The sequence below is a fragment of the Fluviibacter sp. genome, assembly GCF_057744235.1.
On sequence record NZ_JBIJFP010000009.1, the window covers coordinates 1 to 55,948 of the forward strand.

Annotated in this window: 54 protein-coding genes and 4 tRNA genes (1 of these 58 cut by a window edge); 38 read left to right on the forward strand and 20 right to left on the reverse strand. The window is 56.7% G+C overall.

The features are described 5' to 3' along the window. Window positions 1-280: 280 nt before the first annotated feature. Complete coding sequence (locus AC3GOJ_RS06170; RefSeq protein ID WP_488236596.1) at window positions 281-1,417, forward strand: autotransporter outer membrane beta-barrel domain-containing protein; 1,137 nt, start codon at window positions 281-283, stop codon at window positions 1,415-1,417. 72 nt (window positions 1,418-1,489) lie between these two features. Next, window positions 1,490-2,659 (forward strand): MalY/PatB family protein, encoded by a 1,170-nt coding sequence (locus AC3GOJ_RS06175; protein WP_488236597.1) that lies wholly within the window; start codon window positions 1,490-1,492, stop codon window positions 2,657-2,659. Here AC3GOJ_RS06175 and AC3GOJ_RS06180 read toward each other — a convergent pair. From AC3GOJ_RS06180 to AC3GOJ_RS06190, 3 genes are read right to left on the reverse strand one after another with little or no spacing between them, the layout of a single operon-like run. Then, window positions 2,631-4,379: an ArnT family glycosyltransferase gene (locus AC3GOJ_RS06180; RefSeq protein ID WP_488236598.1), complete on the reverse strand. Its 1,749-nt coding sequence runs from the start codon at window positions 4,377-4,379 to the stop codon at window positions 2,631-2,633. The genes AC3GOJ_RS06175 and AC3GOJ_RS06180 overlap by 29 nt on opposite strands. Next, a complete protein-coding gene (locus tag AC3GOJ_RS06185) occupies window positions 4,376-4,885 on the reverse strand; it encodes a GtrA family protein (RefSeq protein WP_488236599.1) in 510 nt (169 codons plus the stop codon). The genes AC3GOJ_RS06180 and AC3GOJ_RS06185 overlap by 4 nt, the downstream gene beginning before the upstream one ends. Window positions 4,886-4,897: 12 nt before the next feature. Further along, the gene (locus AC3GOJ_RS06190) at window positions 4,898-6,151 is read right to left on the reverse strand and encodes a glycosyltransferase family 9 protein (protein ID WP_488236600.1); all 1,254 of its coding nucleotides are present in this window, start codon (window positions 6,149-6,151) and stop codon (window positions 4,898-4,900) included. A 99-nt stretch (window positions 6,152-6,250) separates the two neighbouring features. Between AC3GOJ_RS06190 and AC3GOJ_RS06195 the strand changes: the two genes are divergently transcribed. Genes AC3GOJ_RS06195 through AC3GOJ_RS06205 form a run of 3 tightly spaced genes read left to right on the forward strand, consistent with a single transcriptional unit; the run spans window position 6,251 to window position 9,458 of the window. Continuing rightward, on the forward strand, window positions 6,251-7,468 hold the full coding sequence (locus tag AC3GOJ_RS06195; protein ID WP_488236601.1) for a sialidase family protein: 1,218 nt from the start codon (window positions 6,251-6,253) through the stop codon (window positions 7,466-7,468). After that, entirely contained in the window at window positions 7,465-8,019 is a 555-nt protein-coding gene (locus AC3GOJ_RS06200) for a hypothetical protein (protein ID WP_488236602.1), read from the forward strand. Before AC3GOJ_RS06195 ends, AC3GOJ_RS06200 begins: the two co-directional genes overlap by 4 nt. An 8-nt stretch (window positions 8,020-8,027) precedes the next feature. Further along, a complete protein-coding gene (locus AC3GOJ_RS06205) occupies window positions 8,028-9,458 on the forward strand; it encodes a peptidylprolyl isomerase (RefSeq protein WP_488236603.1) in 1,431 nt (476 codons plus the stop codon). Window positions 9,459-9,528: 70 nt separating this feature from the next. On the opposite strand, the gene fabI is transcribed toward AC3GOJ_RS06205, so the two are convergent. Beyond that, window positions 9,529-10,320 (reverse strand): enoyl-ACP reductase FabI, encoded by a 792-nt coding sequence (gene fabI, locus AC3GOJ_RS06210; RefSeq protein ID WP_488236604.1) that lies wholly within the window; start codon window positions 10,318-10,320, stop codon window positions 9,529-9,531. A 95-nt stretch (window positions 10,321-10,415) separates the two neighbouring features. Between fabI and AC3GOJ_RS06215 the strand changes: the two genes are divergently transcribed. From AC3GOJ_RS06215 to AC3GOJ_RS06230, 4 genes are read left to right on the forward strand one after another with little or no spacing between them, the layout of a single operon-like run. Beyond that, window positions 10,416-12,632 (forward strand): ABC transporter substrate-binding protein, encoded by a 2,217-nt coding sequence (locus AC3GOJ_RS06215; RefSeq protein ID WP_488236605.1) that lies wholly within the window; start codon window positions 10,416-10,418, stop codon window positions 12,630-12,632. After that, window positions 12,629-13,609 carry an ABC transporter permease gene (locus AC3GOJ_RS06220; RefSeq protein WP_488236606.1) on the forward strand — a complete coding sequence of 327 codons (981 nt, stop codon included), beginning with the start codon at window positions 12,629-12,631 and terminating at the stop codon, window positions 13,607-13,609. The genes AC3GOJ_RS06215 and AC3GOJ_RS06220 overlap by 4 nt, the downstream gene beginning before the upstream one ends. Window positions 13,610-13,614: 5 nt before the next feature. Continuing rightward, the gene (locus AC3GOJ_RS06225) at window positions 13,615-15,063 is read left to right on the forward strand and encodes an ABC transporter permease (RefSeq protein WP_488236607.1); all 1,449 of its coding nucleotides are present in this window, start codon (window positions 13,615-13,617) and stop codon (window positions 15,061-15,063) included. Continuing rightward, on the forward strand, window positions 15,060-16,988 hold the full coding sequence (locus AC3GOJ_RS06230) for an ABC transporter ATP-binding protein (RefSeq protein WP_488236608.1): 1,929 nt from the start codon (window positions 15,060-15,062) through the stop codon (window positions 16,986-16,988). The genes AC3GOJ_RS06225 and AC3GOJ_RS06230 overlap by 4 nt, the downstream gene beginning before the upstream one ends. Before the next feature lie 24 nt (window positions 16,989-17,012). On the opposite strand, the gene AC3GOJ_RS06235 is transcribed toward AC3GOJ_RS06230, so the two are convergent. The 5 genes from AC3GOJ_RS06235 to gltX form a co-directional block, all read right to left on the reverse strand. Beyond that, window positions 17,013-18,455: a transglycosylase SLT domain-containing protein gene (locus AC3GOJ_RS06235; RefSeq protein WP_488236609.1), complete on the reverse strand. Its 1,443-nt coding sequence runs from the start codon at window positions 18,453-18,455 to the stop codon at window positions 17,013-17,015. Window positions 18,456-18,621: 166 nt separating this feature from the next. Continuing rightward, a tRNA-Asp gene (locus AC3GOJ_RS06240) sits at window positions 18,622-18,698 on the reverse strand. Window positions 18,699-18,709: 11 nt separating this feature from the next. Next, window positions 18,710-18,785, reverse strand: a tRNA-Glu gene (locus AC3GOJ_RS06245). A gap of 40 nt (window positions 18,786-18,825) precedes the next feature. After that, window positions 18,826-18,901: transfer RNA gene (locus AC3GOJ_RS06250), tRNA-Ala, on the reverse strand. Between the two features lie 122 nt (window positions 18,902-19,023). Then, the gene (gene gltX / locus AC3GOJ_RS06255; protein ID WP_488236610.1) at window positions 19,024-20,418 is read right to left on the reverse strand and encodes a glutamate--tRNA ligase; all 1,395 of its coding nucleotides are present in this window, start codon (window positions 20,416-20,418) and stop codon (window positions 19,024-19,026) included. A 117-nt stretch (window positions 20,419-20,535) separates the two neighbouring features. Between gltX and AC3GOJ_RS06260 the strand changes: the two genes are divergently transcribed. Next, a tRNA-Val gene (locus AC3GOJ_RS06260) sits at window positions 20,536-20,610 on the forward strand. 498 nt (window positions 20,611-21,108) lie between these two features. After that, window positions 21,109-21,336: a helix-turn-helix domain-containing protein gene (locus tag AC3GOJ_RS06265; RefSeq protein ID WP_488236611.1), complete on the forward strand. Its 228-nt coding sequence runs from the start codon at window positions 21,109-21,111 to the stop codon at window positions 21,334-21,336. Between the two features lie 6 nt (window positions 21,337-21,342). On the opposite strand, the gene AC3GOJ_RS06270 is transcribed toward AC3GOJ_RS06265, so the two are convergent. From AC3GOJ_RS06270 to AC3GOJ_RS06285, 4 genes are all read right to left on the reverse strand, one after another. Further along, the gene (locus AC3GOJ_RS06270) at window positions 21,343-21,900 is read right to left on the reverse strand and encodes a hypothetical protein (protein WP_488236612.1); all 558 of its coding nucleotides are present in this window, start codon (window positions 21,898-21,900) and stop codon (window positions 21,343-21,345) included. Further along, entirely contained in the window at window positions 21,897-23,594 is a 1,698-nt protein-coding gene (locus AC3GOJ_RS06275) for a potassium channel family protein (protein WP_488236613.1), read from the reverse strand. Before AC3GOJ_RS06275 ends, AC3GOJ_RS06270 begins: the two co-directional genes overlap by 4 nt. A gap of 10 nt (window positions 23,595-23,604) precedes the next feature. Further along, the gene (locus AC3GOJ_RS06280) at window positions 23,605-23,988 is read right to left on the reverse strand and encodes a DUF6394 family protein (RefSeq protein ID WP_488236614.1); all 384 of its coding nucleotides are present in this window, start codon (window positions 23,986-23,988) and stop codon (window positions 23,605-23,607) included. Between the two features lie 71 nt (window positions 23,989-24,059). Then, window positions 24,060-24,821 carry a sulfite exporter TauE/SafE family protein gene (locus AC3GOJ_RS06285; RefSeq protein ID WP_488236615.1) on the reverse strand — a complete coding sequence of 254 codons (762 nt, stop codon included), beginning with the start codon at window positions 24,819-24,821 and terminating at the stop codon, window positions 24,060-24,062. A 90-nt stretch (window positions 24,822-24,911) separates the two neighbouring features. On the opposite strand from AC3GOJ_RS06285, the gene AC3GOJ_RS06290 reads away from it, so the two are divergent. Genes AC3GOJ_RS06290 through AC3GOJ_RS06300 form a run of 3 tightly spaced genes read left to right on the forward strand, consistent with a single transcriptional unit; the run spans window position 24,912 to window position 26,294 of the window. Further along, entirely contained in the window at window positions 24,912-25,289 is a 378-nt protein-coding gene (locus AC3GOJ_RS06290) for a hypothetical protein (RefSeq protein ID WP_488236616.1), read from the forward strand. Between the two features lie 5 nt (window positions 25,290-25,294). After that, window positions 25,295-25,822, forward strand: coding sequence for a tRNA adenosine(34) deaminase TadA (gene tadA, locus AC3GOJ_RS06295; protein ID WP_488236617.1), 528 nt, complete (start codon window positions 25,295-25,297; stop codon window positions 25,820-25,822). Then, on the forward strand, window positions 25,812-26,294 hold the full coding sequence (locus AC3GOJ_RS06300) for a L,D-transpeptidase family protein (RefSeq protein ID WP_488236618.1): 483 nt from the start codon (window positions 25,812-25,814) through the stop codon (window positions 26,292-26,294). Before tadA ends, AC3GOJ_RS06300 begins: the two co-directional genes overlap by 11 nt. A 15-nt stretch (window positions 26,295-26,309) precedes the next feature. Here the strand turns inward: AC3GOJ_RS06300 and ygfZ are convergent, their stop codons facing one another. Then, entirely contained in the window at window positions 26,310-27,212 is a 903-nt protein-coding gene (gene ygfZ / locus AC3GOJ_RS06305) for a CAF17-like 4Fe-4S cluster assembly/insertion protein YgfZ (RefSeq protein ID WP_488236619.1), read from the reverse strand. Between the two features lie 73 nt (window positions 27,213-27,285). Between ygfZ and mltG the strand changes: the two genes are divergently transcribed. The 6 genes from mltG to AC3GOJ_RS06335 are packed head-to-tail and all read left to right on the forward strand — an operon-like array spanning window position 27,286 to window position 32,112. Beyond that, window positions 27,286-28,269 (forward strand): endolytic transglycosylase MltG, encoded by a 984-nt coding sequence (gene mltG, locus AC3GOJ_RS06310; protein ID WP_488236620.1) that lies wholly within the window; start codon window positions 27,286-27,288, stop codon window positions 28,267-28,269. A 5-nt stretch (window positions 28,270-28,274) separates the two neighbouring features. Further along, window positions 28,275-28,892 (forward strand): dTMP kinase, encoded by a 618-nt coding sequence (gene tmk / locus AC3GOJ_RS06315; RefSeq protein ID WP_488236621.1) that lies wholly within the window; start codon window positions 28,275-28,277, stop codon window positions 28,890-28,892. Between the two features lie 4 nt (window positions 28,893-28,896). Next, window positions 28,897-29,994, forward strand: a complete 1,098-nt coding sequence (gene holB, locus AC3GOJ_RS06320; RefSeq protein ID WP_488236622.1) for a DNA polymerase III subunit delta' — start codon at window positions 28,897-28,899, stop codon at window positions 29,992-29,994. 5 nt (window positions 29,995-29,999) lie between these two features. Next, the gene (locus AC3GOJ_RS06325; RefSeq protein ID WP_488236623.1) at window positions 30,000-30,800 is read left to right on the forward strand and encodes a TatD family hydrolase; all 801 of its coding nucleotides are present in this window, start codon (window positions 30,000-30,002) and stop codon (window positions 30,798-30,800) included. Beyond that, a complete protein-coding gene (locus AC3GOJ_RS06330; protein WP_488236624.1) occupies window positions 30,797-31,537 on the forward strand; it encodes an ankyrin repeat domain-containing protein in 741 nt (246 codons plus the stop codon). Before AC3GOJ_RS06325 ends, AC3GOJ_RS06330 begins: the two co-directional genes overlap by 4 nt. Window positions 31,538-31,542: 5 nt before the next feature. Next, complete coding sequence (locus AC3GOJ_RS06335) at window positions 31,543-32,112, forward strand: phospholipase D family nuclease (RefSeq protein ID WP_488236625.1); 570 nt, start codon at window positions 31,543-31,545, stop codon at window positions 32,110-32,112. A 57-nt stretch (window positions 32,113-32,169) separates the two neighbouring features. On the opposite strand, the gene AC3GOJ_RS06340 is transcribed toward AC3GOJ_RS06335, so the two are convergent. Next, complete coding sequence (locus AC3GOJ_RS06340) at window positions 32,170-33,372, reverse strand: amino acid aminotransferase (protein ID WP_488236626.1); 1,203 nt, start codon at window positions 33,370-33,372, stop codon at window positions 32,170-32,172. Between the two features lie 149 nt (window positions 33,373-33,521). Between AC3GOJ_RS06340 and uvrB the strand changes: the two genes are divergently transcribed. After that, on the forward strand, window positions 33,522-35,618 hold the full coding sequence (uvrB, locus tag AC3GOJ_RS06345; RefSeq protein ID WP_488236627.1) for an excinuclease ABC subunit UvrB: 2,097 nt from the start codon (window positions 33,522-33,524) through the stop codon (window positions 35,616-35,618). 17 nt (window positions 35,619-35,635) lie between these two features. On the opposite strand, the gene AC3GOJ_RS06350 is transcribed toward uvrB, so the two are convergent. Further along, window positions 35,636-36,442: a hypothetical protein gene (locus AC3GOJ_RS06350; protein ID WP_488236628.1), complete on the reverse strand. Its 807-nt coding sequence runs from the start codon at window positions 36,440-36,442 to the stop codon at window positions 35,636-35,638. A gap of 182 nt (window positions 36,443-36,624) precedes the next feature. Between AC3GOJ_RS06350 and AC3GOJ_RS06355 the strand changes: the two genes are divergently transcribed. Further along, on the forward strand, window positions 36,625-37,146 hold the full coding sequence (locus tag AC3GOJ_RS06355) for a low molecular weight protein-tyrosine-phosphatase (RefSeq protein WP_488236629.1): 522 nt from the start codon (window positions 36,625-36,627) through the stop codon (window positions 37,144-37,146). Between the two features lie 76 nt (window positions 37,147-37,222). Here AC3GOJ_RS06355 and AC3GOJ_RS06360 read toward each other — a convergent pair whose 3' ends face one another. Continuing rightward, a complete protein-coding gene (locus tag AC3GOJ_RS06360; RefSeq protein ID WP_488236630.1) occupies window positions 37,223-39,910 on the reverse strand; it encodes an Rne/Rng family ribonuclease in 2,688 nt (895 codons plus the stop codon). A gap of 519 nt (window positions 39,911-40,429) precedes the next feature. Between AC3GOJ_RS06360 and AC3GOJ_RS06365 the strand changes: the two genes are divergently transcribed. Together AC3GOJ_RS06365 and AC3GOJ_RS06370 are read left to right on the forward strand one after the other, a co-directional pair. Continuing rightward, complete coding sequence (locus tag AC3GOJ_RS06365) at window positions 40,430-41,413, forward strand: RluA family pseudouridine synthase (RefSeq protein WP_488236631.1); 984 nt, start codon at window positions 40,430-40,432, stop codon at window positions 41,411-41,413. Window positions 41,414-41,421: 8 nt separating this feature from the next. Further along, entirely contained in the window at window positions 41,422-42,081 is a 660-nt protein-coding gene (locus tag AC3GOJ_RS06370; protein WP_488236632.1) for an HAD-IA family hydrolase, read from the forward strand. A gap of 7 nt (window positions 42,082-42,088) precedes the next feature. Here AC3GOJ_RS06370 and AC3GOJ_RS06375 read toward each other — a convergent pair whose 3' ends face one another. Continuing rightward, on the reverse strand, window positions 42,089-42,841 hold the full coding sequence (locus tag AC3GOJ_RS06375; protein ID WP_488236633.1) for an SAM-dependent methyltransferase: 753 nt from the start codon (window positions 42,839-42,841) through the stop codon (window positions 42,089-42,091). After that, window positions 42,838-43,482 (reverse strand): Maf family nucleotide pyrophosphatase, encoded by a 645-nt coding sequence (locus AC3GOJ_RS06380; protein WP_488236634.1) that lies wholly within the window; start codon window positions 43,480-43,482, stop codon window positions 42,838-42,840. The genes AC3GOJ_RS06375 and AC3GOJ_RS06380 overlap by 4 nt, the downstream gene beginning before the upstream one ends. Before the next feature lie 27 nt (window positions 43,483-43,509). Here AC3GOJ_RS06380 and AC3GOJ_RS06385 point away from each other — a divergent pair, with 27 nt between their 5' ends. From AC3GOJ_RS06385 to AC3GOJ_RS06425, 9 genes are all read left to right on the forward strand, one after another. Beyond that, window positions 43,510-44,118, forward strand: a complete 609-nt coding sequence (locus AC3GOJ_RS06385) for a YceD family protein (RefSeq protein WP_488236635.1) — start codon at window positions 43,510-43,512, stop codon at window positions 44,116-44,118. A 22-nt stretch (window positions 44,119-44,140) separates the two neighbouring features. Further along, the gene (gene rpmF / locus AC3GOJ_RS06390) at window positions 44,141-44,320 is read left to right on the forward strand and encodes a 50S ribosomal protein L32 (protein ID WP_488236636.1); all 180 of its coding nucleotides are present in this window, start codon (window positions 44,141-44,143) and stop codon (window positions 44,318-44,320) included. 58 nt (window positions 44,321-44,378) lie between these two features. Continuing rightward, window positions 44,379-45,452, forward strand: a complete 1,074-nt coding sequence (gene plsX, locus AC3GOJ_RS06395) for a phosphate acyltransferase PlsX (RefSeq protein WP_488236637.1) — start codon at window positions 44,379-44,381, stop codon at window positions 45,450-45,452. Beyond that, window positions 45,452-46,426, forward strand: coding sequence for a beta-ketoacyl-ACP synthase III (locus AC3GOJ_RS06400; RefSeq protein ID WP_488236638.1), 975 nt, complete (start codon window positions 45,452-45,454; stop codon window positions 46,424-46,426). Before plsX ends, AC3GOJ_RS06400 begins: the two co-directional genes overlap by 1 nt. A 25-nt stretch (window positions 46,427-46,451) precedes the next feature. After that, window positions 46,452-47,378 (forward strand): ACP S-malonyltransferase, encoded by a 927-nt coding sequence (gene fabD / locus AC3GOJ_RS06405; RefSeq protein WP_488236639.1) that lies wholly within the window; start codon window positions 46,452-46,454, stop codon window positions 47,376-47,378. 10 nt (window positions 47,379-47,388) lie between these two features. Next, window positions 47,389-48,129, forward strand: coding sequence for a 3-oxoacyl-ACP reductase FabG (gene fabG, locus AC3GOJ_RS06410; protein ID WP_488236640.1), 741 nt, complete (start codon window positions 47,389-47,391; stop codon window positions 48,127-48,129). Window positions 48,130-48,234: 105 nt separating this feature from the next. After that, window positions 48,235-48,471, forward strand: a complete 237-nt coding sequence (gene acpP, locus AC3GOJ_RS06415) for an acyl carrier protein (protein ID WP_448359518.1) — start codon at window positions 48,235-48,237, stop codon at window positions 48,469-48,471. A gap of 96 nt (window positions 48,472-48,567) precedes the next feature. Continuing rightward, window positions 48,568-49,797, forward strand: a complete 1,230-nt coding sequence (fabF, locus tag AC3GOJ_RS06420) for a beta-ketoacyl-ACP synthase II (protein WP_488236641.1) — start codon at window positions 48,568-48,570, stop codon at window positions 49,795-49,797. Window positions 49,798-50,057: 260 nt separating this feature from the next. After that, window positions 50,058-50,285, forward strand: a complete 228-nt coding sequence (locus tag AC3GOJ_RS06425) for a hypothetical protein (RefSeq protein WP_488236642.1) — start codon at window positions 50,058-50,060, stop codon at window positions 50,283-50,285. A 42-nt stretch (window positions 50,286-50,327) separates the two neighbouring features. Here the strand turns inward: AC3GOJ_RS06425 and nadB are convergent, their stop codons facing one another. After that, complete coding sequence (nadB, locus tag AC3GOJ_RS06430) at window positions 50,328-51,947, reverse strand: L-aspartate oxidase (protein WP_488236643.1); 1,620 nt, start codon at window positions 51,945-51,947, stop codon at window positions 50,328-50,330. A 60-nt stretch (window positions 51,948-52,007) separates the two neighbouring features. On the opposite strand from nadB, the gene AC3GOJ_RS06435 reads away from it, so the two are divergent. The 5 genes from AC3GOJ_RS06435 to lepA form a co-directional block, all read left to right on the forward strand. Next, on the forward strand, window positions 52,008-52,679 hold the full coding sequence (locus AC3GOJ_RS06435) for a sigma-70 family RNA polymerase sigma factor (protein WP_488236644.1): 672 nt from the start codon (window positions 52,008-52,010) through the stop codon (window positions 52,677-52,679). After that, complete coding sequence (locus AC3GOJ_RS06440) at window positions 52,676-52,981, forward strand: hypothetical protein (RefSeq protein ID WP_488236645.1); 306 nt, start codon at window positions 52,676-52,678, stop codon at window positions 52,979-52,981. Before AC3GOJ_RS06435 ends, AC3GOJ_RS06440 begins: the two co-directional genes overlap by 4 nt. 21 nt (window positions 52,982-53,002) lie before the next feature. After that, window positions 53,003-53,476, forward strand: coding sequence for a SoxR reducing system RseC family protein (locus AC3GOJ_RS06445; RefSeq protein WP_488236646.1), 474 nt, complete (start codon window positions 53,003-53,005; stop codon window positions 53,474-53,476). A 29-nt stretch (window positions 53,477-53,505) separates the two neighbouring features. Continuing rightward, window positions 53,506-54,960, forward strand: coding sequence for a DegQ family serine endoprotease (locus AC3GOJ_RS06450; RefSeq protein WP_488236647.1), 1,455 nt, complete (start codon window positions 53,506-53,508; stop codon window positions 54,958-54,960). A 131-nt stretch (window positions 54,961-55,091) separates the two neighbouring features. After that, on the forward strand, window positions 55,092-55,948 hold the 5' portion of the coding sequence (lepA, locus tag AC3GOJ_RS06455; protein WP_488236648.1) for a translation elongation factor 4. Its footprint extends 937 nt past the window's final position; the window shows 857 of its 1,794 coding nt (coding positions 1-857); the start codon lies at window positions 55,092-55,094; its stop codon lies off the right edge, out of view.

Below are 55,948 nucleotides of genomic sequence, written 5' to 3' on the forward strand. Positions count from 1 at the left end.
TAGTTCGCCAGTAAAGATGTGAGTAATGCTTCAGGTACGTCGTGTTTCTTGCTGCTCATGGTGCCTCCGGTCAATACGGCAGTTTCCTGCCAAATGACCGTTTACACAAAATTCAGGACACCCTCGCAATACACTTCCTACGGTTGGAAAGACAGTTTTACTGGTCACTGCCCAAGGTGGTTTTTTATCGAGCGCGGATGGGGTTGACGCCACTCCGATTAGTATCAGTGATACTTCACCCCTAGTGCTCTGGGGCTTGCAACAGCAGGGTAACAATCTTGTGGCTCAATACCAGGGTACCACTTCTAATCCTGCGGGTTATTCATTTACCCAAAACCAAAAGAACTTTCTCGACTATGTTGTTAAATCTTATAACGCGGGTGACCCAGGGATAGAAAAAGCAATCGGTAGTTTAGTCTCCAATGGTGCTTCAGTTGATCTCAAAAATGCTCTGAATACGTTGAATGGTGCTGCTATGACCATACAACAACAGACGGTTGTTATGACGGGTAACAGCATGTTGGGTAACGCTTTGAGCTGTCCCACATTCGAAAAAAATGGCACCATATACGGCGAGACGGAATGCGTATGGGGTAAGTACAACGGTGGCCAATTGCGCCAGGCATATTCGGATAACAATCCCGGCTATCGCGCTAATGACAATACGTTCTCTATTGGTGGACAGTTCCGAATTGCCACAGACACCTTTGTAGGCGCCTCGGGGCGTTTCGGCCAGACGAACTCGTCTTCTACTAATTTCGGTGCAACGGCCAATGTGGGTGATGTGTCCGTTGGTATCAAGAAACTCATTGGGGATTACTACCTTGGCGTTTCTGGCGCATTTGGTGTGTCTAGCCAGTCTAATAACCGATACAGCACAGACTTCTTTACAGGCCAAAACTACAACATGACGTCACATAGCAATGCCTATTATGGAGGTGTAAGAGCCAGAAACGCGTATCAGTTCAACCTGCCACGAAACACGTATATCAAGCCCTACCTAGATTTGGATGGCCTTTGGATACATACGCCGTCATACCAAGAAACCGGCGCTACTCAAGCAGTACCGCTCCAATACAGCACTCAGAACAGCTTCAATTTCATTGCATCCCCTATGGTTGAGGTCGGTGGGCGTATCGATCTGAGTTCGAAGAAAGAATCTTGGATCCGCCCATTCATATCGGCTGGTGCGATGTTTATTACCAACAATACAACTAATATTGCTGCATCGATTGTTGGGGCTAACAGTGGCACGTACCAAATTAGTGCGCAGGCACCTAGTGCTCTGTTTAGTACAAATGCCGGTATACAGGTTTTTAGTGGTGAGCAGGTCGATGTTAAGCTCGAGTACAGCGCTCAGGCGGGACAGGGATTTGTTGGGCAATCAGGAACAGCTAAGATGAACTATAGGTTCTAAACGGCGCTATTCTCAAGGCTGAGACGAGTTGATCTTTAAGTCGCTTTCGGGTTTTATCGTCATAATGCGCACATGAACGAATTTGATTTTGATCGCGAGATTGATCGGCAAACCCCGCCCCTGAATGACGCCATTAAATGGGGTAAGTATGCCGATACTGACATCCTGCCGATGTGGATTGCCGATATGGATTTCGCGGCAGCACCACCCATCCGCGAAGCTTTGAGGCAGCGGATTGCTCATGGCGTGCTGGGTTACCCGCAGGTGACTACCAAGGTGGTGGATGCGATATTGCTGCATCTTTCCAGAGATCTCGGCTGGCAGGTCGATCCCGACTGGCTGGTCTGGTTGCCCGGCCTCGTCACGGGTCTCAACGTGGCCTGCCGTTCCGTAGGTGAGACAGGGGATGGTGTGCTGACGGCGGTACCGATTTATCCGCCGTTCATGTCGGCGCCGCATTTAAGCAATCGCCGTTTACAGACTTTTGAACTTACCCAGGCTGCCGATTCTGGCGAATGGCAGTGGGATATCGACGCCATGTTGGCGGCTGCCGATGATGCCACCCGTTTGCTCATGCTGTGCAATCCGCATAATCCGGTTGGGCGGGTCTGGCAACGCGATGAACTGCTGGCTCTTGCCGATATCGCCGAACAGCGTGACTGGATTATCTGTTCGGACGATATTCATTGCGAGCTGGTGCTGGAGCAGGGGTGTCCTTATACCCCATTGGCCAGTCTGTCGCCGGACATTGCCCGGCGAACGATTACCCTGTTTGCCCCATCCAAAACCTATAACATTCCCGGACTGGGCGCATCGTTTGCCGTGGTGCCGGACGCAACATTGCGCCGCAGGTTCGAGCGGGCCATGGCCGGCATTGTGCCGCACATCAATGTGCTGGGGTATACCGGGATGGTGGCCGCCTATACCCAGGGGGTGCCCTGGCGGGATGCGGTGGTGCGCTATCTGCGGGATAACCGGGATCATCTGGTGCGTGCCATCCGGGAGATCCCCGGTTTGAGCATGCACAGCCCGGAAGCCACCTATCTGGCCTGGATTGATGCCTCAGGCATCGCACGGCCGAGCGGCCTGACGGCAGCTGCCTTCTTCGAGCAGGCCGGTCTCGGGCTATCGGCCGGGCAGGATTTTCTACCCGGTGGGTCGGATTTTGTCCGACTCAACTTTGCCTGTACCCGCAAGACGCTGGATCTGGCGATCAGCCGCCTGAAGGCCGGTTGTCGATAAGCAGTTCGCGCAGGAACAGATGTCGGGCCACTTCGCCACGCAGCATGGCTTTGATTTCCTCATCACTCTGGCGTCCCTTGAGCTCCAGGCGTTCACCCAGTATCCGGCAGTCGGTGCAGATAGGCGCATCCAGTGGTTGCTGGACGATCAGCATCGGGTAGTGCTGGCGTAGCACCTCCAGGGACATTCCGGCGTCACTGCGATAGCCACGTATATCCGCACCGGGCAGTAGAAAACGGTATTGCTCGTAGGCCGCGTTGAAGTTGTAGGGGACCCAGATGGTTTGTCCGGCAACCTGCCATTGCAGCTTTTCGGCATAACGCCCCATTGGGCCGTCGAAAACGCTGAGGAAACCTGTGAGTGTCAGATAGGCGGCAAACACCGCAGGCAGGGTAACCCAGGACAGCATGCGGGGGATGAGCAGCGCCAGCGCGAGAATGCTGACCACGATGGCAAGCAGCACGCCTTCGGTGCCTGAATACAGCGGTTGACCGACATCATGCTGCAATAACCAGCCCAGATAGCCTATGGCACCGATGGCAATGGCGCAGATGAGGGTAGTAGTAAAGAGCAGCCAGCGGTTAAGACGGAACCAGACGAGAGCTATCTGAATGGCAAGGGCTGGCATGGCCTCCAGCAGGTAACGGCTGGAGCGCTGGCTGGGGATGCAGAACACCACAAAGAGGATGAGCACCCACCACCAGAGAAACTTTTCATCCTGGCCGAGATCATTGTTGCGTAAGAGCCGCCAGAGGGCCAGGGCGATCGTGCCGAATACAATAACCGCCAGCAGCCCGGCATTGAGGCCATAGCCCGGCAGTAGCGTCCAGATACTGCCATCACCCCAGAACATTTTCGAGAGATAGCTTGGGCCGTGCGGGTCGAATTTGCCGGCGTTTTCGCCGATGACGAATTCGTTCCAGACCGATTGCGGGTCCGGGTCGAAGGCAAACCACAGGGCAAAGATGCCGAGCGAGAGCGCAGCGATCAGGATCAGTTTGAGGAGGTCGCGGCGGATAAATTCACCGAGGCGGTAGTGGCGGTAGCGCAAATACCAGAAGGCCAGGCCAACACCCACCGGCAGCAACAGGGCAAAGGATTTGTAAAGCAGGCCGATACCGATGCAGATAGCGATCATGAGCGGGATAGCCATCCGTGAATCAAAGCTTTTGCGGCCACCGAAGAGCAGCAGAAAGAAGGGCATGAAGAGCCAGAAGACTTCGCCAGCATTGGTCAGATAGGGGCGACCAAAGCGGTAAGTGCTAAAAAAAGCGAGCCAGACGAGCGCCGCCAGCATGCCGGTCAGTACATGCCTGTGGCTGATCTTCCAGCCCAGTAGGCCGACCAGTAGGGCCGTGGCCAGGGTGTAAAGGACGTTCGGATAACGCAGCTGCCAGAGCGTCCAGTCCTGCCCCCAGTTGGTGCTCAGAATACCCTGCCAGAAGAGCATCGGTGGCTTGGTGTTGCGCATGTGGTCGAGTGTCGATTGCAAGGGGAGCCAGTGACCGCTGTCAGCCGTCAGGCGGGCAATGTGGGCGTAGGGAAACTCGTCGCCATTCTTGGGGATCTGCAGGCTATCGAGCCCGAAGAAATAAGTGATGATGGCCATCACCAGGATGGCCACACCCCAGATCAGCGCCCATGGCGAGGTCGATAGCCGCGCAGACGTGGCAGTTGTCTTAGCCGAACGGGCGGAGCTTTCCGTTTTCTTGCGGCTCATTCGTGCGCGTGCGGTGTCTGTGTGTGGGCCTCGCGGGCCGCGCGGTTCATCTTGAAGCGCCCGAAAGTCCAGAAGTCATTGGCCACAAAATTAAAAACACTGGCGATGACAACGGCCAGCAGGTTGGCCATGAGATAGTGCAGGAAGAGCGCAAACAGATTGGTCAGGCCGAACTGCACGGCAATACCGACCCAGCAGGCGAGCGCATACTGGCCGAACTGGACAACCACCGGTACGGTACGTTGTGCCTTGCGGTCATGCCAGGTCCAGCGACGGTTCCAGAAGAAATTGCTGATCGTCGCAACAAAAATCGCGAGAGATAGCGATAGATTGAGGCGCAGAGTTTCCTGCGGGACTTCATTGAACAGCATTTCCTGGCCGACATAGAGTACGGCCAGATTGACCACGACTCCCGACGCACCCACGATGCCGAACTTGATAAAGCGGGGGCGGAAGAAGGCACCGATGACCGGTAGATTCTGGAGGGTCTGGATCAACGACTGCATGCGGCTGCGAGATCAGTGCGCTTCGAGCGTGAATGCCACCGGATGGGCAGCCGATGGTAAGCCCAGCAACTCGTGTGCTTTATCCAGCACCTGAATGGGGGTGATCTGTTTGAGGCACTGGTTGTCTCCATCGCAGGGGGACATGCGGTGATTATAGGCAGTCAGACAGGGCGAACAGGCCAGCGGCTGATGGAAAAAGTAGGCGTTTTTGGCCCAAGAACGATACAGCCGGGGGGTTTCCGGACCGAACAGAATGATGGTCGGGATCGGGGTCATTGCGGCAAATTGGCCGGGGCCACCATCGTTGGTGATCAGCAGTGCGGCGCGATGGAAGAGCGCCAGCAGGTGACGGACCGAACGGGTGTAGCCGGTTAGGTCCACGCACATCGGGTGGCGGCAGTGATTCAGTACCGCCTGGCCGAAGGCTTTGTCACCTTTGAGGCCGATCACGCCTACCGCATAACCCTGTTGCAGAAAATGATCCGCCACCCGGTAGTAGTTTTCCAGCGGCCAGGCACGGATGGGCAGAATGCCACCGCTCGGGTAGATCAGCACCAGTGGCTTGCCGGCAATCGTCGGGAAGTCTGCCTCCAGCCGGGTGGTTTCGGCGGCGACTTCACCGTCGTTAAACACCAGGGTCGGCGGCAGGATTGCCGTGTCTTCCGGCACCGACTTGCCGGCCGGATGTGATGTACTGTCGATGGCATCTACCATGGTCAGAAGCTGATGGCTCAGATGACGGTAGGGGTTATACATCACCGGGTTCGTCAGATAGCCGCCGCGATAGAGGCCTTCCTGGGTATGAGGTTCGAAGCCCACCAATACGGGAGCACCGCTCATATAGGCAATCAGGCTGCTGACGCGGGCAAAGAGTTCGCAGTCAATGACCACGTCAAAGCGCAGAGCACGCATTTTTTGCAGGGCTTCCCAGAGGTCGCCGGCAAAACTCTTGAGATCGCCGTCGTTGAGGGTGATCACGTTTTCTCTGGGGACCACTTGCAGCAAATCCAGCACTTCCCGGTTCTTGGCGAACAGCATCACGTGCAGCTCGGCCCCCGGATAGCGTGCCTTGATCTTGCGGAACATCGGTTCTGCCAGAACCAGACTACCCATTTCCGACAGCAGAATCACCAGAATCCGGCGGGGTACTTCGGCTCTTTGGCGACGCAGCCCCAGTTTGCGCAGACACCAATCCCAGGCGGTAAACAGGGCGCACAACGGCACACCTGCATATTTATCAACAGCGCGTTGGAATCGAATATCCATGTAGATGATTAATTAAGCCAGCAAAGCCTGAATGATACCCGCCCTTGGGATAAAATACCGCCATGATGATCATCCCGTTAGCACCTTTCCAGCGTTGCCATGGCTAGTCGCTGGGTTCCGACCCTTGTTTTTGTCACAGGTCTGGGTGCGGCTGTTTTAACGTCGACCTTGCCGGAGCAACCCGTTTTCAGTGAATCTGAACCGGCTGCCGATGCTGCCAAGCAGGCGGCCGCCTTGCCCGCCACATTTACCTGGACGGATCTACCCCGTCCGACGCCTTCGGCCCACGCGGCAACGGTGGCCGAGGTGCTGCCTGGGACGCGCCTGCCAATTGCAAAGCATGAAGCGGCGCTGGCACCTGTCACGCTGGTTGCGGCCTGGTTTGGCGGAAGCCGTGAGGGTGCTGCGGATGTGTCGCTGTATCAGTCGGAATGGCGAGCCGGGTTTGACTGGATGCCGGCTCAGGAGATGCTGACCCGGCAACAGGCCGAGAACCAGCTGGGACGCAATATCCGCAAACTGGGTAACCCGTTGCTGGTCACCGAGCCTGGCCGTCTGCATCTGTTTTTTGTCAGCGTGTCCTATGGGGGCTGGGCGGGGAGTGCGCTTAACCGTGCCTATTCGGATGATGGCGGTAAGGCTTGGACACCGGCGCAGCGTATCGTGACCAGCCCGTTTTTCAACCTGAGTACCCTTGTACGGAACCCGGGGCTTTGGCTCACCGATGGCAGCCTCGGGTTGCCGGTCTATCACGAGTTCATCACCAAGCACGGAGAATGGTTGCGTCTTGATCCAACGGGTCGGGTATTGGCCAAGGAACGCATGCCCATGCCGCGTGCGACATTACAACCGGCGGTGGTCTCACTGACACCGACCCATGCGGTTGCGGCGTTGCGTGATGCCGGCCCGGGTGAGAACCAGGTGCAATGGAGCGAAACCCGGGATGGTGGGCGTAGCTGGCAGGGGGCCTCTGCCCGGGCGATACCTAATCCGAACTCGGCTGTGGCCATGATCGGCCTCAAGGACGGATCGTTACTGATGGCCTGTAATCCGATCGGGGGCAATCGAAACCAGCTCGCCCTATTGCGTTCGAAGGATCAGGGCAGCACCTGGTCCCTAGTACGCATGATCGAACAAAGCCCGAATGACCGGGATGAGTTTTCCTATCCGGCATTGATTCAGGACCGCACGGGCATGATCCATCTGGTCTACACCTGGATGCGCAAGGGCATTCGCCATGCGCGCTTTACGCAGGCCTGGCTGAACCAGCCGGTGTCTGCGAACACCTCTGCCTATAGCCCGGTGATTGCGCAATGAGTAGCCAGCATCTTGTCCTTCGTCTGTTTTCTTTGCCCTATCTTCGGACACGAATCTGGGTCTGTGCGCTGAGCTTGCTGATGTTGGTGCCGGTGGGTGATCAGATTCTCTGGCGCTATGTCTATGGCTTTGTGAATGATCTGAGCCCGACTACCTGGGTCTTGTTCTTTGTCTGGCTGGGGTTTCCTAATGCTTTTCAGTATTGGGTCCAGACCGAAATGCCGCTTAAACGCCGACTCATCCTGTGGGTGGGCATGGTGGTGTTCTATGTCCTGGCGCTTGGCTCGGGGTCCTTTGATCCGTATGCGTTCGGCTATCAACCTTGGCCGTTGCTGCTAGGCTTAACAGCCTGGGTGGCCTGGCGGGGGCGCAGCGCGCCGGCACTGACCGTGCTGCTCGGCCTGGATCTTGGCATATTTTCGCTGCACGGCCTGGCTTCCGATAACCTCTGGGATTATCTGTTTGACCCGGTGCTGATGATTGTCCTTGGCATGACGTTGCTGCGCAGTGTCATGTCCCGTCGTAAAATCCGTCTTCAATCCAACACTTAGGTTGTTTTATGTTTGATCTCGTTAACAAACACCGCAAATTTGTCCAGATTCTGCTGGCGCTGATTACCTTGCCCTTTGCCTTCTGGGGCATTGATTCGTATTTCAAGGATGCCGCCTCGACGGATGAAGTGGCGCGTGTCGGCAGCAGCAAAATCACCATGCAGCAACTGGATGTGGCCATGCGTGAACGTGCCGACCAGATCCGCAGCCGACAGGGTGGTTCGGTTGATGCCAAGCTGTTCGAGTCACCGCAGTTTCGTCAGAGCGTTCTGAATGAACTGGTCGAGCAGCGTCTGCTCCTGGTTGAGTCAGAGCGTCTGGGCTTGGTGGCGAACGATGTCGTGTTGCGTGATCTGATCGCCCAGATTCCGGCCTTTCAGGAAAACGGCAAATTCTCCCCGACCAAGTACGAGCAGGTGCTGCGTGCTCAGGGCATGAATCCAACTTCCTTCGAGCAGAATCTGCGGCGCGATCTGACCCAGCAGATGCTGATCAGCGGCGTGGCGGCAACGACCCAGATGTCGCGTACCCAGCTGGATCAGATCATTGCTGCAGAAACCCAGGAACGTGAAGTGGCCGTGGCAGTGATTTCGGCTACCGATTATCTGAAGACAGTCACGGTGAGTGATGAATTGGTGCGTCAGTTCTACGAATCGAACAGCAAGCAGTTCCAGACACCGGAGCGCGTGAAAGTCGCCTATGTGGTTCTTAACGACCCTAAGGTGGTGGCCAAGGAATCGGAAAATTTCAGCAACATGGTGTATGAGCAATCAGACAGCTACAAGGATGTGGCCAAGGTGCTCAACCTGAAAATCGAGGAAAGCGGCTGGATCAGTGCCAATGGACAGGGTGCCCAGGGCGTGCTGGCCAACCCCAAGGTGCTGCAGGCGATTTTTGACCCGGCCAGTTTGAAGGACCGTCGTAATAGCGCCGCCATCGAAGTGGCGCCCAATGTACTGGTCTCGGTGCGTGTTGCGGCCTATGAACCGGTGGGTATGCGTCCCTTCGAGAGTGTTGCTGGCGATATCCGTAGCTTCCTGACGCGTAAGGCCGCCGTAGAAAAAGCCACGGCGGACGGCGAAGGCAAGCTCGCGGCACTGAAGGAGGGCAAAACCGTAGCCGATCTGAAATGGTCCAATCCCCGCAGCGTGAGCCGTTTGCAGCCCAATGGCCTAGTGCCCGATGCCGTGCAACTGATAGGCGGCATTGAAGCAGACAAACTGCCGGGTTATGCCGGTGCGCCGTCGGGTGGCGAAGGCTTTGCCTTGTATAAGGTCAGTGCCGTTAAAGCCGGTGCAGGGTTGAATGATGAAAAGCGTGCGCAGATCGGTGCAGCCTATCAGCGTTTTCTGCAGCAGGCCGATGTGGTGAGCCTGATGGTAGCCTTGCGTGAACGTCACCCGGTCAAGATTGCCAAGCGATCAGACGTCGATAAATAATGCTGGTCATGCGCTAGAAACAAAAAGGCCAGGTTCCGCACCTGGCCTTTTTACTGGCACTGGAGAAGGATTAAACTTCTTCGTGACCCAGTGCCGTGATATTGAAGCCCGAATCAACGTAGGTGATTTCACCCGTCATGCCGCTGGCCAGGTCAGAGAGCAGGAAGGCCGCGACGTTACCAACTTCATCGGTCGTCACATTGCGGCGCAGCGGGGCTACCTTGGCATTATGGGCCAGCAGCTTGCCAAAGTTGCCGATACCGGAGGCGGCCAGCGTCTTGATCGGACCAGCCGAAACCGCATTGACGCGAATGCCTTGCGGGCCCATAGCCACGGCCATGTAGCGTGTTGCGGCTTCCAGGCTGGCCTTGGCCATACCCATGACGTTGTAGTTGGGCATGACACGTTCGGCACCCAGATAGGAGAGCGCCAGCAGGGCCGGGTTATTGCCTTTCAGCAGCATCGGACGGGCGGCTTTGGCCAGTGCGGCATAGCTGTAGGCCGAAATGTCGTGGGCGATCTGCGAGGCTTCACGGGTGATGGCATCCAGGAAATCCCCTTCCAGGGCTTCGGCAGGTGCGTAGGCAATGGAATGGACCAGACCATCCAGGCCGTCCCAATGCTTGCCCAGTTCGACGAAAAGGGCATCGATTTCAGCGTCATTGCTGACATCACACGGGAAAACCAGATTGCTTCCGAATTCTTCGGCAAACTTGGAAACGCGGTCTATAAAACGTTCGTTCTGGAACGTAAAGGCCAGGCTGGCACCCTCACGATGACACGCTTTGGCAATGCCATAAGCAATGGAATGTTTGGACAGCAGACCGGTAATCAGAATACGCTTGCCAGCAAGAAAACCCATAGTGACTCCTCGAACGCCATTAGACGGCATGACCGGATAAAGAATAAGGTCTAATTATACTTCGAAGACGGGGTAGATCAGTTAGACTTCTTGCCATGCGTTTTCTGTCATTTTCTACGTACGGCTGGCGATGGTTGCTCATGCTGGGCGTCATATTGACCCTGGCTGGCTGCGGTAGCGAGTGGAACGACCCCTATCCGGCCTCGGAACGCGGCGCTAATCGTCTATATAGCGCCTTTGCCGAGCGCCCCAAGCATCTGGACCCGGCAGTCTCCTACACGGATAGCGAGATTGGCTTCATTGCCCAGATCTATGAGCCGCCGCTTCAGTATCATTATTTGCAGCGACCTTATTCGCTGATGCCAACAACCCTGACTGAAATGCCTCAGGTGCGTTATTACGATGCGGCGGGTCGACCGTTAACCGAAGCGGCCAGTGCCGAGCAGGTGGCGCGTACGGTCTATCGCCTCAAGCTTAAACCCGATATCCGCTATCAACCACACCCGGCCTTTAGCCGTCTCGCAGATGGCACGCTACGTTATATGGCATTAAGCGCGGCTGAGGCCCGTTCCCTGCAGTCGCCAGCTGGTCCCATGGCCTTGCCCGATCCCGGTACGCAAACTCTGAAAGCCCGGGATTACGTTTATCAGATCAAGCGTCTGGCGAACCCGACCGTGCATTCGCCGATTTACAGCACGATGGCAGAACACATCCTCGGCCTGAAAGCGTTGTCCGCTGAAATTAAACAACGGGTGCAGGCAACGCCCGGTCAGTGGGTCGATCTGGATACACTCGATTTACCGGGTGCGGTGGCACTGGATGACCAGACGCTGGAGATTACCCTAGAGGGTAAGTACCCGCAGTTCACCTACTGGCTGGCCATGAACTTCTTTGCACCGGTACCGCGTGAAGTCGACCAGTTCTACGGTCAAACCGCGCTGCGTTCCGGCAATGTGAGCATTGATAGCTGGCCGGTCGGTACCGGCCCGTTCATGATGACGCATAACAACCCGAATGCACGCATTCTGCTGGAGCGGAATCCGAATTTCCATGATGAGCGTTATCCGTGCCATGGTGAGGCGGGCGATTCGACGGCAGGTTTGCTCCAGGACTGCAATGCCCGTTTGCCGTTGCTGGATGGTGTGGTTTACAGCCGGGAAAAGGAAAGTCTGCCTTACTGGAACAAGTTTCTGCAGGGGTATTACGATCTCTCCGGCATTTCATCGGACAGTTTTGATCAGGCGGTCCGCGTCAATATCAATGGCGATGTGAATGTCTCTCCGTCGATGTCGGCGCAGGGGATTGCGCTACAGACCTCGGTGCGGACTTCGATTTACTACATGGGTTTCAATCTGACCGATCCGGTGGTTGGCGGCAAAACGCCGCAGGAGCAGCAGCGTGCCCGTTACCTGCGTCAGGCACTTTCCATGGTGCTCGATCAGGAAGAGTTTATTTCCATCTTTCTGAACGGTCGTGGTCAACCGGCCATGGGGCCGATCCCGCCGGGTATTTTCGGGTATCAGGACGGGGAGGCAGGAATCAATCCGGTGGTATACCAATGGAAAGATGGTGCGCCGCACCGGCGACCGCTCGATGAGGCCAAAGCGCTGCTGGTCAAGGCCGGATGGCCGGATGGCCGTGACGCACAGACCGGTCAGCCGCTGGTACTGAATCTGGACACGACATCGGGTGGTCTTGGCGATAAGGCGACCATGGACTGGATGTCGCGTCAGCTCAATCAGCTCGGCATCCAGCTCGTGGTGCGCAGTACCGATTTCAACCGCTTCCAGGAAAAACTGCGTAAGGGGAGTGCCCAGTTGTTCTTTATGGGCTGGAATGCGGATTATCCGGATCCGGAAAACTTTCTGTTTCTGCTGTACGGCCCGGAGGGCAAAGTTGCCCATGGCGGCGAAAACTCGGCGAACTATGACAACCCGGAGTTTGACCGCTTGTTCCGTCAGATGAAGCATATGCCGAATGGACCGGCAAGGCAGGCCGTGATTAATCAGATGCTCCGGCTGGCGCGGGAGGACGCGCCCTGGGTCTATTGGTTCTATCCGAAGTCTTATGTGCTGCGTCAGGGCTGGCTGCACAATCTCAAACCCAATAATGTTGCCAATAACACGCTCAAATACCAGCGGGTGGATGTGCAGCGTCGTGCAGCACTTCGAACCGAATGGAACGAACCCTTGCGCTGGCCATTTCTGCTGATCCTTGGGGGGCTGTTGCTCCTTCTTTGGCCGGCCTTGAAATCCTATCGGGCGCGTTCGGCACTTGATGCGTTTGGACAACCGGTAAGGACGCGCCCATGATCGGCTATCTGCTCCGTCGCCTGTTGTATGCGATTCCGATTCTCATCGGGGTGAATCTCATCACCTTTGCGCTGTTCTTCATGGTGAACAGTCCTGATGACATGGCCCGCATGCAACTAGGGGTCAAACGCGTGACGCCCGAGGCTATCCAGCAGTGGAAGGCTGAACGGGGGTATGACAAACCCCTGTTTGTGAACGAATCAGCACAGGGCTTTACACAGATCACGGACACTATTTTCTTTGAAAAGTCGGCCAGACTGTTTGCCGGAGATTTCGGCCGCAGCGAAGACGGCCGTGAAATCGGCCGCGAGATTCGTGAACGTATGGGGCCTTCGCTGGCGATTGCCGTGCCGACCTTTGTTATTGGCCTGGGGCTGACCGTCAGTCTGGCGTTGTTTCTTGTCTTGTTCCGAGGAACCTGGCTGGATCGCACCGGTGTGGTTCTCTGTGTCGGCCTGATGTCGATTTCGTCACTATTCTTCATTATCGGTGGCCAGTTTCTGTTTGCCCGTGTGCTACAGCTCGTGCCCATTTCCGGTTATTCGAGTAATCCGCTGGTGGCCTGGCACTTTCTGGTGCTCCCTGTGCTGGTTGCTGTGGTAGCAGGTATCGGGGGGTCGACCCGCTGGTATCGAACCCTCTTTCTGGAAGAAATCGCCAAAGATTACGTGCGCACGGCACGTGCCAAGGGCCTGTCGGAGACGACGGTGCTGTTCCGGCATGTGCTGCGAAATGGCCTGATTCCGATTCTGACCGGTGTGGTGGTGGTGATTCCGTCACTGTTCATGGGTTCGCTGTTACTGGAGTCTTTTTTCGGTATTCCCGGCCTGGGCAGTTACACCATTGATGCCATTGCGGCCCAGGATTTCGCGGTGGTCCGTGCGATGGTCTTTCTCGGATCGGTGTTGTATCTGGCCGGCCTGATACTGACCGATGTGTCGTACACCCTGGTCGATCCGCGAATCCGGCTGAAGTAGGGGGGATGATGCTCGAACTTCTACATGCCCTCCATCAGAGTCTATGGGTCTGGCTGGCCACCGATGTGCTGTTGTGGAGCCTGTTTGTGCTTTTTCTGCTATCGCTGGCCGTGATCCTCCGCTCACCCCTGCAACGGGCTATGTGGCAGCGGGTATTCCGCCAGCGCCTGGCCGTGGTGTCGGCGGTTTTGCTGGCCGTGGCCGCTGGCTTTGCCTTGCTCGATTCGATTCACTTGCGCGAGCCGTTGCCTGCAACAGGCACGAACAGTGCAGTGCGCTACAGCGTTGAGGTCCGGTCGGTGCTGGACCTGCTGCTCACCGATCTACGAAAAGCGCATGAAAAAACCTATTCGGCACCGATGGCGACGAATCTGTCTGCCCTAGAACCGGTGACGTTGAGTTTGCCGGATGGCTCAGTGGAAGTCCGTCGTGAAGCCCCGCGTCTGCGTGTGGCAGGGGCGGCGTTTCCGCCCGGTCCAGTGCCCGCGACGGCTTACTGGTCGGATGTGCTTTACCGGATGGGTGCCGGTGCACTCATGGGAGGGGTGTTGTTTCTGGTGGCCTGGCTAGCGGGTCATAGCCTGATGCGGTTGCTGCGCCGTAAAGGCACTCCGGCCGCATCTGTGGCCAACGTGCAATCGTGGCGCTGGGTGCGGACGACTCTGGCCTTGTTGCTGGTGACGGGTGGCATTCTGACCGCACTAAGTACGAACTTTCACGTATTCGGAACGGATAAGGTCGGCCAGGATGTGTTGTATCAGGTACTCAAAAGCTTGCGAACCGCGCTGGTCATCGGTCTGGTGCCCACGCTGGTGACGCTGCCCATCGGCATCGTTCTTGGCCTTGCTGCCGGGTATTTCCGCGGTAAGATCGATGACGCCATCCAGTATGTCTATACCACGGTCAGTGCCATTCCCGGTGTGTTGCTGATTGCCGCGGCCGTGCTGAGTATTCAGGTGATGATTGATAATCATCCCGAATGGTTCACGACTGCGGTGGAGCGTGGCGATGTGCGGCTGCTTGCCTTGTGTGTGATTCTCGGCATGACGAGCTGGACTGGCATTGCCCGGCTGCTGCGCGGCGAAGCCCTCAAAATGCGTGAATATGAGTACGTGCAGGCCGCGCGTGCCTTCGGTGTCGGTGCGGTGCAGATACTGTTGCGGCATATTCTGCCCAATGTTTTCCCGATTATTCTCATTACGCTGGTCATGGAGTTCTCGTCGCTGGTGCTGGCGGAGGCCGTGCTGTCCTACATCGGCATCGGGGTAGACCCCACCATGTTCAGCTTCGGGCTGATGATTAATAACGCCCGCATGGAGCTATCACGCGAACCCGTAGTCTGGTGGTCCCTGACGGCAGCGTTTTTGTTCATGGTATTGCTGGTGCTTGCCGCCAATCTGCTGGCCGATGCGGTCCGGGACGCTCTGGATCCCCGATCGGAGGGCCAGTCATGAGTCGGCCGCTGCTTCAGGTGCGCAATCTGTCCCTGGGTTTTACGCGACATGACCCCGTGTCGGGCGTGTCGGGTGTCGTTGATGCACTGAGTGACATCAGTTTCGAACTATACGCCGGTGAAACGCTTGCTCTGCTGGGGGAATCCGGTTGCGGGAAATCACTGACGGCGTTGGCGCTCATGCGGCTTTTGCCCGGGGCGGCACGCCTGCAGGGTGGTCACGTTTTTCTGGCTAACCCGGAGACCGGTCGACCGGAAGACCTGTTACGCGTGAGTGAAGACCGTATGCGGCAAGTTCGGGGCCGGCGCATGGCCATGATTTTTCAGGAACCGGCGACCAGCCTCAACCCGGTGATGCGTATTGGTGCTCAGATCGCCGAGGTGCTGACATGGCATCGTGGTCTGCCGGCAGCGGCGCTTCAGGCGGAAGTGCGGGCCTTGCTCGTACAGGTGGGCTTGCCGGACCCTGAGCGCGCAGCCATGGCTTACCCGTTCGAGCTTTCCGGGGGGATGAAACAGCGCGCCATGATTGCCATGGCTCTGGCGGGTGACCCGGCGATGTTGCTGGCTGACGAACCGACCACGGCGCTGGATGTGACCCTGCAGGCCCAGATTCTGGATCTGATTCAGTCTTTGCAGCAAGCGCGCCAGATGGGGGTACTGCTTATTACCCATGATCTGGCCGTTGTCGCCGCACGGGCAGACCGTGTGGCGGTCATGTATGCTGGCCAGATTGTTGAATCCGGCCCTGTGGCGGATGTGCTGTCACAGCCATCGCATCCGTATACCCGTGCGTTGCTGTCGGCACTACCCGAACGTGCGCAACCAGGACAGCCACTGTCGCAGCTCAGGGGCCGTGTCCCTCCACTTGGGGCGTGGCCTCTGGCCTGCCGTTTTGCACCGCGCTGCGCTATGGCCGAAGCGCATTGTGACCAAGAGGCGCCACCGTGGGTACATCTACCGGATGCGTGCGAGCAGAGACCAACGCCGCACTTCGCCCGTTGCTGGCGTGTTGGCGAGTTGATCAATTCTGAGATCGGCCATGCCAATTCGCAGATAGGACATGATGCCCTGAGGGATACGGTGGTGGTCACGCCGGCAGGCACGGTGCTGGAAGTCAAGGATCTGGTGATCCGTTACTCGTCGGCGCATCAGCGCTGGCTACCTCGTATGGCTTCGCTTCTGAGAGGTCGTTCGCGTCCATCCCAGGCATTGGCATCCCCGGTAGTCAATCAGCTCAGCTTTGATTTGAAAGCGGGTGAAACGCTGGCCATTGTGGGCGAGTCCGGTTGTGGTAAAACCACGACGGCCAAGGCCATTCTGCGTCTGATTGATGCGGAATCGGGCCAGATTCTGCTCAACGGCACAGCGATTGCAGGTGAGGGTGCACGGCCGCCTGCGGGCTGGCGACGCGATGTGCAGATGGTGTTTCAGGACCCGTTTGCATCGCTTGACCCGCGGCAGCGTATCAGTCATGTGCTGGCTGAAGGGCCGCGTGCACTCGGATTGGCGGCGGCTGCCTATGATCGGCCAGCGCTCATCCGCCTGCTTGATCGCGTAGGTTTGCCACCGGAAGCGCTGGACCGCTTCCCGCACGAGTTTTCGGGTGGGCAGCGTCAGCGGATTGCTATTGCCCGAGCGCTCGCCGTTTCACCTAAAGTCCTGATCTGCGATGAGCCGACCTCGGCACTGGATGTCTCGGTGCAGGCACAGATCCTGAACCTGTTAGAGCGCCTGCAGGCAGAGACCGGCATGGCCTACCTGTTCATCACGCACAATTTCGGCGTGGTGCGCTATCTGGCAGACCGGGTGCTGGTCATGCAGTCGGGCAGGCTTGTGGAATCCGGTACAGCCGATCAGGTATTACAACATCCGCAGCAGTCTTATACACAAACACTGTTGGCCTCGGTGCCGCGTATTCGCTAAATCACGAGACATGCTACGGCAGTATTAGTTCTTGCCGTTTTTCTTCGACTCGTTTTTCTTTGCGGGAGGTTTGGCGTTTTTGGGCGCTGCGGCCTTGGCATCAGTCTTGCCCGCAGATTTGGTGTTGCTACTCTTCGGTGCCACCGACTTCTCGTTACTGGTCTTCGTTGTTTTTTCTGTTTTGCTGGCCGATTTAATGAGTTCTTTGCTGGTCCCTTTGCTGCTTTCTTTGGTCGTGTCTTTGCTCGGAGTTGGCTTGTCGCTCTCTGCCACGTTTACCGGCGTGTTGTCGTTCATCGTGGTCAGCGAGGTGGCAGCCTGGGAGGCCTCAGGGGCGCTATCGGTCAGTACCAGCAGGGGCTGGCCCGGTTTGCCCAAAGACTTCATGGAGATGCCGTTGGCTTCCTGCAACTGGGCCAGAGACATGTTGAATTTGCCGGCAATGCGCTCGGGTTTTTCTCCGGGTTGCACGGTGTAGCTGCCCCAGCGTGAGAGCGGCTTTTCTGATTCCTGGTGGGCATTCAGATTGCTCTTGAACTGGGTGACGCGGTCTTTGGGCAGATTGATGGTCTCCACCTTCATCACCGGTCTGGCGTGCTCGGGATTGAGAGCCTTCACTTCATCGACGCTGATGTTGGCAAGCTTGGCAACCGTATCCAAGTCGATATGCTTGCCGTACAGCGCCACCGATTCGAAGTACGGACGATTGGGCAACACGGGCAGGCCCAGCTGTGCGACCAGCTGGGGATCGCGCAGAATGTTCTTGATGGCCTGCAGACGCGGCACGTAGTTTTTGGTTTCGGCCGGCATGCGGATGTCGTCATAGCTGGTCGGCAGACCCTGAGCCTGATTCTTGGCGATGGCACGACCCACCGAACCTTCGCCCCAGTTGTAGGAGGCCAGGGCCAGATGCCAGTCGTTCATCAGGTTGAACAGATAGGAGAGATAGTCGAGGGCAGCACCGGTTGATGACACCACATCTCGGCGGTTGTCTTCCCACCAGGATTGGCTCAGCCCATAGCTGCGACCGGTGGAGGGAATAAACTGCCAGAGGCCGGCAGCGCGTGCCGGTGACATGGCTTTCGGGTTATAGCTGCTTTCCACCATGGGGAGCAGGGCGAGTTCGCTCGGCATGCCGCGACGCTCAAGCTCTTCGAGCACGAAATACGCGTAACGGCGTCCATTTTCCAGCAGGCGCCTCATGGCACCCGGATTCTTCATGTAGTAGCTCTGGTACTTCTGAACCAGCTCGTTATCCAGATCCGGCATGGCAAAGCCATCGCGCAGACGTTCCATCAGGTCCGGTGCTTCACGACCGGGACGGGTGTTGACAGCACGGGCCCAGCTGATGGGGGATTTATCGGGAGCGACCACACCCGTTGACTGGTCAGCGGCCAGCGCTGCGGCCGAAACGGCGCACTGGGCACAGAGGCTGATCAGGAAAACGGTGAGGGCGCGTAGTTGCATCAAATCAATGTCAGGCAGCGTCGGGTCAAACCGCTATTGTACGGCAGTGCACCACGGGGTGTGGCGTCAGAACGAAAGAGGTCGCAGAAAGCAAAAAACCGCCGGGAGGCGGTTCACATCTTGCTTTACTAACGAGTCTCTGGAGGCTATTTCCACAAGGGATTGTTGGCGCGGAAGACGGGGCTCGAACCCGCGACCCTCGGCGTGACAGGCCGATACTCTAACCAACTGAGCTACTTCCGCGCAACAAATTGTGGCGTCCCCACGGGGATTCGAACCCCGGTTATCGCCGTGAAAGGGCGGTGTCCTAGGCCTCTAGACGATGGGGACGTCGATACTGCTAACGTCACGTTCTTGCCATACTTCGAACTGGTGGAGGTATGCGGGATCGAACCGCAGACCTCTTGCATGCCATGCAAGCGCTCTCCCAGCTGAGCTATACCCCCGAAAGATTCGCGGTACAGCAGGAACAGGGCAGAACTATACCGATCTTTTCCGTGGATTGCAAAGCTTTTTTGAAGAAATCCTCACAAAGTTTGCAACCCGCTGATTTGATTGCGACAAGTCATTAAGCGGCGAGTAGGGCATTGATGCGGTTCAGTGCTTCATCGCGGCCAAACAGGGCAATCAGGGCATCGACCGACGGCGTTTGCGTTTGTCCGGCGAGGGCCAAACGCACCGGCATTGCCAGTGCCGGCATCTTGGCACCGTGCTCGGACAGCGTGGCTTTCAATGCAGCGGCAATGGCCGGCACATCCCAAGAGACTGTTGCCAGTGCACCGGCAAACGCGGCCAGAATAGGGCGGGTAGCCTCGGTGAGATGCTGGGTTTTGAGTTCCTCGGTCGGCTGCGGGCGGCCCTGAAGCTGTTCCACGGCATCGGTGAGTTCCACCAGCGTCTGGGCCCGATCCTTGTAGAGCGCGACAATGCCTTCCACCATTGGCAACCCCGTATCCGTGGCGTCTCTCTGGGCCAGCCGGCGGCGTACATCGGCACACAACCGGTCGTTGTCGGCCTGCTTGATGTAGTGGGCGTTCAACCAGTTCAGCTTTTGGGTGTTGAACTGGGCGGCTGACGGGGTGATGTGGTTGAGATCGAACCATGCCACAAACTGCTCGCGGCTGAACACTTCATCATCCCCATGCGACCAGCCGAGTCGGGCCAGGTAGTTGATCACCGCTTCCGGCAGGTAGCCTTCTTCGTCATACTGCATGACCGATACGGCGCCGTGGCGCTTGGAGAGTTTCTGACCGTCATCCCCCAGAATCATCGACAGGTGCGCGTATTCCGGGACGGGCGCACCCAGTGCCTTGAGAATATTGATCTGGCGGGGCGTGTTGTTGACATGGTCATCGCCACGAATCACCTGGGTAATCCCCATGTCCCAGTCATCCACCACCACACAGAAGTTATACGTGGGCGTGCCGTCTCCGCGCGCAATGATCAGGTCATCCATCTCGGCGTTGCTAATCTCGATCCGTCCTTTGACCAGATCATCCCAGGCCACCACGCCATCAGTCGGATTGCGGAAACGGATCACCGGGTTGATGCCCGCCGGCTCCGGCGGCAATGTTTTACCGGCCTCCGGGCGCCAGCGGCCGTCATAACGGGGTTTGTCACCACGGGCCGTTTGCTCGGCCCGCAGGGCTTCCAGTTCGGCCGGGGTGGTGTAGCAGGGGTAGGCCGTTCCGGCTTCCAGCATTTGCTGAATCACGGCTTTGTAACGGTCCATACGCTGTGTCTGGTAGAACGGGCCTTCATCATGGGCCAGCCCCAGCCACTGCATGCCATCCAGAATGGCCTGCACGGCTTCCGGGGTCGAACGTGCCAGGTCGGTATCCTCAATACGCAGTACAAACTGCCCCTGGTGATGGCGGGCAAAAGCCCAGGAGAAGAGCGCCGTCCTGGCGCCACCAATGTGCAGAAAACCAGTCGGGGATGGGGCAAAGCGGGTGCGAACCATGAGTCAATCCGGGTAATATGTAAAAGCGCAATTCTACCGGCTCTGTTGGTTCCTGACCGTGTGGTTTTCCCAGGGATTGCGATCTACGCACTTGTTGTCTATAATCCGCGCTTCGTTGGGCGGTTAACTCAGCGGTAGAGTGCCACCTTCACACGGTGGAAGCCACTGGTTCGATCCCAGTACCGCCCACCAACAGATTCCAGAACCCCTGTGAGTGAAAGCTCCCAGGGGTTTTACATTTTGTGGTTTTGGTTTCGTGTTATTCGGTTCTCAGCGACCGCAACCCGTAAGGCCCTAGACTCTGTCATGTGTGCGTTAGACTTAGCGCGAGCAATCAGATCTTTGGCGCTTTCCGTTGTGTCAGCGCGCCATAATGGGTTAGCAATTAATTGATCTGTAGGCATGTATGCTCCTCGTCTTTTGTAACCTTAGCAGCAGCATAAAAATTGTCAAACGATGATTGGCGAAGTCTATTAATAGATAACCATACTTGTCACAGGTGGCCGCCTCAGCTTAGTTGCATTACGTGGTATTTGATGGGGAGCCTGATCACAGACGCCCCAGGTATTCTTCAGTTTGAAGCTCTGGTTGGCGTTGAGATACCCGTTCGACCACGTCAGGTTATAGCTATTGCTATCGGAGTCCTGATCGACGATATTTGCACCGCCTCGTTTTATCGATAAGCGCAAAATGCAGGAATACGATGCGCTCTGTCTTGAGCCCATTCCTGATTATGATTGTGATCAAATTAGGAACTTGCGTACCCGCTTAAATCTTAGTCAACCGGTCTTCGCCGCTGTGTTGAACACCACACTGTCTAACGTGGTGCAGTGGGAAGGTGGTAAGAAACATCCGCGAGGCACGTCCTTCAAATTGTTGAACTTGGTCGATCGTAAAGGTCTTGAAGCCGTTCTTTAATTTAGGCTAAGGGTTTTCAAAAGAACCATCACCTGTCCACGGTTCGCAATACGTGGAGTACATGCCGCCGCGCTGATAGAAGGGATCTGGCCAAATCTCGGTGCTTTGTACCAATAGGGTGTCTTGATTAAAGCTGACGGTGTAGGCCATGCGCAGCAGGCTTGAATCGCACCAGCCCCAGTTCCAATCCAGTGCTTGCTTCTGCGGGAAGCGGTAGGTGTCCCGGTAGGGGCCAAGAATACGTAGTACCTGTTCCTGGGTTTGTCCGACTTTTATTTCGGTAAAGTGTTTGAGATCGAGCACTTGCTCTTTGCGAGTCATTTTGCCGTTGTCATCAAAATAAACCATGAAGCTCACCCAACCCGCCGGCCCACGCGGGTAGGAGAGTTGTTGAATCTGTCCTTGTGGGTTCTTCCAACTCATGGCGGGCTGCCCCATCGTGGCTTCGACTTCGGCTACACTGGCACCCGGTTTTAAGCCAGCACCACTGTATGAGGCGCAACCGGCAAGCAGGGTGCTCACAAGAACGAGAGTGGTGTTCAGCCGTCGGGGCTTGGTGATCATGAATTAAGGTATTTACCCAGCCAACTACCCGTACTGTTGCTGCCGGTGAGCACGAAATTCAGTGCGTTACCGTACCCGGTGGTGAGTTTCTGTTCGTTCCATGCGGTGCGACTACCCGCCCAGATGATTTTGTCACCGCTGTGCAGAGGCATCGAGTCTTCTGGCAGTAGTGTGATCTGACCGGCGCGTTCCAGCATGAGCGGCATGAGTTTGAGACGATCCGTTCGGCAGCGATTGGAGGTCATGAGTGCCGCCAGCGTGACGTTGTTCCCGACATGCTGAAGCGCGCTGAATAAGGCGGGTGTTTTATTGCGGTTGATTCGTGTGGTCCAGACAAAGGGCACGACACCACTGCACAGTGGTGACAGCCGTTCGATGACTGCCTGCGACCATTCGGGGAGCTGTTTTTCCACTTCACGGATAAAGCGCGAGAGCAGCGGCGTGGTCAGGAAGCTGAGGCAGGCATGAGCGACAGTTTCAGTCGTGATCAGGGTCAGGTCGGCGTCAAAGGCTTCAAAGAGTTGTGAGTTACCGGAGCTGCTTTGACGCATGACGATGCAGAGATCCGGGTTGAGTTCGCGGGCGGTAATGGCAATGGACAGGTTGTTGATATCGTTATCAGATCCGGCCACCAGGCCAACGGCTTCGCGAATGCCGGCATCAATGAGGGGGCTAGCTTCGGTACCGGCACTGACAATACTCAGGTGGTCATCTGGCGTCGTTGGGCGCGGGTCGATGATGCGTACTTCATCGTGCATGCCCAAGGTGTCGAGATGCTGCACGATGGCGCGACCAAAATGTCCGTAGCCACATATGATCCATTTGCCGGTGGGCGGTTTCTGGAGCTCAGGCAGTGGGCTACCTGGTACGCGGGTCAGCCATTCAACCAGCTGGTAACTCGGTGGGCTCCGCATGGCCAGCGCTAATCGACGGGCAAAGAGGGCATAAGGGTCAACGACAAAATTAGTCCCGAAGGAGTGCATATTGGCAGCGGTGGCGGCGTGTTCGGCGCGGGCAATGACGGGGATGCCGGGATTGAGCAGTCGCACACTCATGGCGATAGCGAGATTGGCATCATCGTTGTTTGTTACCGCCAGGACTGCTTTGCAATGCGGATGGCGAAGTCCGGCCAGAAGCAGGAAGTGTGGTTCACGGGCATCGGCATGAAGTGCCGGTACGTCGGCCGCATAGTCGCCCAGATCCAGCTCCTGCAGGGGTTCAAGCCGCGTGTCGAGCACGACAAAACGCATTTGTACCTGGTCGAGGGTTTTACAGATCAGACTGCCGGTTTCACCAGCACCGCAGATGATGCAGAAGGGTTCGGCAAGGTTATGGATCTTGCGGCCGAAATGGTTGGTTGCCAGGGCCCGTTGCAGACCATCATCTTTGAGCAGGTGAAGAATACTCAGAATGGCATAGGTCCAGCCAATTACTGTGAGATAGATGCAGACCGTGACCCAGAAGCGCTGCCCGTAGGAAAAAGCATTGGGGATTTCGCCAAAGCCGATGGTGCTGGCGGTGTAGCTGATGAAGTAGAAGGCATCGAAAAAAGACATTGGTGGTGCTGGCCGACCTGCGGCATCAACACCGGGAATGAGCACGAGGCCGAAGATCGAGATCGCATAGATCAGGATCATGACGATCAGCGGCGCCCGCATGCGGCGCAGCACGAGAAAGAGCACGCTGTCGTTCATGCGAGCTGTCTTAACGACGCATCATTAGTGTTTCGGCAATTAATAGAATGACCGAGACCACGTTAGCGAACAGGGCACCGCCGGACAGTGATACGACACTAGCAGTAATTTCAGGCGTCATACCCAGGCCGAGCACGTGGACGGAGACGCCCCAGGTGATGGCGGCAGCAATCAGTTGTAGATCCGCGACCAGGCTGGTGGCCAGATGAATGGCACCGATCTGGGTGCGGTCGCCGAACTTGAGGGTGGTGGCAATGAGGTTGACCACGATGGCAGCGAAGAGTTCATAGATGTGGTGTAACTCCGGTCGGTCGATGTCGCCAATAAAAAAACCGAAGTTGAGCGTTGCCGCCAGTACAATAAAAAAACCAAAAATCACTTTTTCCAGATTCATGCCATAACCTTTAAAACTGGTGCCAATAATGCTTTGATTATAGGCCTGAATAGGCATAAATCAGTGGGGTTTTAGATGAACAGGAGCTTCAAGCCGATCAGAATGGTGGTGGCTTCAAATGCCCGTTTAACGAGCTGGTTGCCCTGGCGAATGGCTATGTGGCTGCCCATGTAGCTCCCGATGACCGAGCCGGCGATCAGTGCCGGTAACCAGTCCCAGGCAATGTCTCCGGCCAGGCCGAGGACCACGGCACCGGTGCCGTTCCAGGCAAATCCACAGAGCACCAGAGTGTAGGCAATGGCCCGTTTATAGTCCATGCCGAAGTGACGGATCAGCCAGATGGTTAGGAACAGGCCGCTGCCGGAAGTAATAGACCCATTGAGAAAGCCCACCACAAAGAGGCCAATCATGCCGTGGATGAGGCCGCGGCCATGCCAGTTTTTGGGGGCGTAGTCGATACCGAGTTTGGGTTTGAAAATGGAATAGAGGCCCAGGCTGACGGTCAGTGCACCCAGGACCATGAGCGCCGCCTTTTCCGGGGCCTCGAGAATGAGCGAAGCCCCGAGAATTACACCGGGAATGCCAGACCCCAGAATAATCAGGCTGGCGCGGCGTTCCAGATGGCTTTCCTTCATGTGGCGCAGAATGGCACCAACCCCCAGGAATACACTGGCGACCTTGTGGGTGGCTAATGCTGCAGCAAAACTCAGTCCGAGAAAAATGAGAATCGGAAACTGGATGAGGCCAACGCCACCGCCGGAGAGGGCTGAGAAAAAATTGGCGATGATCGCGGTCACAAAAAGAATCGCCTGTCCGGCAATGTCGAGCGTCATGAAGGGTAGTCTGTGGGAGGTTTACCGGATAAGCCGTTATTATACGAGGGTGATTGTTTTTGTTGACTTTGCGAAGACTGCCTGCCACCGATGCGTATACCCCAGATTATTGCCTTTGAACGCTTGAGCGAGCCGTTGGCCACACGTCAGGAGTTTGCCGGTCGTCTGCTGCGTTCGATACTGATGGGCTGTCTGATTGTCGGGCTGGCGCTGTTTGCGGGCATGGCGGGCTACCATGTCTTTGAAGGTCTGGACTGGATCGATTCTTTCGTTAGTGCGGCCATGATCCTCTCCGGGATGGGCGTGCTGGCAGCGCCGGTCACGGTGGAAGGTAAGCTCTTTGCCGGTCTGTATGCGATTTTCTGCGGTCTGGTGCTGATCGCTGCGACGGCGATCATGTTTACGCCGGTGATTCACCGTTTTCTGCATCGCATGCATATCGATGACGATGATCTGGATGAGGCCTAGGCTTGATGGCTTCTGAAGATATCGGATTCATGCAGCTGGCGCTGGATCTGGCGCGCCAGGGTGCATCGCATAATGAAGTGCCGGTGGGTGCCGTGGTGGTTTGGGATGGACGTGTCGTGGGTCAGGGTTTCAACCAGCCGATTGGTCGGCATGACCCGACGGCACATGCCGAGGTCATGGCCTTGCGCGATGCAGCACAACGCCTGGGCAATTACCGACTGCCAGGCTGTACCCTATATGTGACCGTAGAGCCCTGTGCCATGTGCGCCGGGGCGATTCAGCATGCGCGGATTGCCCGAGTGGTATTCGGCACCACTGAGCCAAAGACCGGTGCCTGCGGCAGTGTCGTTGATCTGTTTGCCGAGCCCCGATTGAACCATCATGCACAAATCGAAGGGGGTGTTCTGGCAGTTGATTGTGCTGAGACCGTGTCCGCATTTTTCCGTCGGCGTCGGGCAGAAGCCCGCGCCTTGAAAGCGGATGAACGGACGATGGCTGATGGCTTGTGGACAGGAGAGGTCGATGCGGATTGAAATTTCGGTGGCCCGTCAGACACTCCAGCTTCTGCGCGATGATGGTCAGGTGATCAAGGCTTATACCATTTCGTCGGCGGCCAAGGGCGTGGGTGAACAGATGGGGAGTTATCAGACACCGCGGGGACAGCATCGGATTCGCGCTCGTATTGGCGATGGGCTCCCGCTGGGGGCCGTGCTACGCGGCCGTCGCCCGACCGGGGAGGTCTGTACTCCGGAACTGATGCAGGCTCAGCCCGACCGCGACTGGATTCTGACGCGAATTCTCTGGTTATGTGGCGAGGAGCCGGGTAAAAACCGGGGTGGACAGGTGGATACCATGCGCCGCTATGTGTACATCCATGGCACACCGGATTCCGTAACACTGGGGGTGCCTGGTTCGCATGGCTGTATTCGCATGCGCAATACCGACATGGTGGATCTGTTTGACCGGGTAACCGTGGGTACACCGGTCATCATTGACGAAGACTGAGCTAAAACGCTGCCTTTACACCAGGCCGGAGAGGTGCAGGGGGATTGCTGCCGCATCGTTCTCTTTCTGGCAGTAAATGGCGCCTTCGGCCGCATCTTCCTGCAGAACTGCCAAAGCGAGCCATGATTGGCCATCCGCTGACGGGGCGACCGTGACAAGACTGCCACAACTCTGACCATTCAGCGCCGTCGCACGGACCTCCTGACCCGCATGCAGCGCTTCTGAAGCGCTCACGCGATATAAATGACGTTTGATCTTGCCTAGATAGTGGGTCCGCGCAACAATTTCCTGGCCCGGATAACAGCCTTTCTTGAAACTCACACCGCCCAGTTTATCCAGGTTCACCATTTGTGGCACATAGTGCTCGCTGGTGGCCAGGCTCACGAGCGGGAAGCCCTGCGCAATATCGGATCGCAACCAGTCTTGCGAGCTGCCCAAGGCAAATTCACCCGATAGGATTGCAAAACCACTGGCCGGGCCGGTGAGCAGGCAGCGGGTAGCATCCAGCCGGACGGCATTGATATCGCCCGTCGTTGAAATCTGTGTGACCAACTGCCAATCTTCGGTGGGCAGCTTGAGTGCGCCGAGCGACGTCGCAAGATTCAGCAGGCCAAAAACCTGGTCCTCTGATACGTGAATCTGTACCTTCAGGCGAAGCACATACATTTTTAGGCGCTTGGCAATGCTGTCGCGCACATCAGCCGCCAGTACCAGTCGATAGCCACCATTCTGCGGCCAGATAACAAAGGTCGTGAGCAAACGGCCTTTGGCGGTACACCAGCCGGAAATCTGGGCTTTTTCGGGGCTCAGCAGACGAATATCGCTGGGTACCTGATTCTGCAGGAAAGTCTGGGCGTCTTCGCCTGAAATATCCAGAATAGCCAGGTGGGGGAGCGGGATCAGTTGTGCGGTGGTCATAAGGGCGCGCCGGGTCGATTTAAGGGCAGAAAGCTTCAGAGCTTGGAGGGTAGGGTTGGTATCATAATGGTCTATGAAATATTTGGCCAAATTCTTCGCCGCTGCAGCACTGCTTGCCGTGATTGGCATGCTGATAGTGCATCTCTGGCCGGTATCGCTGGCAGAGCCCAAGTTGCTGGTCCGTGTGCCGGCCGGCGCATCGCTCAAGGTGGCCGCCCAGACGTTGCATGATGGTGGCGTTGGTGTGCCCGCCTGGGTTATCAGTGGGGTGGGTCGGGTCGCCGGCTTGGCGTCGTCCATCAAGGCCGGCAGCTACGAATTCGATCATGGCATCAGCCTGTGGGCTATGCTCCGTAAGCTATCGAGTGGGGATACCAGCCAGGCGGATCTGCTGCTCGTCGAAGGGTCGAATTTCCGTGAGTTGCGGGCTAAACTGAATGCCCAGCCAGCGCTGGTGCATCTGACTCGGGATATGACGGATGCCGCCATCATGGACAGGCTCGGGATGGCTGGGCAATCGCCGGAAGGTTGGTTTTTTCCCGATACCTACCGCTTTGACAAGCGCTCGGAAGATCTGGAGTTGCTGGTGCGTGCCAACCGCGCCATGCAGAAGCAGTTGACCATGGTCTGGAATGCTCGTGAGCCCGGTTTGCCGCTGAAGACGCCCTCTGAACTGTTGATTCTGGCATCCATTGTGGAGAAGGAAACCGGTGCCGCTGCAGATCGCACCCAGATTGCCGGTGTGTTCATTAACCGTCTACGCAAGGGCATGCGCCTGCAGACAGACCCGACCGTGATTTATGGCCTCGGTGCTGGATTTGACGGAAATCTGCGCAAGGCGGATCTGCAACGGGATACGCCCCACAACACTTATACCCGAGCCGGATTACCACCGACGCCGATCTGTATGCCGGGTCTGGCATCACTGCAGGCCGCTGCCCATCCGGCTAAAACCGATGCCCTGTATTTTGTCGCCCGGGGTGACGGAAGCAGTCAGTTTTCGGCCACGCTCGATGCGCATAATCAGGCCGTTAATCAATTTCAGCGAGGCAGGTAGTGCGCATGGACGCAAAATCCACAGGACGCTTTATTTCAGTAGAAGGCATTGATGGTGCCGGCAAAAGTTCGCATATCGAATGGCTGCGCGAATATCTGACCGCCGCCGGTCATGCCGTGGTGGTGACGCGTGAGCCGGGGGGAACCCCGCTTGGTGAATCTTTACGCAACCTGCTGCTCAACGAGCCGATGGCCCCGGAAACGGAAATGATGCTGATGTTTGCGGCGCGGGCGGAGCATCTCTCATCGGTGATACGCCCGGCCCTGGCGCAGGGTGTCTGGGTGATTTCAGATCGTTTCTCGGATGCCACCTATGCCTACCAGGTGGGTGGCCGTGGCGTGGCTGAAAGCAAGTTTACGGCACTGGAATCGTGGGTGCAGGAGGGGCTGCAACCCGATCGTACACTGTTGTTTGATGTATCAGTCGAGACCGCGCAGGCGCGTTTGCATGACACGCGGATACTGGATCGCTTCGAGCGGGAAGCCAGTGACTTCCATCAGCGCGTGCGCGATGCCTATCATCAGCGTGCCGCTCAGTATCCGGCCCGGATTCGTCTGGTGGCATCCGATATCCCGATGGATGCCGTGCGCCTACAGATCCTGGATGCACTTTCGGATTTATAGACGGATGATTGACTGGGTCGAACTGCATTCAAACGCCTGGGCACAGATTCAGGCGGATCTGGCACGTGACCGTCTGTCTCATGCCTTGCTGCTCTCGGGCCCGGCCGGGATCGGTAAGCTGGATTTTGCCGAATCCCTAGCTGCCAGTCTGTTGTGCGATCAGCCGCAGTCTGATGGCCGTGCCTGCGGTCACTGTACTTCCTGTACCTGGCATGCTTCCGGTAATCACCCGGATTTTCGTCGTGTGCGTCCCGAGGCGTTCGAAGAACTGACAACGGAATCGGAAACCGACAAACCGGCCTCGGCCAAGGCGGATCGTAAAAAGAGTGAACAGATCCGTATTGATCAGGTGCGTGGACTTGAAGCCTTTATTCAGGTGGGCAGTCATCGTGGCCGGCGAGTCATAGTGATCGAACCTGCCGAGGCGATGAACGAGGCCACCGCCAATGCGCTGCTGAAGTCCCTCGAAGAACCGCCTACCGGCGTGCATTTTCTACTGGTAAGTCATGCGGCGGAACGATTGTTGCCTACCGTCCGTAGCCGGACGCGTGCGGTGCCGCTAGGCGTCCCCAGTCGCCAGGCGGCGCTGCAGGTTTTTGCAGCAATGACGCCACCATTGAAAGATGGGAACCTCTGGCTGAATCGGTGTGCCGGCGCACTGCGCTTTGCCATGGCTCTCGCGACCGCTGCCGAAAAGCGCCCGGCAGCCACTGATGACGCCATTGTCGAAACCTCGCTGATCGATGCATTGTTATCTCAGCTGATGCAGGGGCCCCGAATGGATGCGCTGGCCCTGGCTAAAAGCTGTGAGGCCCTGGTCAAGGGCGACTTGTCCGGAACCCGGCTGGCTCTGTTGATCGACTGGATGCAACGCTGGGCGCTGGATCTGCAGCTAGTACGACTGGGTGCTGCACCAATCGTGTTCCCTGAACATGCGGCTGTTTTTCAAAAACTGGCCAGCGGTCTCAACGATGATCGTCTGAGTCATTACCCGGAGGTTCTGCTGGAAGCGCGTCGCCTCTGTGGTCATCCACTGAACATCCGCCTGTTTCTCGAATCCGTTTTTTCCCGCACGCTCGACCTCTACGAACCATCTGCCTGAATCTTATGACCCAACTGATCGATTCCCACTGTCACCTGGATTTTGATGGCCTTGCCAACCGCTTGCCCGAGGTAATGGCTGCCATGGCCGTCAATGATGTCGGCGGCTGTATGACCATCGGGGTCACGCTGGAAGAAGCGCCGCAGGTCCTCGCCATTGCCGAAGCGCATGAACAGATTTTCGCGTCGGTGGGTGTGCATCCGGAGTATGCCGATCACCAGGAACCGGATGTCGAAACCCTCTGTACGCTGGGCCAACATCCCAAGGTACTGGCGATTGGAGAAACAGGGCTGGATTATCACTGGCACAAGGATCAGCCAGAATGGCAGCGCGAGCGATTCCGTGCCCACATCCGTGCCGCTCGGCAACTGAATAAGCCTTTGGTAATCCATACCCGTGAAGCCGCAGACGATACGCTGCGAATCCTGAAGGAAGAGGGGGCCGAAGCGGTCGGCGGCATTCTGCATTGCTTTACTGAATCGTTTGAGGTGGCTGAAGCCGCCATGGATCTGGGTTTTTACATATCGTTATCAGGTATTGTCAGTTTCAAGAAGGCAGCGCAGGTGCATGATGTGGCACGCCGGGTGCCACTGGATCGATTGCTCGTTGAAACCGATGCGCCCTATCTGGCGCCGGTGCCCTATCGCGGCAAGCCCAACGAACCCGCTTATGTTCGTCATGTCGCAGAAGCGATTGCCGATTTACGCCAGATACCCTTTGCCGATGTTGCCGAAGCCAGTAGTCGTAACTTCCTGAAACTCTTTCCCGCTGCTGCTGCGGTTCTCGGGCCGAGGGTCGGGTTATGATCTTCAAACGCTTGTTGATCGGCTGCCTGCTGGTTGCCTCTGCCTGTGTCTATGCTGGGCCAACGACCGACGACATGGTCATGGCCGCGAAGAAGGATGATCCGGCAACGATCCGGGAAGGCCTTAAAGCCGGATTCAACCCGAACTACGTCGATCGGGAAGGGAATACGTTGTTGATTCATGCCGCAGCCAATATGAGCCCGGCGGCCGCCGATGCACTGCTCCAGGGTGGTGCTGATCCGACCATTCGTAATAAGGTAGGGGATGATGCGCTCAACTATGCCGCCCTCAAGGGGAGCCTGTCGATTGTGCAAAGTCTTGTGGCGCGAGGCGTACCGGTCACTCGTCGGCAGGGCTGGCAGCCATTGACCTACGCTGTGTTCAGCAAGCAGTTACCGGTTTTCACTTTTCTGATGGATAAGGGTGCCGAACCCAATGCCGTAAATCCGAACCATGCAACCGCGCTGATGTTTGCGGCCGAGCAGGGTCAAGAAGCCATGGTGGATCGTTTGTTGGCAGCCGGCGCAGACCCAACCTGGACACGCAATGGCGAAAGTGCCGTGGATTGGGCACTGAAGACCCAGAACACCGATATTGCCGAAAAAATCATGAAAGCACAGATCCAGATTGGTCTGGCACACGCGCAGGCGTTGAATGAGGATGAAGCCAACGAGGATGAATCGAGCAGTGCGGAGTCTGCTGTACAGACCGGAGTTGTGCTTCAGGGCAACAGGTAATGGCGGTGTTGGGTCGTCCGTACCGGATAGCCGGTCTACTACTGGCCGTTCTGGCGTTCCTCAGCCCGATCACGCAGGCGCAATCCAGCAAAGAGCCGGCGGTATTCGTGCCGCAAACTCACATTCGGGTGTATTTCACACCAGGTGATTCGGCCGAGTCGGCTATTGTCGAACAGCTTCTGGGGGCTAAAGACTCGATCCTTGTCCAGGCCTATTCATTCACCAATCCGGCAATCGCTGCTGCATTGGTCAGTGCGCAACACCGTGGCGTGCGTGTTGTGGTGTTGCTCGATAAAAGTCATCGTACCCAGAAATATTCGGCGGCGGATTTCACCAGTCACGGGGGCGTTGAAACCCTCATCGATGATCGCCACGCGATTGCCCACAACAAGATCATGATTGTGGACGGCAAGGTGGTGATTACCGGCAGCTACAATTTTACGAAGGCGGCCGAGAAAAACAATGCTGAAAACCTGGTGATCATCGATTCACCGGATGTGGCAGCAAAATATCTGCAGAACTGGCAGAAGCACCAGCGGCATTCGCAACCGTATAAGCGACCACCATCACCGTAATAAATGCCAAAAAAAACGCACCCGAAGGTGCGTTTTCGCAGGGGACAGCGCCTCTGATCAGGCAACAACCGCTGCGATCGCATCAGCGACGGCATCGATGTTCTTGCTGTTCAGCGCCGCAAGGCAGATACGGCCGGTCGAAACAGCATAAATACCGTACTGGTCACGCAGCACGTCGACCTGGGCAGCTGTCAGGCCGGTGTACGAGAACATGCCGCGCTGCTGGATCACAAAGCTGAAATCCTGCTTGACCCCCTTGGCCTTGAGCTTGTCGACCAGTGCGACACGCATGGCGCGGATACGCTCACGCATTTCGGCCAGTTCCTTTTCCCACATAACCCGCAGCTCTGGGCTGGTCAGTACGGCAGCGACCACTGCAGCACCGTGCGTCGGCGGGTTGGAGTAGTTCGTACGGATGACGCGCTTCAGCTGCGACATGACGCGAGCTGATTCGTCCGACGATTCGGTCACGATCGACAGTGCACCGACACGCTCGCCGTACAGAGAGAACGACTTGGAGAATGACGACGACACCAGGAACTGCAGACCTGAGTGTGCAAACTTGTCGAGGACGATAGCATCCGGCTGGATGCCTTCGGCAAAACCCTGGTAGGCCATGTCGAGGAAGGCAATCAGCCCCTTGGCGCGGATAGCCTCGATGACCTGATCCCACTGCTCATTGCTGAGGTCGGCACCGGTCGGATTATGGCAACAGGCGTGCAGCAGGACGATCGAGTCTTTGGCCATGCCATTGATATCGGCCAGCATGCCTTCGAAGTTGACGCCACGGGTGGTGGCATCGTAGTAACGATAGGTCTTGACCGGGAAATCGGCGGCCTCAAACAGCGCACGATGGTTTTCCCAGGACGGATCGCTGATGTAGACGGTGGCGTTCGGCACCAGACGCTTCAGATAGTCTGCTCCGATCTTCAGAGCACCGGTGCCGCCAATCGCCTGAGCCGTTACGACGCGCTTGTCGCGCAGCAGCTGGGTGTCATGACCGAAGAGCAGGGCCTGGACAGCCTGGTCGTAGGCAACCGAGCCTTCGATGGGCTGGTAACCGCGGGCCGGCGGGTTCTTCATGCGGGCCTCTTCGGCTGCGCGAACGGCCTTGAGTAGGGGCAATTTGCCCTCATCATCGTAGTAGACGCCGACGCCAAGGTTGACCTTGGTGGAACGTGTATCGGCATTAAAGGCTTCGGTCAGGCCGAGAATCGGGTCGCGCGGTGCGAGGGCGACATCAGCAAAAATCGAGGACATAAAAACTCCGGTGGTCGCCGGCTTGTACCGGCTGGAGGAAATAAGGGTTGACGCGTTAAACTGTGCTCTAGGGCACCTCATAACCTGAAAATTCTAACATGGCATAGCGTTTCTATGCCGTTGTATGTGCTGTGACAGAGAATGGATTCATGACTTCCAAAAATGCAACGATTTCCGAACTGGCAGTGGCTTCAGGTGCATCGTCAAACGTGGTGTCCTTTGAGGGTAGCCCGTTTCGATTGCACCAGCCGTTTCCGCCAGCCGGAGATCAGCCGGCAGCCATAGAACAGCTGGTTGACGGGCTGGATAGCGGCCTTTCTTTCCAGACGCTGCTTGGAGTCACCGGCTCGGGCAAGACCTACACTATGGCCAACGTGATTGCCCGCAGTGGACGTCCGGCACTGGTGCTGGCACCCAATAAAACATTGGCTGCCCAGCTGTATGCCGAGTTCAAGGAGTTCTTCCCGGAAAACGCCGTCGAGTACTTCGTGTCTTATTACGATTATTACCAGCCGGAAGCCTACGTGCCGAGTCGGGATCTCTTTATCGAGAAGGATTCGTCGATCAACGAACATATCGAGCAGATGCGTCTATCGGCGACCAAAAGCCTGATCGAGCGCACCGATTGCGTGATTGTGGCAACGGTTTCCTGTATCTACGGTATCGGTGACCGGGACGAATACCACCAGATGATCATGCACGTGCGCGAGGGCGATAAGATCCCTCAGCGTGACCTCTTGAAGCGTCTGGCGGAAATGCAGTACACCCGCAATGAAATGGATTTTCAGCGCGGCACGTTTCGGGTGCGCGGGGACGTCATCGATGTTTTCCCGGCAGAACATGCGGAAAATGCCCTGCGTATCGAACTGTTTGATGATGAGGTGGAACGGCTGCAACTCTTTGATCCACTGACCGGCGAAATACGGCAGCGCTTGTCCCGTTTCACGGTATATCCTTCAAGTCACTATGTGACGCCAAGAGCCACGGTGTTGCGTGCCGTTGAGGGCATCAAGGAAGAGCTCAATGGCCAACGGGCGGCGTTTCTGGCCGAAGCCAAACTGGTGGAAGCACAGAGGCTGGAGCAGCGGACCAAGTTTGATCTCGAAATGCTCACGGAGGTAGGTTTCTGCAAAGGGATTGAAAACTATTCACGACATTTGTCCGGGCGCAAGGCCGGAGAGCCGCCGCCAACCCTGATTGATTATTTGCCAGCCAATGCACTGTTGTTTATTGACGAATCCCATGTGGCGATTGGTCAGGTGGGCGGTATGTACCGGGGTGACCGCTCCCGTAAAGAGAATCTGGTGAATTATGGTTTCCGGTTGCCATCGGCACTCGATAACCGTCCGCTGAAATTTGACGAGTTCGAACAACGCATGCGTCAGTCGATCTTTGTTACGGCCACGCCGGCCGATTATGAAAAGCAGTGTTCCAGCCAGGTGGTGGAACAGGTGGTCCGCCCGACGGGGTTGGTGGACCCGGTCGTCGAGGTCCGACCGGCAATGACCCAGGTCGATAACCTGCTGGGGGAAATCCGTAAGCGGGTGGCCGCCGATGAGCGGGTTCTGGTCACCACGTTGACCAAACGCATGTCAGAGGACCTCACAGATTATCTGACCGAGAACGGCATCAAGGTCCGTTATCTGCATTCGGATATCGATACCGTGGAGCGTGTGGAGATCATCCGTGATCTGCGTCTGGGGATATTTAACGTGGTGGTGGGTATTAACTTGCTGCGCGAAGGTCTGGATATTCCCGAGGTGTCGCTGGTCGCAATTCTGGATGCGGACAAGGAAGGCTTTCTCCGTTCGGAGACTTCGCTAATTCAGACAATCGGACGTGCAGCACGTCACCTGAATGGTACGGCGATTCTTTACGCCGACCGGATCACGGGTTCCATGCGGCGAGCCATGGATGAAACAGAACGTCGTCGACACAAGCAACTGGCCTTTAACGCAGCCAATGGCATTGTGCCGCGGGGTGTGCAGAAAAAGATCAAAGATATTATTGACGGCGTTTATGCCACCGGTTACTCAGAGTCCGGTGATGCCGTATCGGCCCGTAAAGCGGCGCAGACCCGGAAGAACTATGAGGCCATGTCCGAGAAGGAAGTTGCTGCTGAAATCCGCAAGCTGGAACAGGCCATGCAGAAGCATGCAAAAAATCTCGAATTTGAAGCAGCTGGACAGGTCCGCGATCAGTTGTTCCGTCTCAAGGAGCAGCTATTTGGCGCAGCGCCTAAATAGCCATCAAGCATTGAACACTAGAACTTGCGCATCACGCTACAGATGTCGGTGCCGATGCCGCTGGCCAGATACTGACTGACGTCTTTGGCGGCTTGCGTCAGCTCACGGATTCGGTCAGGTTCGGCAGCATTGAATTGCTGCAGCGTCACTGAACCGGTTTTTCCGGTGTTGTCGGCATAGCGACCGATCTGGCGCAGACTGAGCGTTTCATAAACGCGGACATAGGCGGCGCCTTCGAGTGTGTTGTCCTTCAGGCCGGATTTCACCTGTACTGAGGTCACACCTGCCTGCATGAAAAATCGGTAGGGCGCGGCCTGTTCTATAAAACCGGCTGGTAGATTCAGGTTGCTCTGGCTCCAGTTGACTTTGTTAGCGTCAAGTACCTGCGTGTAGATCACCGCGTCGATACCGCAGGCATGCAGTTGATCGGCAATCCGGTTGGCAAAATAGACAGGCAGGTTGGCAGTGCTAACCGCCTGCACCATATCCTGTCGTTCTGCCTTGAGGGTTGCCTTGGCTTCAGCCTCCGAAGCAGCATGGCTGCCTGCAGTCGATCCTGCCAGGCTTCCAGCCAGACCCGCGATGGGGCCGACGACCATGCTACCCAGAATGCCGCCTGCGGTACCGGCTTTGTCGGAGATCACGCTGGTCGATACCGCACCACTGGGAATGATCAGTACCTGAAAGCCGGTTTTATGGGATGCGGTTTTGGGGCGTTCATCAACTACCTCGGCGGCATGGCCGGACTGGTTGATCTTGAATGGCCCCGAGGTGCAAGCGCAAAGCAGCACGCAGAATAGGGTAACGAAGGTTTTCTGGTTCATGGTGACAGTGAGAATGGTTCTATCGGTGCAATTCTTTCCTAATTATGGAACAATATATAAAAGAGTGTTTGCGAATGCCCATCAGAGGCAACAGCAGCGTGTCAAAGTTTGAGGAAGCCTGTAGCGCTTCATTACTTGTCAGGTTGCCGAATGAAAGGCAGACGTTCGGAAGGGGGAGACGAATGACCAGAGTATTGTTCGTGTGTATGGGAAATATCTGCAGGTCGCCGACCGCAGAGGCTGTTTTCAGAAGGCTGGCCGGTCAGCGTGGACTGCTGGGTGAGCTGGAAATTGATTCGGCGGGTACCCATGGTTACCACGTGGGTGAGTCTCCGGATGCGCGTACTCAGCGCGCGGCGGCCGAGCGCAAATACGATCTATCACTGATTCGTGCCCGTAAGGTAGCTCCGGAAGATCTGGAGTATTTTGATCTGGTGCTGGCCATGGATCGCAGCAATCTGGAATCGTTGCGCAAGCTCTGTCCGGCCAACCGTTTGCATCGGCTCAAGCTGTTTATGGGTTATGCGCGTCAATTTGATGATGACGAGGTGCCTGATCCGTACTACGGCCTTGCTCATGATTTTGACCTGGTGCTCGACATGATCGAAGATGCTGCAGAGGGTTTACTCGATAGCATTCTCCGTGAACGCGGTGAGCGTGAGCCAACGGCGAAGGCAGGGCGGGCCGGTCTGAAAGCAGGCTAGAGCAATTTCCTCGATGAAAAAAAACCGCGCATCGCTGCGCGGTTTTTTGTTGCCTGTTGTTGCAGGTTCTGACGATTTAGTCCTTGCGGGTTTCAACCATCTGCAGCGGTTCGTCTGTAATCACCGGCTTTGCGCGCGGTGCACGTGGTTTGCGCACCGGCTTTTCGGCCGGGGCTGCAGCCGTCGTTGCATGCTTGCTCGGATCCGTCTCAACCATCTGCAGACCAATCGCTTCTAGAGCAACAGGGCTCGGGGCGGTTGGCGCTGCAACCGGAGGCGGTGCTGCAACGACTGCAGCTACGGGCGCTTCAACAACCGGTACGGTATCGACTTTAACTACAGCGGCTTCAACAGCAACGGGTGCGGGTGTTTCAGCGACAGCGATCTGGGCCGGAGTCTCTGCCACCGGTTCTGCGGCTGGTGCTGGCGCAGGTACAGCCTGAACGGTCTCCATCACTGGCACCGGAACGGGTGCCGTATCAACGACCACGGCCATGTTTTCTGCGACTGTTACCGAAGCCTCGGCTGCTTCTACATTGCTGTCGGTAACGGTGTTCTGGCGGTCACCACGTTCACGACGACCGCCACGACGACCTCGGCGGCGACTATTGCCACCATTACCGGTGCCCTCAGCCTGGGCTTCCGTGTTGACGGTGCCGTCCAGTGCCGTAGCTTCAGTGACAGCTTCAACAGTAGTGTTTGGTGTTTCCGCGCTGTTGGCATTCCGGCTATCGCGACTACGACCACCACGACGACGGTTGTTACCCGTACCCTGGCTGGTCTGATTTTCGTCGCTGGTGGTGCCTTCGGCTTGTGTAGCGGCATTGCGCTCGCCACGGTTGCTGCGACGGCCTTCCTGGCCTTCGCCGCGCGGCGATCGTTCATTACGCTCACTACGACCCTGACGACCTTCGCCGTCCGCATTCTGACGACGGCCGTTGCCACGAGCCTGACGACCTTCGCCATCACCACTTTGACGGCGGCCATTACCACGGCCTTCGCGTGGTTCACGTGCTGCGCGCGGGCGAGCCGTTTCTACCGGTGGTTTTTTCTTAGTGTCACCACTCAACCAGCTGAACAGCTTGGAAATGAAACCGGATTTTTCTTCCGGCATGGGTTCCGGTGGCGTGGTCGATTCCATCGAGATTGGAGCCGGTTGTGCCGGTGCAATGTTGCGAATGGCCGCCTGCTGACGGTTCTGCTGCTTCTGCTGTTCGGCCGTGTACGCCGGTTGTTCGTTGATCGTCAGATCCACCATCTTGTAAGACGGTTCACGGACATCATCCTGATTCAGTTCGTCGTGACGCAGACGCTGGATCTGATGTGCTGGTGTTTCAAGGTGCTTGTTTGGCAGGATCAGGATGGTGATCTTGTGACGCAGCTCGATGGCCTGGATATCGGCACGCTTTTCATTGAGCAGGAAGGTGGCAACATCCACTGGAACCTGCGTATGAACGGCGGCCGTGTTTTCCTTCATCGCCTCTTCTTCGAGGATGCGCAGGATATGCAGGGCGGCCGATTCGGTCGAGCGGATATGGCCGGTACCGGTACAGCGCGGGCAGGTGATGTAAGACGTTTCTGCCAGAGCCGGACGCAGACGCTGGCGTGACAGTTCCAGCAGGCCGAAGCGGCTGATCTTGCTGGTCTGGACACGGGCGCGGTCATGGTGCAATGCGTCACGCAGGCGGTTTTCGACTTCGCGCTGATTGCGGGCGCTTTCCATGTCGATGAAATCGATAACGATCAGGCCGCCCAAGTCGCGCAGACGCAGCTGGCGGGCGATTTCATCGGCGGCTTCCAGGTTGGTCTTTAGCGCAGTTTCTTCGATGTCGCTACCCTTGGTCGAACGACCCGAGTTCACGTCAACGGATACCAGTGCTTCGGTATGGTCGATCACAATGGCGCCGCCGGCCGGTAGGTTTACCTGACGGGCGTAAGCCGATTCGATCTGGTGTTCGATCTGGAAGCGCGAGAAGAGGGGCACATCATCGCGATAACGTTTAACGCGATTGACGTTGTTCGGCATCACCTGGCTCATAAACGCCAGGGCTTGCTCATAGATATCATCGGTATCGATGAGGATTTCACCGATATCCGGCTGGAAGTAATCGCGGATTGCGCGAATGACCAGACTACCTTCCTGGAAGATCAGTAGCGGTGCCGTGTTGTCTTTGGCCACCGAATCAATGGCGGTCCATAGCTGCATCAGGTAGTTGAGATCCCATTGCAGTTCTTCGGCTGTGCGGCCGATAGCGGCGGTACGGGCGATCAGGCTCATGCCTTCCGGTACGGTCAGCTGGGCCATGGCATCGCGCAGTTCCGAGCGATCATCGCCTTCAACACGACGGGAGACGCCGCCGCCGCGCGGGTTGTTCGGCATCAGTACGAGATAACGACCAGCCAGAGACACGTAGGTCGTGAGGGCGGCGCCCTTGTTGCCACGTTCGTCTTTATCGACCTGAACGATGAGCTCCTGTCCTTCTTTCAGGGTCTCCTGCATCTTGGCGCGGCTGCCTTCGCCATTGGGGGCGTAGTATTCGCGGGCGATTTCCTTGAAGGGCAGAAAGCCGTGGCGGTCAGCACCGTAATTAACGAACACCGCTTCGAGCGACGGTTCGATACGGGTGATAACCCCTTTGTAAATGTTGCTCTTGCGTTGTTCCTTGGATGCGGACTCGATGTCGAGGTCGATGAGTTTCTGGCCTTCGACAATCGCGACGCGTAACTCTTCCGCTTGCGTCGCATTAAATAGCATGCGTTTCATGAATGGGTGCTCCAAAAGCACCGGCACACACAATCCCGTGGCAGGGTCAGAACTGCAATCGGTGGACGGGGCCGCGCGGCGTGCTCTCAGGGCGAGGCAGGGGATATCCTGTTGGATCCCAAGCCGGACGTACGGACAAGGTAGACCGATTAAGACCGGCAGGTCGGCGTCATCGCGAGATGGTTAACCTGCCGTTGCTGCATTCGGGACTGCAAACGCCGGGCGTATGTCAGTCGGTGACGGCTGCTTGTGTTCGTCTGGGCCAGTCGTCATAGCCCGGTTTGGCTGCACCGGATGGTCACGAATCACGAACGCGTGGATCGACGATCTCGGGTCGGAATCCGGGCAGATCGATCCGGCAAAAGCCTGAGAAGCGACCAGCTGGCAGCACAAACGTGTAGAGTATAAGGTATGTCACGCAGTAATAGAATGCCTTCGGGCCCAATCCGCAAAAAAACTTCCCCGGGCCATGGGGGCGTCTACGCAAGCCCCAATAAATCAACGGCTTATGCTGAATACTTGCCTCGAAAAAACACCGATGCGTCAACGGCAACCGTACAGCGGCGGATCATCGGGCAGGAAGAAGCTGGGCAACGTCTGGATAATTATCTGTTGCGACACCTGAAAGGGGTCCCCAAAAGTCGAATTTATCGTATTGTCCGTAGCGGTGAAGTGCGCATCAATGGCGGGCGATGTCAGCCAGATCAGCGCTTATTCGAAGGTGATGAGCTCCGCTTGCCACCGGTACGTCGGGATAATTTTTCCGAAGACAAGCCGCCAATCGCGCCGTTGATCGATTTGCCAGTCCTCTTTGAGGATGATGCGATTATCGCAGTCAATAAACCTTGCGGTATTGCCGTTCACGGCGGGAGTGGTCTGGCCTGGGGATTGATTGAGGCCTTGCGCGCCCAGCGTCCGGAAGCGCGGTTTCTGGAGTTGGCGCATCGACTGGATCGTGAAACCTCGGGGGTGCTACTGGTTGCCAAGAAGCGGGCGGCGCTGGTCGGTTTACACGACATGTTCCGTGAACAGCGCGGCGACAAACGTTACCTGGCGCTGGTGCCTGGCATCTGGAAAGAAAAGTCACTGCAAGTCACCCTGCCGCTCTACAAATATCTGACCCCGGAAGGGGAGCGCCGAGTACGTATTGCGAAAGGGCGGGATTTACAGAGTCCGGAGGTTAAACCGGCCGAAACGCATTTCCGTCTAAAACACCAGTATCCGGGTTACGCGCTTGTTGAGGCGCGCCTTAAAACCGGGCGGACGCATCAGATCCGCGTGCATCTGGCAGCCCTAGGGTACCCGATCGTTGGTGATGACAAGTATGGTGATTTTGCGTTGAATAAGTCGTTGACTACCAGTCGGCGTCTTGAACGCATGTTTCTGCATGCAGCCAGCATGCGTTGCAAGCACCCGGTCAGCGGGGAACCGCTGTCAGTAGAAGCCCCGTTGCCTGATGCACTGGCCGGTTTTTTGCAGGCCATTGAACCAAACAAATCCTGATAATCCAGATGAACAAACCACGCTATGATCTTGTTGTTTTTGACTGGGATGGCACGCTACTCGATTCGACCGCAGCCATTGTCCGTGCCATTCAGGCGGCGAGTCGGGATGTCGGCGCTGCCGAACCTAGCGATGAACGGGCCCGTTATGTGATCGGCATGGGCCTCGTTGATGCCCTCAAACATGCCGTGCCTGATTTGCCTGAAGCGCATTACGATGATCTGGTAAACGCGTACAGACGACATTATTTATCGGGCGACCATGAGCTGACCCTATTTGCCGGTGTGGAGCCTCTGTTGCAGCAGCTGCAGGCAGAGAACCGCTGGGTTGCCGTGGCTACCGGAAAGAGCCGCCTGGGATTGAATCGGGCGCTGGGACACAGTGGCCTGGGGCGCTATTTCGATACCACCAGAACGGCAGACGAAACGCGGAGCAAACCTCACCCACAGATGCTTGAAGAAATTATGGATCAGTTTGCGGTGCCGCCAGAGCGGACGCTGATGATCGGGGATACCACTCATGATTTGCTGATGGCTCGGAATGCCGGGGCGCATGGTCTGGCCGTGACCCATGGCGCGCACCCGCTGGATGCACTCCAGGCGTGTTCGCCTGTGGGCGTGGTTGGATCAATTCATGAAATGTCAAACTGGATTAAGTATAACGGCTAACCATCTGTTAACGTTTGAATAAAAAAACAGCAGGACGTTTGTCTAGCATGGGTGCTTCGCTGTTTTTCCAGGCACCAACAGATTGTGTTTTAAGGAATTGTTCCTGCTGCGTCAGATCAGCGGCAACGCAGAGTTGGGTGTCCGGTTTCAGGCTGTTTAGTAGACTCTGGAAAAAAATCCGGTTGCGGTAGGGGGTTTCAATGACGATTTGCGTTTGCTTCAGACGGCATGACGCTTCCTCGAGTCTGGCGATGCTCTGTTTGCGCGCTGCTTCATCCTGAGGCAGATAGCCATGAAAGGCAAAATGCTGCCCCCCCAGCCCGGAGCCCATTAGGGCCAGCAGGATCGAGGATGGTCCGATATGGGGGATAACGGGAATATGCTGCTGATGAGCATGTTGCACCAGTTCTGCACCCGGGTCGGCAACCGCTGGGCAACCGGCTTCAGAGAGCAGGCCGATGGCATGTCCGTGATGAATGGGGGCCAGAAGTGCCTCCCAATCAGCGGATTTAGCGGTTGATTTGCCCATTTTCCCGCGTCCGGGTAATTCACGGATCTCCAAATCCGCTATCGGCACGGGCATCTGGACGGTTTTGAGAAAAGCGCGGGCGCTTTTGGCGTTTTCCACGACGAAATGACGTAATTCTCGTGTTTTTTGTAGGACGGCTGCTGGCAGTGCGTGATTAGGGTCAGCGTCAGTGAGGTCAGAGAGTGGCACCGGAATCAGGTGCAGTCCCGGTAGGGGTTGCTGCATGCTCATACGGGTGTCGCCAGCAACGGGTTCAGGCCTGCCCGGCGCAGCAAGCGGCAAAGGGCAATTAGCGGAAGGCCAACGAGGGCCGTAGGGTCGTCACCGCTCAGGCGATCCAGCAAGGCAATCCCCAGCGCCTCTGATTTGGCAGAACCGGCGCAATCGTAGGCGGGTTCCCGAGTCAGATAGGCCTCGATTTCTTCAAGTGATAGTGTTCTGAACTCAACTTCGGTACTGACCAGTTCTTCGTGGACTTCCCCGCTGTGTGCGTCGTAAAGACAGAGCGCTGTTTCAAAAACCACCGTTTGGCCACTGAGTGTCTGCAGCTGCGCCACTGCTTTTTCATGGTTGCCGGGTTTGCCAAAGACACGGTCGCCCATAACGGCAACCTGATCGCTGCCGATAATCAGTGATTTTCTCTGGCTCTCAGGGAGCTGTTGGGCGACGGTCCTGGCTTTTTCACGGGCCAGTCGGCGTGCCGTGGCAGCAGGGTGTTCGCCGGGCAGGGGGGTTTCGTCAATATCGGGGCTGGTCACGCTAAAAGGCATGCCTAGTCGCTCCAGTAAGGCGCGACGATATGCGGAGCTGGAGCCCAGAATCAGGGGGCGGTGGTTGTTTTTAAGGGTGGGCGTGTCTTGGGGGAAGCTCATGTTTGGTGCGCTTTCAAAGGCTTGGCGATGAATATTGCAAGAAAACAGTCAACAATTTGGTCTGCCGATGGTATCATTCGCCGTTTTTCAACGGGACAGGTCTGGATGTTGTCTGCCGATTTGCCGGAAAGTTTTGACCCGAATGTCATAGCGCGCGAGAACTTCGCGCTCGTCTGTGATGTGCCGGTGTCCGCTTTCTCGCGGTTGGCAGAGATGCTGACCAGTCTGAATGGCGTGGTGCGCGTTACCCTGAAGGCCTCAATGAGTGCTGATCGGCGACCGGCAACGACGATCGGACTGGTGGCCACACTGGAACAATCCTGTCAGCGCTGCCTGCAGCCGGTGTCAGTGATCATCGATCACAAGCATACGGTAGAGTGGGTAGCGGATGAGGGCGAACTGGCCCGTCTGGATGCGCTTGATGACGAGTCTGCGGATCCGGACTGGGAGTTTCTGCCCATGCCTGTACCCCCTCGGGTAGAGACGCTGGCGCTGGTTGAGGATGAACTGATTCTCGCCCTACCCATCGTGCCGCTTCACGAGGTTTGTGCGCTGCCTAAGGCAGCCTCACAACAGGTGGATGATCATCCGTTTGCCGCGCTGGCCCAGCTTAAAACCGGCAATAACCTGCAGTAACGATTTAATCAGGAGTAACAACATGGCTGTTCAACAAAACAAAAAATCCCCATCGAAGCGTGGCATGCACCGCGCCCATGACGCGCTCACAAACCCGGCGCTGGCTATTGAGCCAACGACGGGTGAAGTTCACCGCCGTCACCACATCTCGCCGTCGGGTGTTTACCGCGGCAAGAAGGTCGTTAAGACGACTGACGCCTAATCGGGACAGGTCAGGGTTTTTTGCCTGACCACGAGTTGAACGTGAGCTTTGCACGGATATGACCGTCAAAATCGCGATTGACTGTATGGGTGGCGACCACGGACCTAAGGTCACGGTCGCTGCTGCGCTGGCTTTTGCCGCGGAGTTTCCGGATGCTGAACTTTCTCTGGTCGGTCATGCAGATCGCCTAGAGGAGCGGTTGCGCCGTGCAGCGCCGGATAAAGCGATTCGTGATCGTCTGACGGTCGTCCATGCCAGTGAAGTGGTAACGATGGATGATCCGCCGGCGTTGGCACTCCGCAATAAAAAGGATTCGTCCATGCGCGTTGCCATCAATCTGGTGAAATCCGGAGAGGTGGCTGCCTGCGTTTCTGCCGGCAATACTGGCGCCCTGATGGCTATTTCGCGCTTTGTGCTTAAGATGCTGCCCGGTATTGATCGCCCGGCCATCTGCACAGTGATTCCCACCATGACCGGCCAGACCCGTCTGTTGGATCTGGGGGCTAATGTCGACTGTACGGCAGAGCATCTGTTGCAGTTCGGCATCATGGGTTCTATTCTGACCAGTGCGGTTGAGCATATCGCCGCGCCGCGTGTTGGTCTGCTGAACATCGGCGAAGAAGACATCAAAGGTAATGAAGTGGTCAAACAGGCTGCCGAATTGCTGCGCGCTACTGACCTTAATTTTGTGGGCAATGTCGAAGGCGATGGCGTTTACAAGGGCGAAGCCGACGTGGTGGTTTGTGACGGCTTTGTCGGCAATGTGGCGCTGAAGGTTTCTGAAGGTCTGGCCCAGATGATGGGGCGCTTTCTTCGCGAAGAATTCGAGCGTAACCTTCTGACCCGCCTGATTGCCTTGCTGGCGCTGCCTGTGCTCAGTCGTTTCAAGAAGCGCCTGGATCATCGTCGCTATAACGGTGCCAGTCTGCTCGGCTTGAAAGGGACTGTGATCAAGAGCCATGGTTCTGCAGATGTGTTTGCTTACAGTCAGGCTATCAAGCGCGCTTATTACGAAGCTGAAAACGGTGTGATCGACAAGATCGCCCACCGTGTTTCCAGTTACACCGGTTTACAAACTGCAGCGTTGCTCAAGGAGCCCGTTAAGGGTGATCTGGCAACGGGAGATGCCTGATGGCACAAAGCATTTACGCCCAGCTCGCCGGTATCGGCAGTTATCTGCCGGGCGCACCGATCAGCAATGAGGCCCTGATTCAGGCCAAGGGTCTGGATTCCAGTGATGAATGGATCGTGTCACGCACCGGCATTGCATCGCGTCACCATGCTGCTGAAGGCGTCACTTCTAGCATGCTGGCCGAAGAGGCCTCGCGTCGCGCCCTGGCCGATGCCGGTATCGATGCGAAGGATCTGGATCTGATCATCGTTGCCACGTCTACGCCGGATATGATTTTTCCGAGCACGGCCTGTCTGCTGCAAGGCAAACTCGGTAATGTCGGCGCAACTTCGTTTGACGTGCAGGCGGTGTGTTCGGGTTTTGTTTATGCGCTGACCATCGCCGAGAAATTCATCCGTTCGGGGAGCCACAAAACGGCCCTGATCGTCGGGGCTGAAGTTTTTTCACGCATCATGGATTGGCAGGATCGTGGGACCTGTGTGCTGTTCGGTGATGGTGCTGGCGCTGTTGTGCTGAAAGCTAGTGATGCGCCAGGCATTATGGCCACCTCGCTACATGCCGATGGTTCGCAGTCAGACATTCTGAACGTGCCCGGCCAGGTCCATAGCGGCAAAGTGATCGGTGACCCATTCCTGCGCATGGATGGTCAGGCCGTGTTCAAATTCGCAGTGCGTGCCTTATCCGATAGCGCGATTGAATGCTGCGAGTCGGCCGGCGTCTCGGCAGAGCAGATCGATTGGCTCATTCCGCACCAGGCCAATGTGCGCATTATCGATGCGATTGGTAAGCGTTTATCGCTACCGACCGAGCGTGTCATCGTTACCGTTGCTCACCACGGTAATACCTCGGCGGCATCGGTGCCGCTGGCACTGGATGAAGCGGTCAAAGATGGTCGTGTGACGCGTGGTCAAACTTTAATGCTTCAGGGGGTTGGCGGTGGTTTTACCTGGGGTAGCGTGCTGCTCAAGTATTAATTAGAGATTTACTCGGAGATTATCCATGTCGTTCGCTTTCATATTTCCTGGGCAGGGTTCTCAATCGGTTGGCATGATGGCCGCTTACGGCGATTCGCCGGTGGTGCGCGCCACTTTTGATGAGGCCTCTACCGCATTGGGTGAAGACCTGTGGACGATGGTGGCCGAAGGCCCGGCCGAAAAGCTGGCGCTGACTGTGAACACCCAACCGATCATGCTGACAGCCGGTGTGGCAGTGTGGCGTCTCTGGGAAAGTCTGGGCGGTAAATCACCGGCCGTGCTTGCCGGTCATAGCCTGGGTGAGTATTCAGCGCTGGTCGCTGCCGGTGCGCTGAAGCTATCGGATGCGGTGCCCCTGGTGCGCTTGCGTGCGGCGGCCATGCAGGAGGCCGTGCCGGCCGGTACGGGTGCCATGGCCGCCATTCTGGGTCTGGATGATGATGGTATCGCTGCGGCCTGTGCCGAAGCGGCGCAGGGTGAAGTTGTCGAGCCGGTGAACTTCAACGCACCGGGTCAAACCGTTATTGCAGGTCACAAGGGTGCCGTTGAACGTGCCTGCGAAGCTTGTAAAGCGCGTGGTGCCAAACGTGCCGTGCTATTGCCGGTATCGGCACCATTCCATTCATCCCTGCTGAAGCCGGCGGCTGATCGTCTGGCCGTTGCCCTGGCCGACATTGCCGTGGCAACACCGGTGATTCCGGTGATTAATAACGTGGATGTGGCTATCGAAACTGATCCGGCCAAGATCAAAGATGCGCTCGTACGCCAGGCTGCCAAACCGGTACGCTGGGTCGAGATCATCCAGAAGATGGCCTCGATGGGCGTGGCCACCACCGCCGAGTGCGGTCCGGGCAAGGTTCTGGCCGGTCTGACCAAACGCTGTGCTGATGGCATTACCGGTGTGGCGCTGGCCGATTCAGAGTCGGTGAATGCCAATCTGTCTTTGAGCTAAGGAATTACATATGACCGCAACTGTTGCGCTTGTTACTGGTGCTTCGCGTGGCATCGGCCGTGCGATTGCCATGGAATTGACCCGTCAGGGCATGACGGTGGTTGGTACGGCCACCAGCGAATCGGGGGCTGCCAGTATTACCGAGGCCATCAAAGCAGCGGGTGGTGCAGGGTGGGGCGCTGCGCTGGATGTGCGTGATGCCGCCGGTGTGGATACGTTGCTTGCCGATATCGAAGCCAAAACCGGATCGGCTATTACCGTGCTGGTGAATAACGCCGGCATTACCCGCGATACCCTGGCCATGCGCATGAAAGACGAAGACTGGGATGATGTCCTGGATACCAACCTGAAGTCGGTATTCCGTATGTGCCGTTCAGTGATGCGCGGCATGATGAAGGCCCGTACCGGCCGTATCGTGAACATTACCTCGGTGGTCGGCCATGCCGGCAACCCCGGTCAGGCCAATTACTGTGCGGCCAAGGCTGGTGTGAGCGGTATGACGCGTTCCCTGGCCCGTGAGCTGGGTAGCCGCGGCATTACGGTGAACTGTGTGGCACCGGGCTTTATCGACACGGATATGACCAAGGCGCTGGATGATAATCAGAAGGCGATGCTGCTGGGCAACATCCCACTGGGACGCTTGGGCACGCCTGAAGATATTGCGGCGGCAGTCGCTTTCCTGGTATCGCCAGCGGCATCTTATGTGACTGGTAGTACCATCCACGTTAACGGTGGGATGTACCTGCCTTAATTATTTTTTGTTCTATTGCGCACGAAAACTTTGCGGTTGGCTGTGTTTTGGTAGAATAGAGTCTGTTTTTCCACCACCTCTAATAGAAGGGTAATAGGAGCTTCAATGGATAACATCGAACAGCGCGTCAAAAAGATCGTAGCCGAACAACTCGGCGTTAACGAAGCTGACGTCAAGAATGAATCTTCTTTCGTTGATGATCTGGGCGCAGATTCGCTGGATACGGTTGAACTCGTGATGGCACTCGAAGAGGAATTCGAATGCGAAATTCCGGATGAAGATGCCGAGAAGATCACCACGGTTCAGCAAGCCATCGACTACGTCAAGTCACATCAGAAGTAAGTCGTCGCTTGTTGCGTCAAACGCGGCCGACGCTGTTGTGTCGGCCGTATTTTTATCAGCCCGGGCTGTTGAACCCCGGAAAGTGAAGGAGTTGGCATGCGTCGTCGCGTCGTCGTCACAGGATTGGGCGTCATCAGCCCGGTAGGTAACACCGTTACGGAAGCATGGGATAACCTGCTTGCCGGTCGTAGTGGTATTACAGCCGTGACCCGTTTTGACGTCAGCACCTTTCCTACACGCATTGCTGGCGAGGTCAAAGGCTTTAATGTGGCAGATTATCTGCCTGCCAAAGACGCGCGACGCATGGATACCTTTATTCATTACGGCATGGCGGCTGGCATTCAGGCCGTTCGCGATGCTGGTCTGGGTGAAAACCCGGTAGATGCCGAACGCATTGGCGTCTGTATTGGCTCAGGTATCGGCGGTTTACCGCTGATCGAAGATACCAAAGCCACTTACGATGCGGCCGGTGTGCGCAAGATTTCCCCGTTTTTTGTGCCAGGTTCGATCATCAATATGATCTCCGGTAACCTGTCGATCATGTACGGTTTCAAGGGCCCGAACATTGCCCCGGTAACGGCCTGTACAACAGGTCTGCACGCCATTGGTCTGGCAAGTCGTATGATCGAATATGGTGATGCCGATGTGATGATCGCCGGTGGCGCTGAATCAACCATTTCGCCGTTGGGTCTTGGTGGCTTCTGTGCTGCCCGTGCACTCTCAGAGCGTAATGATGATCCGGCAACGGCCAGCCGTCCGTGGGACAAAGACCGTGATGGTTTCGTGCTGGGCGAAGGGGCTGGTGTGATGGTGCTCGAGGAATATGAACACGCCAAGGCGCGCGGTGCCAAGATTTATGCTGAGCTCAGCGGTTTCGGTATGAGCGGTGATGCCTATCACATGACTGCACCGGATACCGACGGCCCTAAGCGCAGTATGCAAGCTGCACTCAAGAATGCTGGTGTCAATACCGATAATGTCCAGTACCTCAATGCACACGGCACCTCAACACCATTGGGTGACAAGAACGAAACCGAAGCCATCAAACTGTTGTTTGGTGCCGATGCGAAGAAACTGGTAGTTAACTCAACCAAGTCGATGACGGGTCACCTGCTGGGTGGCGCCGGCGGTCTGGAGTCGGTGTTTACGGTGCTGGCCATTCATAACCAGATTTCGCCACCGACCATCAATATCTTCAATCAGGATCCGGAATGTGATCTGGATTACTGTGCCAACACAGCCCGTGAAATGAAGATTGATGTCGCGCTGAAGAATAACTTCGGCTTTGGCGGCACCAATGGTTCGTTGGTTTTCAAGCGCTTTTGACTTCAATGATGCGCCGGCTGCAAATCCGGCCCGTTGTTTCACGCCACCTTCGGGTGGCGTTGCTTTTGGTAGGCTTGCTGGCGATGGTAGGTCTGACGCAGACGAGTCTGAATGGTTGGCCGCTTCTGCTTGGCTCGGCCTTGTTGCTCGTAATTTTAGGCCATGCCTGGCGGCATCTGTATCATGCTGGGCGTCTGCCGGATCATTCTCTGTTGCTTTCCTTTCGACCCCTTAACCTTGATTTGCAAACGAAGGATGGTGTGCTACAGAGTCAACGCTGTGTTGCGTTGAGTGTCTATCGCTGTCTGATTGTGATGCAGTATCAATTGGCCGATCCTATCGGTGGTGTTGTGTCACGCTCGAATCGACGAACGTTGGTTTTGCTACCGGATAGTCTGCCTGGCTCGATGCCTGATGATTGGCGGCTGGTCCTGATCTGGGCCAAACAGATGCGCCGTCAGATCAGTTCAGGCAAAAGCAGCAAGTAGGTAATCGGTAAAGGCGAAAGGCGCGAAGTCGTCAAAGGTCGTTCAGCGCAAGCTTCGGCGGCGAAGCACCGTGTTTTTTGCGCGCTTCAGGGTGTCCGGGTAGTCGCGTGAGTAATGCAGCCCACGGCTTTCCTTGCGTTGTAGCGCCGAGCGAACAATCAGATCGGCGGTTTGCACCAGGTTACGTAATTCGAGTAGATCGTGACTGATTCTGAAGTTGGCGTAGAACTCGTCAATTTCCCGGGTCAGTAGACGAATACGGTGCTGGGCACGCAGCAGGCGCTTGGTTGTTCGAACAATCCCCACATAATCCCACATGAAACGACGTAGCTCGTCCCAGTTGTGGGAAATAACGATTTCTTCATCAGCATCGGTGACCCGGCTTTCGTCCCATGAGGGCAGCGCATCCGGGACGGGGTACGGGTTGCGGATCATGTCATCTGTCGCAGCCCGCGCGTACACCAGGCATTCGAGCAAGGAGTTGGAGGCGAGCCGGTTAGCGCCATGCAGACCGCTACAGGTGACTTCCCCCGCAGCATAGAGTCCTGCAAGGTCCGTGCGCCCATGCTGATCGATGAGCACGCCGCCACAGGTATAGTGGGCAGCCGGAACCACCGGAATCGGCTCTCTGGTGATGTCGATGCCGAGCTGACGGCAGCGCTCGTAAATCGTCGGAAAATGGGTGCGGATAAAGTCGGCTGGTTGATGCGAGATGTCCAGATACACGCAGTCTAGGCCGTGGCGCTTCATTTCGGCATCAATGGCCCGCGCGACGATATCGCGGGGAGCCAGTTCAGCCCGCGGATCATACTCGTCCATAAAACGGGTGCCATCCGGACGTTTGAGCAAGCCACCTTCACCGCGAACGGCTTCACTGATCAGAAACGACTTTTCCCGGGAGTGATAAAGGCAGGTTGGATGAAACTGAATGAATTCCATGTTGGCGATACGGCATCCCGCGCGCCATGCCATGGCAATGCCATCACCGGTTGATGTGTCAGGGTTGGTGGTATAGAGATAAACCTTGCCGGCACCACCGGTAGCGAGCAGCGTCTGCCCGGCGGCCATGGTTTTTACTTGGCCGCTCTGGCTATCTAGGATGTACGCCCCTAGGCAACGGTCTTTCTGGCCGAGTGACTGCCGCCCGGTTTTTCTGGCCGTAATCAGATCCACCACGATATGGTGTTCCATCACGGTGATCCGTGGATGGCTGCGAACCTGGGGGGTGAGGGTGTCCTGCACCGCAGCGCCTGTGGCGTCATCCACATGAATGACACGACGGTGGCTATGGCCGCCTTCCCGGGTCAGATGATAGCGACCTTCTTCGCGGGTAAATGGCACACCTCGGTCAATCAGCCATTGAATGGCTTCGGCCGCATGTTCGACCGCGAAGCGCGTAGCAACCGGATCGTTCAGATAGGCACCCGCAGTCAGGGTGTCGGCAATATGGTTTTCAACCGAGTCCGTGCTGTCCAGCACGGCCGCAATACCGCCCTGAGCCCAACCAGAGGCGGAATCGGTCAATCGACGTTTGCTGACCAGACCGACGGCCAACCCGGCATCCGCCAGGCATAAGGCGGCGCTTTGGCCGGCGAGGCCACTACCGATAATCAGTGCGTCAAAACGGAGTGACGGGGTTGTCTTTGGGGGATTCGGTTTCAACGTTATTTTCGGTGACTGGCACCGCCAAACTGGCAGAAAGGGCGCTCGCAACATAAACTAATGCTCATTCTACAAGGTTCAAACAGGAAGCAGACCATCAAACCGACTTTAAATTCCCCGCTCGTCCGTGCCACGGCTGATGTCCGTGGTAAGGAAGTGCAGAGCGAAGCCGAACTGGTCGCCGCGGCACAAGCCGGGGATCGTTTCGCTTTCGAGTGTCTGATGATGCCGTTACAAAGTCGCATGCTGCGCTGGCTGACACGATTGAGTGGCGATCGGGCGATCGCAGAAGAGATTCTGCAGGAATCCTTATTCAAAGCCTTTATTGCCCTATCAGGGTTTCGTGGTGAATCCAGTTTTTCAACCTGGTTATCGCATATCGCTCGAAACACCTATCGTGCCTGGCGTAAGGCGCAGGCGCTGCGGCCCGACCAAGTCGTTCTGGAGGAGGATACGGCGACCGCTGCCGATCAACTGACGGATTGGCCGATTCAGGCGGAGAGCCCGGAAACCCGGATCTGGCAGCAGGAACTGCAGGAGGCCCTGCATTCAGCCATGGCCGGTTTGCCAGAGGCCTGGCGCCAGGCACTGACTTTGCGTGAGGAAGAGGGCTTGAGTTATGACGACATCGCCCGCATACAGAAAGTACCACTTGGTACCGTGCGTTCGCGCATTCATCGTGCACGTGAATCGCTCGCCAAGACCCTGCATCACCTCATGGAGCCCGCATGAACCGAAAGCACCTGATGCCTGAGAAACGATATTCATTACCGCCGGTGTCTACGGAAGACGATGTACTCGCCACCGAAACAGAGAGCTGGCTCTCGGCTTTTATCGATGGTGAAGCAAACTTATCGGATCCTGAGATGACGAATGATGCCGTGACGGTCCGACGGTTGTATGCTTATCAACTGATCCGCGCCTCAATCCGGGGTCAGTCGATGACATCACATGCCGGGGAAACCGTGGTCTGGCATGAGCGTCGGTGTTTACAACTCTGGCAGCAGATCGATCAGCACGGCCAGGACGACTGAAATAGCGTAGGATTCGCATCTATGGCAGAACGTGAAGCACAAGTCATCGAAATCGTGACCCGACCCGGCACCGAGGCTCCCGGTCTGGTGCGTCTGGCTTTTGAAGTCAACAGCGGTTGCGGCCGTTGTCACGAAACCGGCGGCTGCGGAGGGGTCAGTATTGCCCAGCCTGTATGCAGCAAGCCAAAAACCCTCCTGGTGCCTGATCGAATGGGTCTGAGTCTCAACGACCGGGTGCTGGTCGAGGTCCCCGATGCCATGTTGAGTCGTGGCGCTACCCGGGCCTACCTAATTCCCTTATTGCTGCTGTTTGCCGGCAGCGTCTTGGGTGGCACGCTATTGCCTTCAGTTCTGCCACAGACCTGGCAGGTCACTGCGGATATCGGCGCCATGGCCGGTGCTGGTATCGGCCTGATCGTGGCATGGTGGCAGCTGCAGCGTAGCCAGCGTTCAGATACGATTCCTGTGCCGCATATTGTTCACCGTTTTCCCTGATTGACTGCCTACATATCATGACGTTTGCCATGCCAAAATCGCTGATTCAGTTTCTCCGTTTTTCTTTCATTGCTGTTCTTCTGTCGATGGGCGCATTCTCCCATGTGACGCTGGCGCAGAATCGCGGGCTTCCGGACTTCGTAGATCTGGCAGAAAAACAGTCACCGTCCGTCGTGAACATCAGTACGGTGCAGAATGGCCGTGGCAAAGCGACGAATGGTTTTCCGATGGATCCCACGGATCCGGCCTATGAAATTTTCCGCCGGTTTTTTCCTCAACCACCGGGCGGCATGCAACAGCAACCCGAGAACCGCTCTCTGGGTTCAGGCTTTATCATCAGTGCGGATGGCTATGTGATGACTAATGCCCACGTGATCGAGGGGGCTGATGAAGTAAACGTTAAGCTTCTCGATAAACGTGAGTTCCGCGCCAAGGTCATCGGCGCCGATAAGCGGACTGATGTGGCGCTGCTTAAAATTGATGCCAATGGTTTGCCGGCAGTACGTTTGGGGGACTCCAACGCGCTCAAGCCGGGTGAGTGGGTTGTGGCAATTGGTAGCCCATTCGGCTTCGAACATTCGGTGACGGCCGGGATTGTTAGTGCCAAGGGACGGGCCTTGCCTCAGGAAAATTATGTCCCGTTTATCCAGACGGATGTGGCCATTAACCCCGGTAACTCGGGAGGCCCCCTGTTTAACCTGCGCGGCGAAGTCGTCGGTATCAATTCGCAGATTTTCAGCCGGTCTGGGGGGTTCATGGGTATTTCGTTTGCCATACCGATTGATCTGGCGATGGACATCCAGCAGCAATTGCGAAGTCGCGGCCGCGCCAGCCACGGCCGTATGGGGGTTTCCATCCAGGAGGTCACCCGTGACGTGGCTGAGGCCTTTGGCTTACCGAAAGCCAGCGGTGCGCTGGTCAATAGCGTTGAACCCAACGGACCGGCTGCGCGCGCCGGTATTGAACCAGGTGATGTAATCATGCGTTTTGATGGTAAGCCTGTGACGGCATCGAGCGATCTGCCGCGCATGGTGGGGTTGCTCAAGCCCGGTACCAAGGCCATGGTTGAAGTATGGCGCAAGGGCCAGTTGCGCACCGTGACGGTGACGATAGGCGAATTCCAGGACGAACGGATGGCAGCTAACAAACCGGCCGGCCGCGGGGTTGGTGAAGCCACTAACAGTCGTTTAGGGATTGCCGTGTCTGATCTCAGCGTGGAGCAGAAACAGCAGATGCGTCTGAATGCGGGCATTCTGGTGGTGGATATCCGTCCGGGCAGCCGCATTGATCTTCGACCGGGGGATGTCATTCTCGCCGTCACCGCGAAGGGGGATACCCAAGATATTCGTTCGGTTCAGCAGTTCAATCAGCTCATCGGTCAACTGGACGGCCGGACGCCGGCGACGTTGCTGATCCGTCGTTCGAACGTTCAGATTTTTGTGCCAGTTCCGCAAGGTCAGGCCAGTCAACCCGGTACGCGATAACCCCGACATGGCCGCCACTCGTGTGGTGGCCTCTCTGGCCCCGGGATCCGGTAGAATAGCGGGTTGATCGAGCATCCTGGTGATGCTCCCAAAGCACTTGATGCCAGCCATGGGCTGGAAAATGGAATTCCGTGAAGCACATACGCAACTTTTCGATCATTGCCCACATTGACCATGGTAAATCGACCCTGGCAGACCGACTGATTCATCGCTGCGGCGGCCTGTCTGACCGTGAGATGGCCGCCCAGGTTCTGGATTCGATGGATATCGAAAAGGAACGCGGTATTACCATCAAGGCGCAGACCGCCGCCCTGGATTACAAGGCCAAGGATGGCCAGACCTATCGCCTAAATCTGATCGATACCCCGGGACACGTCGACTTCTCCTACGAAGTCTCGCGTTCGCTGTCTGCTTGTGAAGGTGCGCTGCTAGTGGTAGATGCCTCGCAGGGGGTCGAAGCGCAAACCGTGGCCAACTGTTACACGGCTCTCGATCTGGGTGTCGAGGTTGTGCCGGTACTAAATAAGATCGATCTGCCTTCGGCTAACCCTGATAACGCCCGTGCAGAAATCGAAGACGTGATCGGCATTGATGCCACCGAAGCGGTTGAGGCCAGTGCCAAAACCGGTATCGGCATCGACGACATTCTCGAACAGGTCGTTGCGAAGATTCCTGCACCGTTGGGTGATCCGGATGCGCCGCTCAAAGCCCTGATCGTCGACTCCTGGTTCGATAATTATGTCGGCGTTGTGATGCTGGTGCGGGTGATTGATGGCTGCCTAAAGCCCAAAGATAAAATGCGTCTCATGTCGACGGGCGCGATGCACCTGTGTGAACAGGTCGGGATCTTTACCCCGAAATCGAAGCAGCAACCGCAACTCTCGGCAGGGGAAGTGGGCTTCGTGATCTCCGGTCTCAAGGAGTTGAAGGCTGCCCGTGTCGGTGACACTATCACGTTGGCGGATCGCCCGGCCGATAAGCCGCTGGA

Bases quoted from the DNA above. Each gene is read 5' to 3' on its own strand.
- AC3GOJ_RS06175 (WP_488236597.1), top strand. From the start codon at position 1,490: ATGAACGAATTTGATTTTGATCGCGAGATTGATCGGCAAACCCCGCCC.
- AC3GOJ_RS06180 (WP_488236598.1), bottom strand. From the start codon at position 4,379: ATGAGCCGCAAGAAAACGGAAAGCTCCGCCCGTTCGGCTAAGACAACT.
- AC3GOJ_RS06185 (WP_488236599.1), bottom strand. From the start codon at position 4,885: ATGCAGTCGTTGATCCAGACCCTCCAGAATCTACCGGTCATCGGTGCC.
- AC3GOJ_RS06190 (WP_488236600.1), bottom strand. From the start codon at position 6,151: ATGGATATTCGATTCCAACGCGCTGTTGATAAATATGCAGGTGTGCCG.
- AC3GOJ_RS06195 (WP_488236601.1), top strand. From the start codon at position 6,251: ATGGCTAGTCGCTGGGTTCCGACCCTTGTTTTTGTCACAGGTCTGGGT.
- AC3GOJ_RS06200 (WP_488236602.1), top strand. From the start codon at position 7,465: ATGAGTAGCCAGCATCTTGTCCTTCGTCTGTTTTCTTTGCCCTATCTT.
- AC3GOJ_RS06205 (WP_488236603.1), top strand. From the start codon at position 8,028: ATGTTTGATCTCGTTAACAAACACCGCAAATTTGTCCAGATTCTGCTG.
- fabI (WP_488236604.1), bottom strand. From the start codon at position 10,320: ATGGGTTTTCTTGCTGGCAAGCGTATTCTGATTACCGGTCTGCTGTCC.
- AC3GOJ_RS06215 (WP_488236605.1), top strand. From the start codon at position 10,416: ATGCGTTTTCTGTCATTTTCTACGTACGGCTGGCGATGGTTGCTCATG.
- AC3GOJ_RS06220 (WP_488236606.1), top strand. From the start codon at position 12,629: ATGATCGGCTATCTGCTCCGTCGCCTGTTGTATGCGATTCCGATTCTC.
- AC3GOJ_RS06225 (WP_488236607.1), top strand. From the start codon at position 13,615: ATGATGCTCGAACTTCTACATGCCCTCCATCAGAGTCTATGGGTCTGG.
- AC3GOJ_RS06230 (WP_488236608.1), top strand. From the start codon at position 15,060: ATGAGTCGGCCGCTGCTTCAGGTGCGCAATCTGTCCCTGGGTTTTACG.
- AC3GOJ_RS06235 (WP_488236609.1), bottom strand. From the start codon at position 18,455: ATGCAACTACGCGCCCTCACCGTTTTCCTGATCAGCCTCTGTGCCCAG.
- gltX (WP_488236610.1), bottom strand. From the start codon at position 20,418: ATGGTTCGCACCCGCTTTGCCCCATCCCCGACTGGTTTTCTGCACATT.
- AC3GOJ_RS06265 (WP_488236611.1), top strand. From the start codon at position 21,109: ATGCAGGAATACGATGCGCTCTGTCTTGAGCCCATTCCTGATTATGAT.
- AC3GOJ_RS06270 (WP_488236612.1), bottom strand. From the start codon at position 21,900: ATGATCACCAAGCCCCGACGGCTGAACACCACTCTCGTTCTTGTGAGC.
- AC3GOJ_RS06275 (WP_488236613.1), bottom strand. From the start codon at position 23,594: ATGAACGACAGCGTGCTCTTTCTCGTGCTGCGCCGCATGCGGGCGCCG.
- AC3GOJ_RS06280 (WP_488236614.1), bottom strand. From the start codon at position 23,988: ATGAATCTGGAAAAAGTGATTTTTGGTTTTTTTATTGTACTGGCGGCA.
- AC3GOJ_RS06285 (WP_488236615.1), bottom strand. From the start codon at position 24,821: ATGACGCTCGACATTGCCGGACAGGCGATTCTTTTTGTGACCGCGATC.
- AC3GOJ_RS06290 (WP_488236616.1), top strand. From the start codon at position 24,912: ATGCGTATACCCCAGATTATTGCCTTTGAACGCTTGAGCGAGCCGTTG.
- tadA (WP_488236617.1), top strand. From the start codon at position 25,295: ATGGCTTCTGAAGATATCGGATTCATGCAGCTGGCGCTGGATCTGGCG.
- AC3GOJ_RS06300 (WP_488236618.1), top strand. From the start codon at position 25,812: ATGCGGATTGAAATTTCGGTGGCCCGTCAGACACTCCAGCTTCTGCGC.
- ygfZ (WP_488236619.1), bottom strand. From the start codon at position 27,212: ATGACCACCGCACAACTGATCCCGCTCCCCCACCTGGCTATTCTGGAT.
- mltG (WP_488236620.1), top strand. From the start codon at position 27,286: ATGAAATATTTGGCCAAATTCTTCGCCGCTGCAGCACTGCTTGCCGTG.
- tmk (WP_488236621.1), top strand. From the start codon at position 28,275: ATGGACGCAAAATCCACAGGACGCTTTATTTCAGTAGAAGGCATTGAT.
- holB (WP_488236622.1), top strand. From the start codon at position 28,897: ATGATTGACTGGGTCGAACTGCATTCAAACGCCTGGGCACAGATTCAG.
- AC3GOJ_RS06325 (WP_488236623.1), top strand. From the start codon at position 30,000: ATGACCCAACTGATCGATTCCCACTGTCACCTGGATTTTGATGGCCTT.
- AC3GOJ_RS06330 (WP_488236624.1), top strand. From the start codon at position 30,797: ATGATCTTCAAACGCTTGTTGATCGGCTGCCTGCTGGTTGCCTCTGCC.
- AC3GOJ_RS06340 (WP_488236626.1), bottom strand. From the start codon at position 33,372: ATGTCCTCGATTTTTGCTGATGTCGCCCTCGCACCGCGCGACCCGATT.
- uvrB (WP_488236627.1), top strand. From the start codon at position 33,522: ATGACTTCCAAAAATGCAACGATTTCCGAACTGGCAGTGGCTTCAGGT.
- AC3GOJ_RS06350 (WP_488236628.1), bottom strand. From the start codon at position 36,442: ATGAACCAGAAAACCTTCGTTACCCTATTCTGCGTGCTGCTTTGCGCT.
- AC3GOJ_RS06355 (WP_488236629.1), top strand. From the start codon at position 36,625: ATGACCAGAGTATTGTTCGTGTGTATGGGAAATATCTGCAGGTCGCCG.
- AC3GOJ_RS06360 (WP_488236630.1), bottom strand. From the start codon at position 39,910: ATGAAACGCATGCTATTTAATGCGACGCAAGCGGAAGAGTTACGCGTC.
- AC3GOJ_RS06370 (WP_488236632.1), top strand. From the start codon at position 41,422: ATGAACAAACCACGCTATGATCTTGTTGTTTTTGACTGGGATGGCACG.
- AC3GOJ_RS06375 (WP_488236633.1), bottom strand. From the start codon at position 42,841: ATGAGCATGCAGCAACCCCTACCGGGACTGCACCTGATTCCGGTGCCA.
- AC3GOJ_RS06380 (WP_488236634.1), bottom strand. From the start codon at position 43,482: ATGAGCTTCCCCCAAGACACGCCCACCCTTAAAAACAACCACCGCCCC.
- AC3GOJ_RS06385 (WP_488236635.1), top strand. From the start codon at position 43,510: ATGAATATTGCAAGAAAACAGTCAACAATTTGGTCTGCCGATGGTATC.
- rpmF (WP_488236636.1), top strand. From the start codon at position 44,141: ATGGCTGTTCAACAAAACAAAAAATCCCCATCGAAGCGTGGCATGCAC.
- plsX (WP_488236637.1), top strand. From the start codon at position 44,379: ATGACCGTCAAAATCGCGATTGACTGTATGGGTGGCGACCACGGACCT.
- AC3GOJ_RS06400 (WP_488236638.1), top strand. From the start codon at position 45,452: ATGGCACAAAGCATTTACGCCCAGCTCGCCGGTATCGGCAGTTATCTG.
- fabD (WP_488236639.1), top strand. From the start codon at position 46,452: ATGTCGTTCGCTTTCATATTTCCTGGGCAGGGTTCTCAATCGGTTGGC.
- fabG (WP_488236640.1), top strand. From the start codon at position 47,389: ATGACCGCAACTGTTGCGCTTGTTACTGGTGCTTCGCGTGGCATCGGC.
- acpP (WP_448359518.1), top strand. From the start codon at position 48,235: ATGGATAACATCGAACAGCGCGTCAAAAAGATCGTAGCCGAACAACTC.
- fabF (WP_488236641.1), top strand. From the start codon at position 48,568: ATGCGTCGTCGCGTCGTCGTCACAGGATTGGGCGTCATCAGCCCGGTA.
- AC3GOJ_RS06435 (WP_488236644.1), top strand. From the start codon at position 52,008: ATGCTCATTCTACAAGGTTCAAACAGGAAGCAGACCATCAAACCGACT.
- AC3GOJ_RS06440 (WP_488236645.1), top strand. From the start codon at position 52,676: ATGAACCGAAAGCACCTGATGCCTGAGAAACGATATTCATTACCGCCG.
- AC3GOJ_RS06445 (WP_488236646.1), top strand. From the start codon at position 53,003: ATGGCAGAACGTGAAGCACAAGTCATCGAAATCGTGACCCGACCCGGC.
- AC3GOJ_RS06450 (WP_488236647.1), top strand. From the start codon at position 53,506: ATGCCAAAATCGCTGATTCAGTTTCTCCGTTTTTCTTTCATTGCTGTT.